This window comes from Gluconobacter sp. P1C6_b, from assembly GCF_018811945.1.
Classification (GTDB): domain Bacteria; phylum Pseudomonadota; class Alphaproteobacteria; order Acetobacterales; family Acetobacteraceae; genus Gluconobacter.
This window is the reverse complement of record NZ_JACRVU010000019.1, coordinates 1-51,856: the sequence shown is the minus strand read 5'-3', so window position 1 is coordinate 51,856 and position 51,856 is coordinate 1. Positions and strand designations below refer to the sequence as shown.

The 51,856-nt window shown below is 57.3% G+C and carries 41 protein-coding genes, 1 tRNA gene and 3 pseudogenes; 29 read left to right on the top strand and 16 right to left on the bottom strand.

Annotated elements, in window-relative coordinates:
• Positions 1–418 (bottom strand): transposase (locus tag KP701_RS12415; protein ID WP_215747379.1); only part of this gene is annotated, 418 nt, incomplete at its 3' end.
• Positions 419–672: 254 nt separating this feature from the next.
• On the opposite strand from KP701_RS12415, the pseudogene KP701_RS12410 reads away from it, so the two are divergent.
• From KP701_RS12410 to KP701_RS12400, 3 genes and pseudogenes are all read left to right on the top strand, one after another.
• Positions 673–1,461, top strand: a pseudogene (locus tag KP701_RS12410) (IS481 family transposase); the annotation flags it as partial.
• A 585-nt stretch (positions 1,462–2,046) separates the two neighbouring features.
• Positions 2,047–2,451 carry a hypothetical protein gene (locus KP701_RS12405; protein ID WP_215747378.1) on the top strand — a complete coding sequence of 135 codons (405 nt, stop codon included), beginning with the start codon at positions 2,047–2,049 and terminating at the stop codon, positions 2,449–2,451.
• Positions 2,452–2,456: 5 nt separating this feature from the next.
• Positions 2,457–3,548, top strand: coding sequence for a hypothetical protein (locus tag KP701_RS12400; RefSeq protein ID WP_215747377.1), 1,092 nt, complete (start codon positions 2,457–2,459; stop codon positions 3,546–3,548).
• Between the two features lie 13 nt (positions 3,549–3,561).
• On the opposite strand, the gene KP701_RS12395 is transcribed toward KP701_RS12400, so the two are convergent.
• Positions 3,562–3,702, bottom strand: coding sequence for a hypothetical protein (locus KP701_RS12395; protein WP_252345600.1), 141 nt, complete (start codon positions 3,700–3,702; stop codon positions 3,562–3,564).
• 316 nt (positions 3,703–4,018) lie between these two features.
• Between KP701_RS12395 and KP701_RS12390 the strand changes: the two genes are divergently transcribed.
• Both KP701_RS12390 and KP701_RS12385 read left to right on the top strand, forming a co-directional pair.
• Positions 4,019–4,501 (top strand): hypothetical protein, encoded by a 483-nt coding sequence (locus KP701_RS12390; RefSeq protein ID WP_215747376.1) that lies wholly within the window; start codon positions 4,019–4,021, stop codon positions 4,499–4,501.
• Between the two features lie 86 nt (positions 4,502–4,587).
• Positions 4,588–4,929, top strand: a pseudogene (locus KP701_RS12385) (transposase); the annotation flags it as partial.
• A 113-nt stretch (positions 4,930–5,042) separates the two neighbouring features.
• Here the strand turns inward: KP701_RS12385 and KP701_RS12380 are convergent.
• The gene (locus KP701_RS12380; RefSeq protein ID WP_215747375.1) at positions 5,043–6,122 is read right to left on the bottom strand and encodes an IS5 family transposase; all 1,080 of its coding nucleotides are present in this window, start codon (positions 6,120–6,122) and stop codon (positions 5,043–5,045) included.
• Positions 6,123–6,351: 229 nt separating this feature from the next.
• Here KP701_RS12380 and KP701_RS12375 point away from each other — a divergent pair, with 229 nt between their 5' ends.
• The 5 genes from KP701_RS12375 (at position 6,352) to KP701_RS12355 (ending at position 9,537) form a co-directional block, all read left to right on the top strand.
• Positions 6,352–6,888, top strand: coding sequence for a hypothetical protein (locus KP701_RS12375; RefSeq protein WP_252345599.1), 537 nt, complete (start codon positions 6,352–6,354; stop codon positions 6,886–6,888).
• 1 nt (position 6,889) lies between these two features.
• On the top strand, positions 6,890–7,180 hold the full coding sequence (locus tag KP701_RS12370) for a hypothetical protein (RefSeq protein ID WP_215747374.1): 291 nt from the start codon (positions 6,890–6,892) through the stop codon (positions 7,178–7,180).
• A gap of 168 nt (positions 7,181–7,348) precedes the next feature.
• Positions 7,349–7,966 carry a hypothetical protein gene (locus KP701_RS12365; RefSeq protein ID WP_215747373.1) on the top strand — a complete coding sequence of 206 codons (618 nt, stop codon included), beginning with the start codon at positions 7,349–7,351 and terminating at the stop codon, positions 7,964–7,966.
• Positions 7,963–8,250 (top strand): hypothetical protein, encoded by a 288-nt coding sequence (locus KP701_RS12360; RefSeq protein WP_215747372.1) that lies wholly within the window; start codon positions 7,963–7,965, stop codon positions 8,248–8,250. The genes KP701_RS12365 and KP701_RS12360 overlap by 4 nt, the downstream gene beginning before the upstream one ends.
• A 186-nt stretch (positions 8,251–8,436) precedes the next feature.
• On the top strand, positions 8,437–9,537 hold the full coding sequence (locus KP701_RS12355; protein ID WP_215747371.1) for a site-specific integrase: 1,101 nt from the start codon (positions 8,437–8,439) through the stop codon (positions 9,535–9,537).
• Positions 9,538–9,728: 191 nt separating this feature from the next.
• On the opposite strand, the gene KP701_RS12350 is transcribed toward KP701_RS12355, so the two are convergent.
• Positions 9,729–9,803 (bottom strand) — tRNA-Val (locus KP701_RS12350).
• Positions 9,804–9,878: 75 nt separating this feature from the next.
• Between KP701_RS12350 and KP701_RS12345 the strand changes: the two genes are divergently transcribed.
• Together KP701_RS12345 and KP701_RS12340 are read left to right on the top strand one after the other, a co-directional pair.
• A complete protein-coding gene (locus KP701_RS12345) occupies positions 9,879–10,778 on the top strand; it encodes an N-formylglutamate amidohydrolase (protein WP_215747370.1) in 900 nt (299 codons plus the stop codon).
• Positions 10,779–10,884: 106 nt separating this feature from the next.
• The gene (locus tag KP701_RS12340; RefSeq protein ID WP_215747369.1) at positions 10,885–12,057 is read left to right on the top strand and encodes a low temperature requirement protein A; all 1,173 of its coding nucleotides are present in this window, start codon (positions 10,885–10,887) and stop codon (positions 12,055–12,057) included.
• A 32-nt stretch (positions 12,058–12,089) separates the two neighbouring features.
• On the opposite strand, the gene KP701_RS12335 is transcribed toward KP701_RS12340, so the two are convergent.
• The 7 genes from KP701_RS12335 to KP701_RS12305 all read right to left on the bottom strand — a co-directional run bounded on the left by KP701_RS12335 (position 12,090) and on the right by KP701_RS12305 (position 23,008).
• The gene (locus KP701_RS12335; RefSeq protein WP_215747368.1) at positions 12,090–13,088 is read right to left on the bottom strand and encodes a DUF4105 domain-containing protein; all 999 of its coding nucleotides are present in this window, start codon (positions 13,086–13,088) and stop codon (positions 12,090–12,092) included.
• A gap of 8 nt (positions 13,089–13,096) precedes the next feature.
• The gene (locus KP701_RS12330; protein ID WP_215747367.1) at positions 13,097–15,013 is read right to left on the bottom strand and encodes an alpha/beta fold hydrolase; all 1,917 of its coding nucleotides are present in this window, start codon (positions 15,011–15,013) and stop codon (positions 13,097–13,099) included.
• A complete protein-coding gene (locus KP701_RS12325) occupies positions 15,010–16,446 on the bottom strand; it encodes an efflux transporter outer membrane subunit (RefSeq protein ID WP_215747366.1) in 1,437 nt (478 codons plus the stop codon). Before KP701_RS12325 ends, KP701_RS12330 begins: the two co-directional genes overlap by 4 nt.
• Entirely contained in the window at positions 16,443–19,553 is a 3,111-nt protein-coding gene (locus tag KP701_RS12320; RefSeq protein WP_215747365.1) for an efflux RND transporter permease subunit, read from the bottom strand. The genes KP701_RS12325 and KP701_RS12320 overlap by 4 nt, the downstream gene beginning before the upstream one ends.
• The gene (locus tag KP701_RS12315; protein WP_252345598.1) at positions 19,531–20,625 is read right to left on the bottom strand and encodes an efflux RND transporter periplasmic adaptor subunit; all 1,095 of its coding nucleotides are present in this window, start codon (positions 20,623–20,625) and stop codon (positions 19,531–19,533) included. The genes KP701_RS12320 and KP701_RS12315 overlap by 23 nt, the downstream gene beginning before the upstream one ends.
• Entirely contained in the window at positions 20,622–21,293 is a 672-nt protein-coding gene (locus KP701_RS12310) for a TetR/AcrR family transcriptional regulator (protein WP_252345597.1), read from the bottom strand. Before KP701_RS12310 ends, KP701_RS12315 begins: the two co-directional genes overlap by 4 nt.
• A gap of 182 nt (positions 21,294–21,475) precedes the next feature.
• On the bottom strand, positions 21,476–23,008 hold the full coding sequence (locus tag KP701_RS12305; protein WP_215747364.1) for an MDR family MFS transporter: 1,533 nt from the start codon (positions 23,006–23,008) through the stop codon (positions 21,476–21,478).
• A gap of 619 nt (positions 23,009–23,627) precedes the next feature.
• On the opposite strand from KP701_RS12305, the gene KP701_RS12300 reads away from it, so the two are divergent.
• The 5 genes and pseudogenes from KP701_RS12300 (at position 23,628) to KP701_RS12280 (ending at position 31,747) form a co-directional block, all read left to right on the top strand.
• A complete protein-coding gene (locus KP701_RS12300) occupies positions 23,628–26,048 on the top strand; it encodes a membrane-bound PQQ-dependent dehydrogenase, glucose/quinate/shikimate family (protein WP_215747363.1) in 2,421 nt (806 codons plus the stop codon).
• A gap of 606 nt (positions 26,049–26,654) precedes the next feature.
• A pseudogene (locus KP701_RS12295) lies at positions 26,655–28,034 on the top strand (carbohydrate porin); the annotation flags it as partial.
• Between the two features lie 127 nt (positions 28,035–28,161).
• A complete protein-coding gene (locus KP701_RS12290; protein WP_371818967.1) occupies positions 28,162–28,566 on the top strand; it encodes a glycerol dehydrogenase in 405 nt (134 codons plus the stop codon).
• A complete protein-coding gene (locus KP701_RS12285) occupies positions 28,566–30,785 on the top strand; it encodes a pyrroloquinoline quinone-dependent dehydrogenase (protein WP_215747361.1) in 2,220 nt (739 codons plus the stop codon). The genes KP701_RS12290 and KP701_RS12285 overlap by 1 nt, the downstream gene beginning before the upstream one ends.
• Positions 30,786–30,988: 203 nt before the next feature.
• The gene (locus KP701_RS12280; protein ID WP_215747360.1) at positions 30,989–31,747 is read left to right on the top strand and encodes an IclR family transcriptional regulator; all 759 of its coding nucleotides are present in this window, start codon (positions 30,989–30,991) and stop codon (positions 31,745–31,747) included.
• 38 nt (positions 31,748–31,785) lie between these two features.
• Here the strand turns inward: KP701_RS12280 and KP701_RS12275 are convergent, their stop codons facing one another.
• From KP701_RS12275 to KP701_RS12265, 3 genes are all read right to left on the bottom strand, one after another.
• On the bottom strand, positions 31,786–32,667 hold the full coding sequence (locus KP701_RS12275; protein WP_215747359.1) for a LysR family transcriptional regulator: 882 nt from the start codon (positions 32,665–32,667) through the stop codon (positions 31,786–31,788).
• 34 nt (positions 32,668–32,701) lie between these two features.
• The gene (locus KP701_RS12270) at positions 32,702–33,571 is read right to left on the bottom strand and encodes a LysR family transcriptional regulator (RefSeq protein ID WP_215747358.1); all 870 of its coding nucleotides are present in this window, start codon (positions 33,569–33,571) and stop codon (positions 32,702–32,704) included.
• A gap of 95 nt (positions 33,572–33,666) precedes the next feature.
• On the bottom strand, positions 33,667–35,067 hold the full coding sequence (locus KP701_RS12265) for an amidohydrolase (protein ID WP_371818968.1): 1,401 nt from the start codon (positions 35,065–35,067) through the stop codon (positions 33,667–33,669).
• Between the two features lie 366 nt (positions 35,068–35,433).
• Between KP701_RS12265 and KP701_RS12260 the strand changes: the two genes are divergently transcribed.
• The 5 genes from KP701_RS12260 to KP701_RS12240 all read left to right on the top strand — a co-directional run bounded on the left by KP701_RS12260 (position 35,434) and on the right by KP701_RS12240 (position 42,367).
• A complete protein-coding gene (locus KP701_RS12260) occupies positions 35,434–37,758 on the top strand; it encodes a TonB-dependent receptor (RefSeq protein ID WP_215747356.1) in 2,325 nt (774 codons plus the stop codon).
• An 83-nt stretch (positions 37,759–37,841) separates the two neighbouring features.
• Entirely contained in the window at positions 37,842–39,137 is a 1,296-nt protein-coding gene (locus KP701_RS12255) for an MFS transporter (RefSeq protein ID WP_215747355.1), read from the top strand.
• A 21-nt stretch (positions 39,138–39,158) separates the two neighbouring features.
• Entirely contained in the window at positions 39,159–40,475 is a 1,317-nt protein-coding gene (locus tag KP701_RS12250; protein WP_215747354.1) for a CapA family protein, read from the top strand.
• A gap of 141 nt (positions 40,476–40,616) precedes the next feature.
• Positions 40,617–41,042, top strand: coding sequence for a VOC family protein (locus KP701_RS12245; RefSeq protein ID WP_215747353.1), 426 nt, complete (start codon positions 40,617–40,619; stop codon positions 41,040–41,042).
• Positions 41,043–41,074: 32 nt separating this feature from the next.
• The gene (locus KP701_RS12240; protein ID WP_215747352.1) at positions 41,075–42,367 is read left to right on the top strand and encodes a Zn-dependent hydrolase; all 1,293 of its coding nucleotides are present in this window, start codon (positions 41,075–41,077) and stop codon (positions 42,365–42,367) included.
• A gap of 84 nt (positions 42,368–42,451) precedes the next feature.
• Here the strand turns inward: KP701_RS12240 and KP701_RS12235 are convergent, their stop codons facing one another.
• Positions 42,452–44,782, bottom strand: coding sequence for a TonB-dependent hemoglobin/transferrin/lactoferrin family receptor (locus KP701_RS12235; protein ID WP_252345595.1), 2,331 nt, complete (start codon positions 44,780–44,782; stop codon positions 42,452–42,454).
• A 171-nt stretch (positions 44,783–44,953) separates the two neighbouring features.
• On the opposite strand from KP701_RS12235, the gene KP701_RS12230 reads away from it, so the two are divergent.
• The 7 genes from KP701_RS12230 to KP701_RS12200 all read left to right on the top strand — a co-directional run bounded on the left by KP701_RS12230 (position 44,954) and on the right by KP701_RS12200 (position 51,545).
• Positions 44,954–45,283: an antibiotic biosynthesis monooxygenase gene (locus tag KP701_RS12230; RefSeq protein ID WP_215747351.1), complete on the top strand. Its 330-nt coding sequence runs from the start codon at positions 44,954–44,956 to the stop codon at positions 45,281–45,283.
• Positions 45,283–46,215: a hemin ABC transporter substrate-binding protein gene (locus KP701_RS12225; RefSeq protein WP_252345594.1), complete on the top strand. Its 933-nt coding sequence runs from the start codon at positions 45,283–45,285 to the stop codon at positions 46,213–46,215. The genes KP701_RS12230 and KP701_RS12225 overlap by 1 nt, the downstream gene beginning before the upstream one ends.
• Positions 46,212–47,240 carry an iron ABC transporter permease gene (locus KP701_RS12220; protein ID WP_215747350.1) on the top strand — a complete coding sequence of 343 codons (1,029 nt, stop codon included), beginning with the start codon at positions 46,212–46,214 and terminating at the stop codon, positions 47,238–47,240. Before KP701_RS12225 ends, KP701_RS12220 begins: the two co-directional genes overlap by 4 nt.
• Positions 47,237–48,049: an ATP-binding cassette domain-containing protein gene (locus tag KP701_RS12215; protein WP_215747349.1), complete on the top strand. Its 813-nt coding sequence runs from the start codon at positions 47,237–47,239 to the stop codon at positions 48,047–48,049. The genes KP701_RS12220 and KP701_RS12215 overlap by 4 nt, the downstream gene beginning before the upstream one ends.
• A 12-nt stretch (positions 48,050–48,061) precedes the next feature.
• Complete coding sequence (locus KP701_RS12210; RefSeq protein ID WP_215747348.1) at positions 48,062–48,382, top strand: antibiotic biosynthesis monooxygenase; 321 nt, start codon at positions 48,062–48,064, stop codon at positions 48,380–48,382.
• Between the two features lie 163 nt (positions 48,383–48,545).
• Positions 48,546–49,325, top strand: a complete 780-nt coding sequence (locus KP701_RS12205; protein ID WP_215747347.1) for an AraC family transcriptional regulator — start codon at positions 48,546–48,548, stop codon at positions 49,323–49,325.
• Between the two features lie 231 nt (positions 49,326–49,556).
• Complete coding sequence (locus KP701_RS12200) at positions 49,557–51,545, top strand: TonB-dependent siderophore receptor (protein WP_215747346.1); 1,989 nt, start codon at positions 49,557–49,559, stop codon at positions 51,543–51,545.
• Here KP701_RS12200 and KP701_RS12195 read toward each other — a convergent pair.
• Positions 51,530–51,856, bottom strand: a 327-nt coding sequence (locus KP701_RS12195) for a transposase (RefSeq protein WP_215747345.1), incomplete at its 5' end; no start/stop codon positions are given. The genes KP701_RS12200 and KP701_RS12195 overlap by 16 nt on opposite strands.

The window sequence follows — 51,856 nt, the reverse complement described above, 5'->3', positions numbered from 1 at the left end:
GTGCCTCCACCATCTGAGCTCTGCGCACCGTCAGTGCCCGCAGAAACTGGAGCTTCTCATCCGGCAGTGTTCGTCCTGCTTCTGGACGAAAAGCCATAAAGCGCGCAATCAATTCCGCATCGATCTGATCGGTTTTCGCGCGTTTCCCCATGGCGAGTGCGAAAGCTTTGATCTGTGCTGGAGGCAACTGGACGGCATTGAGTCCCATACTGATGAGAACACGCCAGAGTGCCCATTCCTGTCCACCGGTGGCTTCAAATCCAACCGTGAGACCGTCCGGCATACTCTGAAGAGTTTCCAGTAATCTGGCATGGCCATCAGGTGAATTCTGAAAACGAAATCTCTGCTTTTCTGGCAGGCAAAAGCCATCAAGCCAGTCTCGAGACACATCTACTCCAATGACCGTTTCCGAAGACATATCACTCTCTCTCTTTCTTATGTTCGCGGTCCCGGAACCGGGCCGCCGTCAACTGTTCGAGACGGTGAAGAGAGGCGAGATCAGCCTGCTAGAAAACGTGGTCAGGCTACCAGGTGTTAAGCGCTGTATCTCACCTCATGAACGACCCTGGCCAGGGTCGTTCATGAGGCCATCATAACAGGCTGGAAACACATAAGGTGTTTAGTCCCGGGGTTTGATGGTGTGGTATTTTCACGCGAGTGGAAGGAAGCCTTATGGGACAGATACGTCATGGCAGCGCCACGACCACGCACGCCGTGCGAGCAGCAATACAGCGATCGCAGGCTTCGCTCGCGACGCTGAGCAAGAAGTTCGGGGTCAACCCGAAAACAGTTGCAAAGTGGCGGAAGCGTCAAACGGTTGAGGATCAGAAGACAGGTCCCAAAGAGCCGCGATCCACAGTTCTGTCCGAGACGGACGAAGCAATGATCGTGGCGTTTCGCCGGCATACGTTGCTGCCGCTGGATGACTGCCTTTATGCCCTGCAGGCCAGCATTCCCCATCTGACACGCTCGGCCCTGCATCGCTGCCTGCAGCGCCACGGAATATCCCGGCTTCCGGATATCGAGGGAGACAAGCCCAGACGACAACGTTTCAAACGCTATCCCATCGGCTTTTTTCACATCGATATTGCCGAGGTCCAGACTGCTGAAGGCAAGCTGTATCTCTTCGTCGCCATCGATCGGACCAGCAAGTTCGCTGTCACACAACTCGTCGGGAAAGCCGATCGGAAGACCGCCTGGGAATTCCTCGAATATCTCCTGAGCATCATTCCTTACCGGATCCATACCATTCTGACCGATAACGGCATCCAGTTCGCTGATCAGCCCCGTAACCGCAATACGGCCTGGTCTCGCCCCATGCGCTTCGACATGATCTGCGAAGCTCACGGGATCGAACATCGTCTGACGAAACCCAATCATCCCTGGACGAACGGTCAGGTTGAGCGGATGAACCGGACAATCAAGGAAGCAACCGTCAAACGCTTCCATAATCCAACCCATCAAACCACGGGACTAAACACCTAGATGATTTGGAGAGTCTTAAGTAATCAATTTTTCGTTTGAAGCGAAGGAGACTAATCAACGATGTCTGCTTGTTTGTAATAGGATCTAAAAGCAGACCTTTCGCTTCCCCCCCCCAAAGCCGCTGCACAACCGATAAAGGATTGTGGGTCTATGCGGGGGTGTAATTCCTCACGCCCGGAATGGCAGAGGCGATGAAACCATCTTTTCCAGAGTTGTTTTTGTCCGAGGACAAGGGCTCCAAATCAGCACATAGGAAGAGCATTTTAGAGACGATTTCATGCATACTACCCTATGTCCGATAAAGTAAATTAACGGACATAGGGGTGGGAAGGGGGCAATTTTCAAAAAAAAGACGGAGACTTACCTTTTGAAGATATTAGGGTGTTTGGTGCTGTTGCTACGTGCCGTTTGGTGGTATTGAAGGCTTATAGGCGAGAGACACAGCGCGCCTTCCGGCCTGTGAAATAACGGAAAAGTCTCTCAGACAAACAGTCATGTCATCCTGTTCGGAGTATGGCGCAAATCAGGCCCTGTGATTCATCCTTCCGGTCGAGGATTCAAATGACGATTTCCCTTGAAGCGCTCAAAAGGCAGGCACGACAGGAAAGCCGGTCAGGTGCTTTGTCTTATACGCAGGCTCTCGAAAAACTCTCCCAACGCCACGGATTCCGGACTTTCGCGGCTCTGAAAGCCAGTCTCGCCAAATCGTCGGCGGTACATGCCCCAAGCTCTGCTCCCAGTGGGAGCGGAAGCGCCCGCCTTCGCGGAGAAATTATCGGACCTATCATCATCGGTACGATCCGGGACAATCCTCATCCGATCTCGATGGATCAGCTCAAAGCTATGGGTGGAAAGGTGTATGAAATGTCTTTTTCTGACATTGACAGCAAGCAGCGCTATGCAGAACTCGTCGCGTCCGGGAAGGTGATCGATCTTGGAGACTATCCGGAAAACGACGCGTCATAGGATCAGTGGTTCCTCCGTTCGCCGAGAGGCTCACCCGTCTCAGCCTTGAGCTGGGACGACTGGATCAGGCGCTGAGACGCGGCTCCGCTGTACCTGCCGTCCTGTTCCGACAGCGCCTGGATGCGATCCAGCGCCATAGCGCTGTCGACGGCTGGCTGATCGATCCCTGGTATCTGGTTGCCGAACTGCACGGCCTCGTGCCGAAAGTGGTTGGCCAGGACGGCTATGAACGCGGTACGGTCGTGGATGCGGCATCCCATGCCTTTACGCTCTGGCGCTGGTACGCTCGCCCGGATGCTATGCAGGCGCATGCCATTGCGGAAGCTGAAGCGTTCCTGAAAGATCAGTCATCAGGGTGGGGACCGATCCTTGATGCGGGGATCGTTTTTCATCGCTGGTTACAGGCCGGTCATCCTCGTGCTCCCTTCTGCGCGGCGTTAAGCCGGCACTGGCACTCCCATGATATCCTCCGGACGCCCTTGATCCTGACCGGCATAGAAGCACTCACTCCAGGAACACCTTGGGAGATCAAGCCCTGGCTATGCCGGTGGCTCGATGCTCTTCTAACCGAAACCCGGGACACGCATGATCTTCTGCACCAGCTAGAGCGAGCCAGAACACAGGCGCTTGAGAAGTGCGGCGTACAGCGTCGTCATTCCCGTGCGCCCCAGGCGGTCAATGTGCTGGCGATCCAGCCGCTCGTGTCTGCCTCCATGCTGGCGGATCGTCTGGGGATGTCGATGAAAAGCGCACTGCAGCTTCTCAGCGCATTCCAGGACCGAGGCATTGTAGTGGAAGTCACGCACCGGAGAGCTCATCGCATGTTTGGTCTGGCTGGCATGGGAGCGCTCCGCGACGTCGTGAAACCTCCCACACGACCCGTTCCCGGCCGAAAGCACGGCCGGCCCCGTAAGGATGATCCTTTCACGACGCAATCTATCCCGGACGAAGAGATGACGCAGCTCCCGCCGCCGACGCGGTTGGACCCGCTTCAGTTCGACTATGAGGATCTGGCTGCAGCCATGAATCAGGCTGATGAAGCCATGTTGAGAAGCTCCCGGCTAATTGCCCGTCTCAAGGGACAGAAGGCCAGCTAGGCCCCTCGTCTGTTCAGAGAACCTGAAGGGATGCCTCTTGCAACGGCTTCTCGAGCTGCAGGGCGACCGGTATGGGGGCCGTCAGCCAGCTTTCGATCTCCTCCTGGCGTTCCAGAATGACGGGCATGGCTTTGGGATGATAGGGCGCGACCACCGCGTTGGCTTCCGTGGTCAGGAACCGTAATGGGTTATGAATCCTGAGACTCGAATGACAGATATTTTAGCTATTCGAATTGAAAGCGGACTTCTGTGAGTGACGACGAGAGAGTAGAAACTTGCGAATTTTATTCTCGTACGCGCCCTCGATATGATCTCCGATTTCATCGCCACGCTGTTCACATCCACCATTATGCTATTTGGTGTGATATGCTCCCGTTAGAGGGGGGGGGGCGTCGTATGACGATATTGACTTAAATATAAACTTATAAATAGGGTCTCCTACGAAGATCGATGAGGCGAGGCGATTAAGGATGAGTAACTACATTTTATTTAATATTGACAACACAGCAGACTTCGAAAAACTGAAGCATTGCGTAGAAATATTCAATAGACATATAACAAACGAGGATCATCCACCTATAGAGGCATTGAAATCCGAATTAGGAGGCGAATTTGCAAAAAAATTTCCGACTTATACAAAAAAAGAGGATGCAGATTGGCGAGAGCGCTGGTTTAATACTCCAGTAAATATTCGAAAGCATGACCCTAGTTTGAAGAGGCGAATGAGTTTTGAATCTCTGGTATCTGGATTGCTGGAAAATGATTTTCAGTATTTGCGTGTTGCAAGAGATGATGAACAGATAGGGCGTTTAGAGTTCGGTTCTACATCTTGGCCGTATGGGGGCTTAACACAGTTAAAAAACCTTGTTCGAGTATTTAGTCACCGTATTATTGGCATCGAAGACGGTACTGGATACACTTACTTAAGTCTAGAGCACGACAAAGAAATCTGATCTAGAGCACGTGGAGGGATCGAAAAACCCCTTGGCTCTGACCTGTTCTCTATGATTCCATTTCTCTTGCGTTGATTGGAGTATGGATCATGAAGCAGCCGGGTTTCTTTGATGTTGAAGAGCGGTTTGCTCGGCTGAGCGGACTTGGTGACCAGCTTGAAGCATTTTCCCGGACTGTGGATTTCGAGGCGTTCCGCCCTGATCTGGAGAAGGCACTGGCTTATTCAGACGGAAGCAAAGGCGGCCGTCCCCCGTTTGATCCTGTGCTGATGTTCAAAATTCTGGTGATCCAGACGTTGAACAATCTGTCCGACGAGCGGACGGAATACCTGATCAATGATCGCCTGTCCTTCATGCGTTTCCTTGGTCTGGGACTGTCGAACCGTGTGCCGGACGCCAAAACAATCTGGAGGGATCGAAGAACCGTTGGTTGGTGTGTATTGGTTCTGATTTTGGGCTTTTGGCGATTTGATTGACGGTTCTTTGGGTCACATTCGCTCTGCGTTTTGAAGAGATAGGGGACTGCCTCCCTGCTGGATTGCTATGCTGCAGTGCTGATCCGTTCCAAAAAGAGGAAGCGGCGCATGTTGTAGACGATATTGGCCAGCCCGATCCTCATGGTGGCCCGGGTGATACCGACAGTTCGGATGAACAGTCCCGTCTGTGATTTCTGATCGGCAAAGACATGCTCGACACGCGACCGGATCACGGACTTTCCGGCGTTGGATCGCTGGATATGCCGGGGCATCGGTTTGAGATGCGGCTTTTTTCTGTGAACCCTCGAGACAAAGCCCTGCTTTTCCATGAAGTCCTCATTGGCTTTTGAACGGTAGGCCGTATCCGCCCAGACCGTTGAGGCTGTATTGGTTTTATCCAACAGGCCCTCGCGTAGTCTGGCGCCATCGCTGGCAGCGGCATCCGTTGTCTTCCATGTGCGGATCAGCCGATATTTCCGATCAATGGAAATATGCGACTTGGAGCCAAAGAACGGAATGGCGAGATCCGTGGAAGGGATCGTCCCGTCCTCCTGCCGTCTGGCCTTGGTAAACTTCAGTGTCCATCGCGCATGCCTGTCCTTGTGGGACAGCTTTGACGGCCTGTCCTGCCACTCCTGTGGGATCCGTCCTTCCCGCAGAGTCGTCTTTTCATCGTTGGTATTGCGCTGCTTTGGAGCCGCCACCAGTGTCGCGTCCAGGATCTGGCCCGACATCGGCAGATAACCGGCGTTCCTCAGGGTCGCATCAAAGCGATTGAACAGATTCTCAATGGCACCCGCCTGGGTCAGGCGTTCACGGAACAGCCAGAGTGTTTTGGCATCCGGCACACGGTTCGACAGCCCCAGACCAAGGAAACGCATGAAGGAGAGGCGATCGTTGATCAGATACTCCGTCCGCTCATCAGACAAATTGTTCAGCATCTGGATCACCAGGATTTTGAACATCAGCACCGGATCAAACGGCGGACACCCGCCTTTACTGCCGTCTGAACAGGCCAGAGCCTGCTCCAGATCAGGGCGAAACACCTCAAAATCCACAGTCCGGGAAAACGCTTCAAGCTGATCGCCAAGCCCACTTAACCGAGCAAGCCGCTCTTCAACATCAAAGAAACCCGGCTGCTTCATCTTCCATCCCCCAATCAACGTAGGAAAAATGGAATCATAAAGGCCAACCCAAAACCAGTGGGTTTTTCGAACCCTCCACGTTGGAGAGGGTCTCCTCAACTTTGAGGAGACCTACAAGAATGAGCAGAATGGTCAGGAATACCGCTGCTACAATCTCCCCAAGGACCTGACCATCACGCTCGTTGCCGGATACCGCTCGGATCTCCGGCTCAAGATCGTCCGTCGCTGGATGGAGCTGGAAACCGGCAGCAGTCCGGTTGCGGTATCGCCGGTGCCTCAGCCGAAACTGGCCGGGCTGGGCCGCACCTTTGCGGACATGCGCCGGATTGCCAAGCTGATGAATCTGGACGACGCACAGGCGGCCATCCATGCCTCACATGCTGTCGAGCGGCTGCATGGGGTTAACCCCCTTGAGCTGATGGACATCAAGCGGATTGAAAGCCCGACGCAGAAGCCGTTTTTCACTGTCAGCGAACTGGCGAAACGGGAAGGGTGGCAGTCCGCCCAGTGGCTGAACAGGACGCTTCTCGCCATGAGGCTTCAGGACCGCTCCGGCAGTGACGACAACCCCTGGACTGCGACAGAAGCGGGCCGGCCTTACAGTCGGCTGGAAGATGCGCCGATCAAAGGCCGTCGTTCCCGTCAGATGCTTCTCTGGTCGGCAGAAATTATCCCGCTGGTTAAGCAGCACATCGCGCAGAGCACCGCACCGTACTCAGCCATCACGGCCGCCGAGGATGTGGCTCTTGTCGGAGAGGGGGCGTGACATGACCGCTCTGATTGCAACCTCCATCACCGTCACGTCCGAGAACCGTCGCCTCAATCGCGTCAATTCCAAGCTTTCTTACTGCGCCGAGGACAGTCGGAAAGAAGGGGACGTGATCAAGCGCTGGTCCCGCGCCCGGAAACGGGTTGAGGCACTCCCGGTCCGCAGTTCGCGCGATCTGCTGGCCAAGGCCCGCATGATTGCCACGGATGTGCAGGGATTTGATGACCCGGAGACGATCGAGCAGTTCGTGCAGGACGTCATCACGGTCCTGAACCAGCGCCGACGATGAGGGACAGGGGTCACTTCAGACCCCGTTCTCAGCACAATCCTGAAATTCACCGGCTTAGGCCGGATATCCGAGAGTTCGAAAAATGGTTGAAACCACCACGCGCCCGAAATGCATCCAAGCACCGATCGCCGACCTCAATGGTCTTCGCGAAAACCTGGAGAACCTCGCATGACCAGTAGCAATTCTGCCTTCTTTTCTGACGTCGAATATGATGCCCGGTCATCGCGAACATTTGGCCCGACGCAAATCGACCAGGCCGAGACCGAACGCCTGACAGCACTGGTTGAGCGCCCCGAACTGATCCAGACGATGCCGGATTGCGCTGACGCTCTGAATTTCCTGGAAGCCAAGATCGCCTCGATCGAAGGCCAACTGGAGACATCCCGCATTGCCGCGGCACAGCGAGGTGCAAGCGATCATTATCTCGACTGGCATATCCGCGCGCACCATGCGTTGACGGTATCGCAGTTGCAGCACCGGCGCGTTCTCAAGCGCAGAGGTGTTCTGAACTATATCGAAGCCGAAAACCGAAAGCAGGATCGCGCCTGCGACATCGAGGAGCAGAAACGGCTCCGGGGAGAAGCTGCTGCACGGCGAGCTGAAGCGGCAGCTCAGAATGCCCGGACCCAGCTCCAGATCGTGTCAGTCGCTGCCGAGAGGACTGTCCATCGAAGGGTGTGTCAGCTGGTTCTGCAACGCTTCGGAGAAGAGGTGCACCGGGAGCTTTTTGATCAGGCCAGATTGCTCGTTCAGACGGGGCATGGAGCAGAGGCTGCCGAAGCATGAGTGAGAATAATCCATACAACGGAGTGCAATGGGCGAACTCTCTTTGTCTCGCAATGTGTATTGTAGGAAGCATGGCGGTTCTGGTTGCTTCTATTGTAGCCCTGCCGCGTGAAAGAGAACTGACATGCTTCATTCTGGGGCCGCTTTTATGGGCCACAGGATTTCTCGGGGCGTTTCTCGTGGAGCGCTGGAGCAAGAGAATTACAGGCCGTGAAATCGAAAGGATCAAAGCGGAATATGTAAGGAACGATTCCGACATGAGGACGGGAGAGTGCAATGAATGAGTCTCTTGAAGACACCCTGACCTTCGAGGACGTTCTCACGCGCCTCAAGGGGCGTGTCGGCCGGACCAAGCTGAGGGAACACCTCAGCCGCGTCCGCGAATTCCACGGAGGTCCGACGCACCGTCGTTGGGGTCGCCGCATCATTTTCTATCCGGCGGATTACAAACGCCTTTTATTGAGCCTGGAATGCCCCTCAAACTCTTCAAACGCGCCAGATCGGAAACGTACTATGTCCGTGGAACCGTCAAAGGACAGAGCGTTTATGAGAGCTCAGGAACTTCTGACCCCCAGCAGGCGGAAGAATACCGGGCGAAGCGCGAAGCTGAACTCTGGCAGGAAAGCATCTATGGCAAGCGGGCCGTTGTAACCTTCGCCCATGCGGTCGCTGCCTATGTCGAGGCAGAGCCACGTTCCGAGGCGACGAAGGCCTATTTGCGTCGCCTTCTGGAGCATTTTGGCACCATGCGCCTGGCTGAGATTGATCAGACAGCGCTCGATCAGGCCTATCGTCACATTCTGCGCGATGGAGCACAGGCCAGTCCGGCCACGAAGGGATCCGTCCTCACTCCTCTGCGCTCCGTTCTGGAGTTCGCTGCTGTCCGGAGATGGTGCGAACGGCCGGCATTCGACAAGCCGCGGATTCCAATGAGCCGAACGGTTTACCTCAGGCCCGGGCAGGTGACGGACCTGGTCGATAATGCTGCACCGCACCTGAAGCCGTTGCTCATCTTCCTGTTTGGGACAGGCGCCCGCATGTCAGAGGCTCTCGAACTGGACTGGGCCTGCGTGGATCTGAAGGGAAAACGGGCTGTCGTCTGGCAGAAGCAGGGGAACGAGCGGCATATCGATCTGCCGCCTCGCGTTTGTGCATCCCTGGCGTCTCTACCCAACCGGGACGGCCGCGTGTTTCGCCCCGTTCGTGCCCGGAAGTCAAAAAACGGGGAGGGCAGGGAAATCGGAGAGGCCTCTTCTGAAAATGGGCGGACCAGCGGCGGACAGATCAAATCCGGATGGTCAGTGGCCTGTCGCAAAGCGGGGCTGCCCGGCCACATGCGCGTGTGGACACCCAGAGGGCAGAAGAAACCGAAGAGCGTATTCGTTCCTGATGTCACGCCGCATGATGCCCGCCACACCTGGGCAAGCTGGCAATACTGCCTGCACAAGGATCTGATGCGCCTCAAGGCTGACGGGGGATGGGGCAACATCACGACGGTGACGCGCTATGCCAAGGTGATGCCAGACGCTTACCGGGAAGAGATCCTGGAATGGCTCGGGATCAGTGTCTGAATGACCTACGGCCGATTCGCATGAGCGCGCAGGATCCCGCGCAGAGTGCACGGATTTTGCACGGATATTCTCGTCTGAAGTCGGATTGTCCCGGAGTTAAGCGGTCCCCAATGGCAGTAACCATTTGGTTTCTATAGCCAGAGAGCTAAAAAAAGATGCTTAATTTTCAAGGGGTTTCTTACCGGACCGAGTGGTGGGCGCAACAGGGATTGAACCTGTGACCCCTACCATGTCAAGGTAGTGCTCTACCGCTGAGCTATGCGCCCCCGGTCCGGTGAGGCGGTTTCTAGCTGTGTCCCGAAAACCTTGCAACCCCCTGTGGGACGAAATATGAAAAAAATATGCAACTTCCTGTGCCACTGACGTCCTTCAGGGTGAATCGACCGCGGAATACTGCGATTCCTCTGCTTGTCTCGTCTCCACATTCCGGACGGAATTATCCGTCGGATTTTCTCGACAGGGCTTCGCTCTCCTTTCATGAACTGCAGCAGAGCGAAGACCGGTTTGTGGATCGGCTATTTGAAAACGCACCGGATTTTGGCGCGACGCTGATCTGTGCCGAGCTTCCCCGTGTGTGGTGCGATGTGAATCGCGACTGGCGTGAAGTGGATGCGGAAATGTTTGATCCGCCCCCCCCTGAGGACGAGGTCCTGCTTACGGCGAAGGTGAAGGCGGGTTTCGGGGTTATTCCGCGCTATGTGTCACAGGGACGGCAGGTTTACGGACAGCCTCTTCATCTCTCTGAAATAAAGGCCAGGATTACCGCGGCATGGCTGCCCTATCACGAGGCTCTTGCAGCGCTCCTGAGCGAAATGAAGGCGCGGTTTGGCTATGCCGTTCTTCTGGAAGCCCATTCCATGCCCAGGCTGCCTTATGCGCGATCGTGTGATATGGTTCTGGGGGACGTTCATGGCCGAAGCTGCGTCTCCGGCTTGCCGGACATGATTGAAAACATGCTCGGAAGCCTCGGCTATTCCGTTCGTCGGAATGTTCCCTATGCCGGTGGGTATATTACCCAGTATTACGGCCGTCCCGAACAGAACATCCATGCCGTTCAGCTGGAGATCTGTCGCTCCCTTTATCTGAATGCCGCGACGCTCAAAACCGGGGCCGGGTTTGAACAGACGCAGCGGAACATGCAGTCTCTCCTTGCGGGGCTGGCGGCGTGGGTTGGGAGCGGAGCCCTCTCGCAGTCATCCGCACCGGAAGAAGCGCTTGCGGTTGAGGCATCGTCTGCTTAGTACGGATATGCCTCCGTTCTTCTTTCCTGTGGGTTACAGAAGACAAGCCTACCTTTGATCTGTAGTTCTGAGGGCTGGGTTCTATGCTTGCAGGCGGGATGTTGCAGTGATTTTTCAGGACAGGGCAGGCTATTCGTTTCTCAGGCGGCCGGAGAGCGGTCACGTTGAGGTTACGACCGAAGAACTGTTCTTCGATCTGATTTATGTTTTCCTTGTCACCCAGATCAGTCATGGACTGCTGCATCATCTTGGCGGGATGGGTTTTCTCCAGACGTTTGTTCTGTGGTTCGCGGCCTGGCTTGGATGGCAGTATACGGGATGGGTCACCAACTGCTTCGACCCGCGCTCGACCTCGTTGCGCTGTGTCCTGTTTGCCTCCATGGCGCTTGCTCTCTTGTGTGGCGCGGCGGCTCCGGAGGCCTTTGGAGCAAGAGGGCTGAGTTTTGCGATCTGCTACACGATCATGCAGGTCGGTCGATCGGCCTTTGTGGTGTGCAGATTACCCCATAACCACGCGCTTCTTCCGAATTACCAGCGCATTCTGGGGTGGAACCTGATCAGCGCTGTGTTCTGGATCGCTGGCGCATTCTATCCTTCCGATCTGCGGCTCGTATTCTGGAGCATCGCCGTTCTGTGTGAATACGTTTCTCCCATGTTCGGTTTCTGGCTTCCGTTTCTTGGACGCTCGCATACGTCCGACTGGACGATTTCAGGCAGCCATCTCGTGGAGCGGTGCCAGCTTTTCGTCATGGTGGCACTGGGCGAAACCATCATGGCTTCCGGATTGTCCATGGCGCGGTCAGAGCAGTGGACAGCGCCGGTTTTGCTTGGGTTCTGTGTGAGTTTCCTGTGCACGGTCGCCATGTGGTGGCTTTATTTCGGGACCTCGATCAGGCAGGCCGAACATGCCATCACGCACTCATCCGATCCCGGGCGCCTCGGGGCATATTTTCATTATATTCATGCCATCCTCATCGCGGGCATTATCGTGACGGCTGTCGGCATGGATATCCTTCTGGAAAATCCCCTTGAGGCCGTGTCAGGGCCCGCACTGTCCGTCATGATTGCGGGACCAATCCTCTATCTTTTCGGAAGCTGTATTTATGGACGGATCGTGACGTCCACATGGTCTGTCTGCCATCTGGTGGGACTGGGCGGATTTGTGATCCTGTTTTTTGCGGGTGCGGCATTATCGCCCCTGATCCTCTGTTCGATTGGCACCCTCATGCTTCTGGCGGTGGCCTGGTGCGTCGAGCAGGGGAAAAGGCAGGACGCCTGAGAACCGGGAAATAATGGCTGGCGTGACAGAAGTCAGTCCGCGGGGTCATTCACTTCATGAGGTTGGCGGCGGATTTCCTCGGAATAATCCGGATCAGGCGAAGCGTTGGCGGGGCGCTGGATACGGCTCTGGGCCCTGAGTTGGGGAAACGGAATGCTGGTATCAAGAAGCCTGAGATCATAGGCCAGGGATGCAGTGTATCCGCTGAGCAGAACGCGCCAGTCCAGTCGGTATCGCAGTCTGGCCTGTGCCCGCGTCAGGATGCCCGTCGTGCAGTTGTCGGTCAGGGTATTATACCATGCCGGGTGTTGGACCAGTGTGTGGATCTCCTGCAGGTAGCTCTCGAACAGCCTTCTGCGTTCTGCAGGCGATAGCGTAAGACGATAGAGATAGACGCGCTCATGCCGGACATCCGTCCGCACACCAATGAGGTCCCGTTCGTCAGCCGTGACGTAGAAAATCTCGTAATGGTGGAAGAAACCGGCAATTGTCGAATACTGGAATTTCTTCTGACGACGTGTCTCGATGGACATGGCGACATGCCGTCCATCACGAAAGCCGAAGCTCAGAAAGACATGCGCGATGGCATTGCCCGCCCAGTAGGATGTGACGAGATCAACGGATGAAAGGTCGTCCAGATTGTATGTCGCGTCGTAATAATGCGGGGTGTAGTCCTGCGTGGTCCGGTAGACGAAGTTCCGGATATTCCGGATATGGGCGAGGTTTCCATCCATCATGACATCAGCGGGGACAGCATATTCCCCCTGCCATTCTCGGTCATTGCGCGGTGGGTCGGTGATATACCAGACGCCAACTGCGCCACACAGCGTGCCAACACCGGCCCGGGAGGCCAGCCTGCTTGGTAGACGCGACGCGCCGGCAACAAGGAGCGGGAAAAGGACCGTCAGGGCAATGCGAAGTCCGTCTGGCTCAGGCGTCGAATAATAAAGCGCGGCGGTTCCAAAGAGGACGAACAGGACAAGTCCCACCCGCTCAGCTGTCTTTCGGACCCGTTGCCAGCGGGATGGCATTTGCGGGTTCACTTGGCGCACGCCTGTTCAAGGGGAGTATAGGTGCCGCCCAGAGAGGTAACCGTTCCTTTTCCGCCCTTGTCGGTTTCGGGTGGAACCGTTCCGTCCTCTTCGAGCTGCCTGATCAGGATGCGGCGGACTTCTGCGGTTGTGACGGGATTGGACTGGGTCGAATGGCCGGAATGACGCACTACAAGTTCCGACCCAACATCCGGAATATGGGCGCTTTCGTACATGACTACGCCGTCATCGGCGGTTTTCAGGGGACCATCCCCCAGAACCGGGATAATGGAATGGCTCTCGACGTCCGAAGCGACGGGAATAGCCGCCAGAGACTGGATAAACGAGCTGCGTGGGGACATGCCGTATACGCTGCCGACGCGCCAGGGACGCATGTTCAGCTTTCGGATTTCCGGCGAGCTTGCGAACACGGCGCGTATAGTCTCCTGAACCGAGACAGGGAATGTCACGAGCCGGCCGACCAGCTGCGCCACGGATAGTCCGGCGACATAGCTTCCATGCTGGGGCGTGGAAATGAAGACGACGCTACGGGCCTCGGGAAGCGGCGACGGGAACAGGGCATCGCGCAGCAGGGTCTCATCGCGCGGGCGCAGGTTCAGGCGATCCAGCGGAACGGAGACCATGCCGTTCCAGAGCCTGTCTCCTGCATTCACAACCAGCATTTTGGTCAGCAGACCGCCCTGACTGTGGCCGATCAGGGTCATTTTTCCCAGAGCGGGATCCGCCTTCGCGCCACCAAGCTGGGCCACGGCTTTTTCCAGCGCCTGACGAAGCTGGAGGGCGGAATAGGGAATGGGGTTTCCCGTCGCATAGGAAAAGAACCAGAATTCATAATGATTTCTGATGGTTGTGTCTTCCATCAGATCATTGACCATGCTCGCCCATCGCGCCGCGCTGGATGCCGTGCCATGCACGAGCACAACCGGCCGGTGGCCATACTGATGAGGTTCGATGGTCAGCAGTTGCGGGTGATCGCCTTTGTTGAACAGGCGCCCGTCGAGGAAACCGCGATATTCGACGGACCAGTCCATCGCGTCATTCAGGCTTTCTGCGCGGGCGGTTGTCTGATCGAACTGGAGCGGCGCCGTCTGCCCGGCAATGGTCTGGTCGATCGGGGTCAGCCGAAGACTGGCGGAAATATGGTCTGAGAGGATCTGCTGCCGGGGCGCGCTCATGACCAGCATCAGGTTCATCGGGACACGCAGCGAATTGGCGATCTGGAAGGATTTGTTTTCCTGCGCGGTCAGACGGGGCAGGGCGCCTACTGGTTCCCCCAGGCCTTTCTGGCGATAGATGTTTTCAATCCCACTGACCGCAAGGCGGGAGACGGGACGGATATCCGTGACATCATGTCCATGCCATCGGAGCTGTCGGGGATCGACGGAAAGGGTTACGGGACCTGACGAGAGGTGCCATTCCTGCGAAACCAGATTGACGGGTGCTCCCAGAGCCTCGGTCAGGCCGAACATGTACAGGTCGCAGGCCTGCCGCAGGTGTGGATCGTAAGGGCTGGGACGCGCGTCTGCAGGGGCGTCCGGATTGATATAGGCGTAGGCATAAAGCGCGGCCGCCATGTAGGCTGCGCGGTCCTGATGGCGCCGTCCCTGCAGGTAGTTCAGCTCCGCCAGGGCGAAAAGCTGATCGTCCAGTGTGCTGGTATAGAAATGTTTCCGGGTCCGGTCCTGCAAAGCGAGCAGCGCCTGTGCAGGATGGGCGTTCCAAAGGGGCAGCAGGTTCTCGCGTTGCAGGACCGTGCGTGTCAGGTTGGTGAGACGATCTCCGGCGAGGGCGCTCTGGTTCCGGTCCTGATAGGCGGATGTCAGGGAAAGCTGCCGGACGGAGATGGGAGAGGCACAGCCTTCCAGACAGAGCAGCGTGACAAGAGAAAACAGGGCCTTTTTCATGGGCTGACAGCTGCCTTCTGGGCGGGGACTTGAAATCCGCCACCTGTCGCCTTGTAGAGATCGACCGAGGCGTTCAGTCGCTGGAGCCTCGCCGAGACCTGGGCGAGCTGTGCCTGCTGGACGATGGCCTGAGCCGTCAGGACGTCGATCCGGCTGGCGTAGCCATTTTCAAGACGCAGCGTCGTAAGGCGCAGGCGGTGTTCGTCTGACGCCACCCGGGAGGTGGTGTCGCCTTCGCGATCTGCGGCGGTCTTCTGCGCCAGAATGGCGTCCCGAACTTCCTTGAAGGCGGAGCGGATGGACTGCTGGTAGAGGATCACCTGCTCGTTCTTCCCGGCTTTTGCGAGCCGGACGCCGCTTTCCGTTCGTCCGAAATCCAGAACCGGAGCCGCCATGGCAGCTCCCAGTGTCCACGCGCGGCCTGTGGCCCGGTACAGGTTGTCGATATCGACGTTATTCACGCCCGCAAGGGAGGCGAGGGAGATCGACGGGAAATAGGCAGCCCGCGCGAAGCCGATATTGAAATTGCTCGCCATCAGCATCTGTTCGTGCATGGCGATATCCGGCCGGCGCTCCAGCAACTCCGACGGTAGAAGGGACGGGGTCGCTTCCGGGACGGTCATGTCTCCGATATTCCGGCCGCGGGGAAGGTCGCTCTGGATGATACCCTGTGGGGACTGGCCGATCAGGACTGCGAGAGCGCTCTCGGCCCGGTCGCGCTGGTCTTCCATGTCCGGCAGAAGTTCATGGACGGTATCGCGCCGTTCCCTCACGCTTTCAAGGGTAAGGGCATCCGTGGCACCAACGTCGTACTGCCGCTGGACCAGCGCCAGAAGATCGTCCTGTGTCTGGGCAGTCTGCTTCAGAAGGGAGACGTCCTCATCCAGCGCGCGGAGGCTGAAGTAGAGTTTCGCAACCCCTGCGACGACCGAGAGGCGGGCCGCATCCATCGCATAGACACCAGCATGAACCCCGGCTTTCGCCGCGTTGCTGAGGCTGGCGTTCTTGCCCCACAGATCGAGTTCGTAAGTGAGCATTCCGCCGACGAACCCGAGATTGCTGGTCTTGTTCGGAAAATGAAGGCTCTGGTTCAGGGCGCTGACCCGTCCGTTCGCGAACTGTCCGTAGGCATCGGCTCCCGCAATTGACAGCATGGGGAGCTGGTTGGCGAAGGCATATCCGTACTGGGCCCTGGCCTGCATCAGGCGGTTGCCGGCCAGGGCAATATCGTCACTGTCACGCAGGGCAGTCTGGACGAGCTGGTCGAGAACCGGATCGCCATAGCTGTGCCACCATGTCCGGTCATCGCGCGCCACGGCGGCGGCTCCCGGCCATGTTGCAGGCAGGGGCATCGGGGGGCGTTTGTAATCCGGTGCCAGCCAGGAACATCCCGTCAGAAGCAGCGGGGCAAGCAGAAGCCATCTGCGCATCATGCGGCTCCTTCTGCCGGATCGGGAGTGGGTTCGCGGACACGGAACCAGATGACGTAGAGCGAAGGCAGGAAGATCAGGGTCAGGACCGTGGCAACGGCCAGGCCACCCATGATGACATCGGCCATCGGGCCCCAGAAGACGCTCGATGCGATCGGGAGCATGCCGAGGATAGCGGCCACGGCCGTCAGCATGATTGGCCGGAACCGGATCATGGCGGCATCGACCACCGCGTCCCATTCCGACTTGCCGGCCTGCTGTTCGATCTCGATCTGGTGGACGAGAATGACCGAATTCCGGATGATCATGCCGACCAGCGCCACAAGACCCAGCATGGCGATGAAGCCCATTGGATGCTGTGAGATCAGGAGGGAGGCGACAACACCAATCAGGCCGAACGGCGCAACACTCAGGACCAGCGCGAGGCGCCTGAAGCTCTGAAGCTGGATCATCAGCACCGCCATCATGATCAGGAGCATCACCGGCATGACCGCGACCACGGACCCTTGGGACTTCGCGCTTTCTTCGACCGTCCCACCGACCGCAAGATGATAGCCGGGTGGCAGGCTGGCATTGAATGCGGCCATTCTGGAGGCCAGTGCGGAGACCGCGGCATCGGGCTGTATGTTGTTCTGGAGCTGGGCCTGAACCGTCATGGTCGGCAGGCGGTCGCGGCGCCAGATCAGGGGATAGTCTTCCACATAGGAGACTGTCGCCACGGAAGAGAGGGGAACAGTCAGGTCGTTCGGAAGACGGATGTCGAGATTTCGCAGCTGTTCGATCGACAGGCGCTCATCCCGGCTGGCCCGCAGGACGACATCGACGAGATAGATGCTGTCGCGCAGCTGCGTGACGGTCATACCGGTGACCGTGGAGTTGATGGCCAGGGCAATGGCGGATGAGGAGAGGCCCAGTCGTCGGGCGTCTTCCTGACGGACATCGATCCTCAGTTTCCGGGCAGGGTCGCCCCAGTCGAAGTTGATCAGGCGCAGATTATGGCTCTCGTCCATGATGCGCGCGACCTGCTGTGCATAGTCGCGGACCCTGTCGGGATCACGGCCGCTGATGCGATACTGCACGGGCCAGCCCACGGGCGGTCCGAGCTCCAGGGCGAACAGGCCATGCACGATGTCCGGAAACTGTCGGCTCAGGGCCTCATCGAGACGATGACGGACACGTTCGCGCGCCGCTGCGTCTTTGGCGACGATTACGGTCTGGGTGAAGAAATCGTTGGGAAGCTGTTCGTCGATCGACAGGTAGAAGCGGATGGCGCCGCGACCGACATAGGAACTCCAGTGGTCGATATCGGGATCGTTGCGCAGCAGGGCGTCCAGCCTGCGGGAGACATCCGCCGTTGCCGTGATTGAGGAGCCCTGTCTTAGCGACAGGTTGACGAGCAGCTCTGGACGATCCGAGGCCGGGAAGAACTGCTTTGGCACAAGCGGCAGCAGGAGCAGTGCCGCAGCGAGCGCGCCGAGGCTGGCAAAAACCGTTACCCGCGGATGGTGCATCGACAGGAGCAGGAAACGCCGGAACGTGGTCAGGATCCGTCCGGGCGGACGGGGCGTTGCGGTTCCGGTCGTTGCTTCGGGATGTTCGCGCAGGATCGTGATCCCGATCAGCGGGGCGACCAGAACGGCCACGAACCAGGAGACGATCAGCGCGATGCCCACCACGGCGAACAGCGAGAACGTGTATTCGCCCGCGATGCTGTGTGCGAAACCTACGGGCACGAAGCCCGCGATCGTCACCAGTGTGCCGGTCAGCATGGGAAAGGCCGTGGACATATAGGCGAAGGTCGCCGCCCGGGCGCGGGTCCAGCCTTCTTCCAGCTTGCTGACCATGCTCTCGACGGTGATCATGGCATCATCCACGAGCAGGCCGAGCGCGATGATGAGCGCACCCAGGGAGACACGCTGAAGGTCAATCCCGAAGATTTCCATGCAGGTAAAGACGACGGCAAGGACGAAGGGGATGCAGAAGGCCACCACGGTTCCCGCGCGGCCGCCAAGGCTGAGGAAGCTGATGCCCAGCACGATGGCGATGGCCTCGAAAAGAGCTTCCGTGAAGTCACCGACAGCGTCTTTCACGACCTTGGGTTGGTTGGCGACGAGATGGGCTTCGATCCCTACAGGCATCCGCGCGTGCAGCTTCGCCATCGTTGCGGAAATATTCTTTTCCATCGCAAGGACGTTGCCGCCGGAACTCATGGAAATCGCCAGACCGATGGCGTCCTGTCCGTTCACGCGGAACATGGCCTGCGGAGGATCGGAATAGGAGCGGGTGACGGTGGCGATGTCTCCCAGCCGGATCTTGCGGCCTCCCGCATAGACCGTGACATTCTTGATGTCCTGCACCGAATTGAACTGCCCGGTGGGCTGGATCCGGATCTGCTCCGTTCCGGTATCGAGCGTGCCGGAAGGCGTGAGGACGTTCTGCGCCAGAAGCGACGATGCAATCATCGCGCTGTTGATCCCCAGCCGTGCCAGATGGTGGCTGGACAGATCGACATAGATTTTCTCGTCCTGCGCGCCTAGCGTCTCGATCTTGGCGACATCGGGGACGTGCAGCAGTTCGTCCCGGACCGTTTCGACGTAATCCCTCAGGTCACGATGGGAAAAACCCTGTGCCGTGAAGGCGTAGATGATGCCGAATGTGTCGCCGAACTCGTCATTGAAGAACGGACCCGCGGTTGTGGAGGGCAGGAAGACCTTGAGGTCCCCCACCTTCTTGCGGACCTGGTACCAGATGTCTGGAACCTTCGCCTTGGGTGTCCCCGACTGCAGATTGAGCAGAATCGTGGTTTTCCCCGCGACCGTGTAGCTTTTGACGTAGTCGAAGTAAGGCGTTTCCTGCAGCTTCTTTTCGATGGGATCTGTCAGGAGATGGGCCGTTTCCTCGACGGAAGCACCGGGAAGCATGGCTTGCAAGACCATGGTCTTGACGGTGAACGGAGGGTCCTCGTTACGCCCCAGGGCGAAATAGGACCTGAAGCCCGCCACACCGATCAGGATCATGAAGAAAAGAACGAGCGCGCGATGGTTGATCGACCAGCGCGACAGGTTCACACCACCGGGGGCCGGAGACTCAGGGGCGGACATCGGCGTCATTCAGCAGCGTGACCTTCTGGCTCGGATAGAGCGCCTGCACACCCGCCGTGACGACACGCTCACCGGCGTTCAGTCCGGATGAGACGAGGACGTCAGTGGCTGTGTAGCTGGCAATTTCGATCTGTCTCAGGGCAACGGTCGATGTGTCGGCATCGACGACCCAGACAGCGGGCCTGCCGTCCTGTGCCGTAAGGGCCGAAGGTGGCAGGCGGATTTCCCGACGGTCCGACAGCGTCATGCGGCCAACCACGACCGATCCTAAAGTCATGTCCGCAGGCGGCGACTGCAGAAGCGCCATGGCCCGGTAAGTCCGGGTCAGGGGATCAGCATCGGGTGCGAGTTCATAAAGATTTGCCGTCGTGCAGAGCCGGGGCTCGGCGTCGAGACAGACCGAAAATGTCCGTCCCATCAGGCCGGTTGCGCGCACAAGGGAGGCCGGGATGTCGAACTGGATGTCACGCTCGCCACTCTGCGCCATGCGCAGGACCGGCTGGCCCGCAGCAACGACTTCCCCGACTTCAGCCAGACGGTCCGTGATGATTCCATCGGAATCCGCCGTCAGTTGCGTGTGCTCCACACCTTCCTGCGCAATCCGCATGCGGGCCTGAGCGGACTGAAGGGTGCTCTGCGCCGTATGGTAGCGGCGGATTACGTCGTCATACTCGTTGCGGGAAATGGCCTGCACCGGGAGAAGGGCAACAGCGCGTTTATGGAGCGCTTCCATCTGGATGAGGTCGGCTTTTGCAGCTTCCACGTCTGCGGTCGCGGTTTGCAGGGTCTGCGTCGCGGCCTCTTCGTCCAGGCGGGCTAGGACCTGTCCGGCATGAACGGCACTCCCGACGCTGACGCTGCGTTCAACGATCTTGCCTGGCAGGCGGAACGACAGGGTCACGGTGCGGTGCGGGGCAACCTGACCCGTCAGGGGTTCTCCGGCCGTGCCGTCGACGGGCTGCACCACTATGGAACGAACGGGCCGGATGTCCGGAGCTGTTGCTTTCTTGTGACAGCCAGCCAGAACAAGCAGAAGGCTGCTGCCCAGCATGACGGGCAATCTGCCGGCAGAAGCTCTCATCGGGACGTTTCCGCCGTACTGGCCGGAGAGGGAGCGAGGATTCCGCTCATGACGGCGTTCCAGGTTTGTTCAAGGTACTGATCGCGCTCCAGGGCTGTTGCGAGAACCATCCGCCCGAAGAGCCTCTGCTGATGGGGCCAACTCAGAAGGAGGGCGGAGAGCACCCGGGATGTCTCCTCGCAACCACAGGTCCTGTTCAGAAGACCGGCCTTTTCGACCTCACCCAGAAGCTTGAACGTGAGCTTTTCCAGCGGCTCAAAGACATGCGCCCCCGCATGTTCGACCAGATCGGGAAAACGCCATCCTTCTGCGATGAAGGTGCGGCTCAGCGCGATGGTGTCGGGTTGCAGTACGAGATCGATCAGCATGCGCATGGTCTGCCGCAGGGCCAGAAGGGGGTCTGCGGTAACCATGTCCTCGGGAGGAGCAGCGGCTCCGAGAAGGCTCTGTCCGAGTTCGGTGATGACCGTCTTGAACAGGATCTCCTTGGAAGCATGACGCCGGTAGATGGTCTGTTTGCCGACCTGCGCGACGGCGGCGATCTGCTCCATGGAAGTCGCGGCATATCCTTTTTCGCCGAACAGGTGCACGGCCGTCTGGAGGATCAGGGCATCAAGTTCTTCGGACATCCTGGTATCAGGCCGTCCTCCATAACGTTTCGTAGCCATGCCATGTCTCCTTGCGGGTGTCTGATTGGCGTCAGGATGGTCTGCCGTCAGTAGACGAGACGGTTCAGTCTCGCAAGAGCATGATCCTTGCAGGTCTGTGGAATTTTTATGTCAGCCCGACCGAAAGAGCCGCTGCAGTATCGCAGCGACATGCTTCTTTCGCGTTAAGAAAAGCCGGAAGCCTATGCAGCCTGGTCGCTTCCGACGTCGCCGGCGTTCAGTTTTTTGCGCGCCATCAGTCCCACGATCAGCATAAAGGCGAGGAGCATGAAGCTGCTGCTGACGGTCAGGCTGGCGCTGATCGACGTCTTGTAAGCCGCCTTCACCTGTTCATGGAGGACGGGAGAGAGCGTCTGGATGGCCGCCATGCCGTTTTCCAGAAATGTGGACACATCAATTTTTTCAGGCAGGGCATTGAGGCTGTTTCGCAGCATCAGGGCCATCACGCCCCCTGAAAGCGCCACGCCCAGCGATCCGCCCAGTGAGCGGATGAATGCCATCATGGCTGTGGCGATCCCCAGCATGTTTCCGGGAACGGAATTCTGGATGATGACCGTCGCATTGGGCATGCCAATGCCCATTCCGACTCCCAGGCATCCAAGACTGAGCAGGAACGAGAGCGCGGGCGCACCATGACGGGCACAAAGCGCAATGAGGGCCAGGGCCAGAAACTCGATACCGACACCGATCACGAGCAGGAGTTCGTAACGCTGCGTCTTCGACGAGACATAACCGCCCAGGATCGAACTAATCATCATGGTGCCGACCTGCGGTAGCATCATCAGGCCTGAGGTTGCGGGAGTTTCTCCCAGGACGAGCTGGTAATAGAGTGGCAGGAAAATCATCGATCCCATCATGGCAAACGACATGATCCCGGTAGCCGCTACGCAGACGGAAAAATCCGCAATCCGCAGAAGGCCCAGACTGACAAGAGGTTCAGGTGCGCGCAGTTCCTGCCAGAGAAACAGCAGGAAAACCGCCGTGCTGCCTGTCAGCAGAAGCAGGGTGAGCGGGGACGTCCAGGACAGGGCGGTTCCGAGGGAATTGAACAGAAGCAGAAAGCCGGCTGTCGCAATCCCCAGAAGTCCGGCTCCGAGATAATCAATACGAGGCCTTTTTTCGGCGCCGCCAGAGGGCAGGCTCAACATGATCAGGGTAAAGGCCAGAAGTCCGACGGGCAGGTTGACCAGAAAGACCCAGCGCCATGAAAGGGCACTGGTCAGCACGCCGCCGAGAAATGGCCCGGTGACGCTGCTGACGGCGAAAGCGCCGGTAAAGAGTCCCTGATACCGGCCACGCTGCTGCGGCGTGACCATATCGCCGATCACGGTCTGGGACAGGGTCATCAACCCACCGGCTCCGATCCCCTGAAATCCCCGGAACAGGATCAGCTGCCACATGCTCTGGGCAACACCGCACAAAAGCGAGGCCAGCAGGAAAGCCCCGATGCTGAATCCGAGCAGGGGGCGTCGGCCGAACATGTCGGAAAGCTTGCCATACAGGGGGGTGGCAATCGTCGATGTCAGCATGAAAGCCGTCACCACCCACGACATGTGGGCCAGACCGCCCAGATCGCTGACGACCGTAGGAAGTGCCGTGGAGACGATGCTCTGATCGAGCGCTGCCATGATCATGGTCAGGATGAGACCGGCAAAAACGCGGATGCGCGTCGAAGGCGTATAGCGGGATGGGAGATCAGCGGAGACGGATTGCACAAAAAATTCCATAATTTCAAAACGTCAGCATCGTTTTCCCATAAGGATCACGACTGTCGGGACGCATTACCTGCCATTGGGCTGCGGCCTGTCATCCGCTTCGGCCAGCCCGGATCAGCGCTAACGGACCACACCCGTCATTATTGATCAACCGTCGTTCCGGCCTGCTACCGAAGCAGAAGAGAACGGTCTTTCGGTTCATCTGGATGAGCCTTTTGCAGATATCGGCTCTGGTTTCCCGTTCAGGCATCACAAAACAGACACTCACAATCGATTGATGGTGCTCATTTATTGTTTGTCATTAAGGACAGTAATTCCCTTTGACTATGGAGTATATTTTTAAAAACGAATCATTTTAATTCAATAAATGATAGAGAAATTCTCATTTCATTTAATATTAACGAATAATGCTATTTCCGTATTCTGCAGTGTGCAGAGCCGTGAGGGTTTCTGCACATTAGCGACCTCCACCTCCGTGAAATCGTCTCAGAGGTTTCGTCAGAAAACCTGAACATTAACGGACGGCGTCATTGTGGAACCAATTATGGAGTAAATGCCGAATAAATAATGAAAATCCCGTTTCTGAATCTGAAATACAAACGTTCACATTGGAGGTAAAATGTCGAACGATATTCATATAGGGTCAAGGCCTTGGGCTATAAGTGGCTTGATCTTCATTGTGAGTTTGACGCTCATCATCGGGGGAATAGAACTTATTTCTCTTGGTGGAACATTCTATTACCTTATCGCCGGCCTTGCCCTGGCAGCAAGCGCCGTGCTGGCCTGGACACGTCGCAGTCTTGCGCTCTGGGTCGTGGCCGTCACAATTTTCGGAACGCTGGTCTGGTCTCTGGCGGAAGTCCATCTGACGTTCTGGGAACTTGAACCGCGCCTTGTCGCATTCATCGTTCTTGGCCTGCTTGTCCTGCTGCCGTGGTTCAGGGGCAGGCTGTTTCCGGTTTCCCGTGCTGCGACACTCACTGTCGGTGGTGTCACCGCGGCAACGTTCCTGACCCTGGTTGTCGCAGCATTGCAGCCAAACGGTATCTCCGGGGCCGCACAGCTGGCGTCCGGCTCCGACGGCGGATCTGATACATCCGTTCCGGATCAGGACTGGCAGTATTATGGCCGCACTCAGGGCCAGGATCGTTTCTCTCCGCTCAGGCAGATCAACGCCGGGAACGTAAAAAACCTGAAGCTCGCCTGGAGCATGCATACGGGCGACACCATGCGGGCTGGTGAAGATCAGGGCGGCACTGATGGTGGGCATGAGTTCAACTTCGAGAATACGCCCATCAAGGTCGACGACACGCTCTATGTTTGTACTGGTCACAGCTGGGTTGAAGCCATTGATGCGGCAACGGGAAAGATCAAATGGAAGTATGATCCCAAGGCCAATACCGGCCCGGACGTCTATCTCGCCTGCCGTGGCGTCGCCTATTACAAGGCTGCCGAAGGAGCGAGCGCAGAATGCCCGGAACGTATCATTGCACCGGTTCTCGATGCCCGGATGATGGCTCTGAATGCCAGAACGGGTAAACCTTGCGAGGATTTCGGAGAGCATGGTTTCATCTCGCTGACGCAGTATCTGGGCCATGTTCCCGATGGTTTTCACTTCGTCACGTCGCCGCCCATGATCATCAGCGATCGTGTCATCACCGGTGGCTGGATCTTCGACAATCAGGCGACGTTCGAGCCGTCAGGCGCTGTCCGTGCGTTTGATCCCATTACCGGCAAGATCGTGTGGGCCTGGGATGTGGGGCATAACCCGCAGACCTGGACGCCAGGACCCAATGATGAACTGACCCGCGATACACCGAATGCCTGGGGCGTCTATACTGCCGATCCCAAGCTGGGCCTCGTTTATCTGCCGACGGGGAATGCGCCGCCCGACTACTTTGGTGGTCATCGTCGTCCGTTTGATGACAAGTTCAGCAGTTCGATCATCGCGCTGGACGCAAAGACCGGCGAACTGCGCTGGCACTTCCAGACCGTTCACCATGATGTGTGGGATATGGATGTTCCGGTGGGACCGTCGCTGATCGATCTGCCCGGACCGGATGGTTCAACGATCCCGGCTCTGGTTCAGACGACCAAGCGGGGCGAATTCTTCATGCTCAACCGCGAGACGGGAAAGCCCGTGGCCGAGGTGGCGGAAAAGAAAACACCGCAGGGTGCCGTTCCGGGAGACTGGACAACGCCGACGCAGCCTTACTCGGTCGGTCTTCCTTCTGTCTCGCCGAAGGATCTGACGGAGAAGCATCTGTGGGGTGCAACGCCGATCGACCAGATGATGTGCCGCATCCAGTTCCGCAAGGCGGCCTATCAGGGGCAGTTCACGCCCCCGCAGTTGAAGGAAACTATTGTTTATCCGGCGTTTGACGGTGTCGTGGACTGGAATGGCGCTTCTGTCGATCCGGTGAACAAGCTGGTCATTTCCACGGCCAATTATATCCCCTTCATGCTCCGTATGGCACCGCGTGATGCCGTCGAGAAGGCGGGTTTTGTGCCCCCGTGGGATGGTAGCGGCAACGAACCGCACGTGAAGGGCGGTGTCTATGGTCCTCAGTACGGTACGCCGTATGTCGGCTACGTCCATCCCTGGCTGAACCCGCTCATGGTTCCCTGTGATGCGCCGCCATGGGGCACGCTGACCGCGATCGATCTCGTCAGCCGGAAAATCGTCTGGCAGCATCCGATCGGCACAACGCGGGATACCGGCCCCTTCGGCACGCACACCAATCTGCCCCTGCCAACCGGCATGTTCAACATTGGTGGCACGATGGTAACCGGAGGCGGTCTCGTCTTCCTGGGCGCAACGGCGGACGACTATCTCCGCGCGGTTGATGAAAGCACAGGCAAAGTGGTCTGGAGAGCACGGCTGCCTGCGGGCGGTCAGGCCAATCCGATGTCCTACATGATCAACGGCAAGCAGTATATCGTGATTGCTGCAGGCGGACATGCAGGTATGGGAACGCGTACGGGCGATTATATTCTCGCCTATGCCCTGGATGACGGGCAGACAGCTCAGGCCAACTGAGCCATCCCGGCGGCAGGGTTTTCCGAGGTGAAAATCCTGTCGCTCCCTTCCATATTGCGCATGTATTCAGGACCACAGATTCCAAAGCTTTACAGCAGGCTGAACAGCGGCTTGCGGTGCCCCGGCATCGTCTTCCCCTCCCAACACGAAAATCAGCGCTTACGCGCGGAAAACAGGCGTTTGATCCGTTTTCTACACGGACAAGTGAGGGGCGGCTTTCTGCCCGTTTTATGAGTGTTCAGATGATAAATAATTCCATTTAAAACAACAGATTAGGTGTCCATTGGGACTAAAGTCCATTCCTAATGGATTTCAGTCCGGTTTTTGTCATCGGGGGAGCTATTTTTTTTGGTTCGGTTTTTTGATTTCTAGGCTCTGCGACTTCTTTTCTGAGGAAGGGGAGACGCGCAGGGAGCCTTTAAATATATGTTGAACCACTATAACGATCCTGGTCGTAAAAAAGGGGTCCTATATGTAAGTACCTTAATACTTCTATGGATCCCTTGTGGACTGAAAGCGCAGGACATTTCGAAAGTACCTGTCACACAGGTGGGTAATGTTCATGATCGTGTGAATTCGTATGTCTCTCCTGCAACAGGCAGTCCCACGAAGACGGTGAATCCGCGTCCGTTACTTGTGAAGCCTGCGCCGGTGGCAGATGGCGGTACAGGGACGGCCCGGACGTCTGATACGACCGAAAACAGCTTTTTCCCGGACAGTTTTCACGACTGGCTGACGCAAAGCACCATGACGGGAGACTGGGCCGGATGGCGCACATGGCTGACGAAAAAGGGCATCAATATCGGGGGGCACTATTTTCAGGACAGTGCAGGGAACCCCATGGGCGGCGCTTCGAAAAATGTCCGTTATGCGCATGAGGTGGGGGTCAATGTGGATTTTGATCTCAAAAAGCTGACGGGATTTTCGATCGGACTGTTTCATCTCACCGTGACGTCCCGAGCAGGTCTTGGACTTGGGGCAAAACTGCCGGCGCTGGATAGTCCGCAGGAAATCTACGGTTCTCCGACCGTACGCCTGTCACTCCTGTCCTGGGAAATGCCCTGGAACCGGTATGTGAGCACGGATGTCGGTGAAATGAACGCCGAAACGGATTTTGAATCCTGGTCCATGTACTGGGGCATGAACAATTATTGCCAGTTCGAAAGCAATGCGATCTGCGGTATGCCCCAGTCAATCGCTTTCAATTCCGGATACAGTTACTACCCGACCGCCCATCCAGGCGCATGGGTCAAATTCTATCCGGCGGGAAATGACCATTACTCCATCCAGTTCGGGGCCTATTCCGTCGATCCCACGATCGGCAATACGCATAACGGCTGGAAAATGAACCTGCATGGCGCGACAGGAACGTTTCTTCCGTTCCAGCTTGTCTGGCATCAGGGTGGGAAAGACGATTACAGCGGGCCGCTTCAGACCAATGTGAAAATTGGCGGATACTGGGACTCTTCCGAGGTGAAGAACGTCTATTCCCAGCTTGGGACTTTCGGAATTCCAGCGCAGTACCTGGTTTCCGCACCGGTTTCCAAGGTGCGGGGGCGCTTTGGCGGCTGGTTCCAGTTCGACCGGATGCTGGAGCGTGATGAAAACGATCCGAACCGAGGAACATCATTTTTCGCGTCCTTTACGTGGGGTGATCCGCGGACGTCTGTTGCACCCTATTTCGTTGACTGGGGTCTGACACGCAAAGGGACGTTCCCGACGCGGCCGAACGATACGGTCAGCCTTGGCATGAAGATGCTGTGGGTCAGTCCAAAACTCACGAACTGGGTTCATGAACTGCAGGGCACGGGGGCTACGGGCATTTACAAGCCTTCCGGTGAACACGCGATCGAACTCAATTATGGCTGGCGTCCCACCCCCTGGCTGCTGATCCGCCCGGGTGCCCAGTACATCTGGAGTACGGGCGGAACCAATAAATACAAAAATCCATTGATACTGGACTTTGAAACGGGAATCACACTTTGAGCTAATATACAAAGTAACTATTATAAGAATACCAAGTTATATCACGCCGTTGTGAGCTATCTCGGAATATCTTGTTTAAATCTGACTTCATGTAATCACTAATTCCCACTCGGAAAAGGAAAGGTTCATGGTTAATTCATCCGGGAACGTAATGTTCCGGCACCTTCATAATGCGACTTTTGTGGAGTGGCTTGTGCTGCTTCTTGGTGTGGTCATCACGCTCGTCGGGGTGGCATTTGTCATCGGCGGAGTGGATCTCGCCATGCTGGGAGGCTCTTCTTATTACGCCATCTGCGGCCTTGTTCTGCTAGCCGGGGGTGTTTTCATCATACTGGGGCGCACAATGGGCGCGTTCCTGTATCTCGGCGCACTGGCCTACACTTGGGTGTGGTCCCTGTGGGAAGTCGGTTTCAGCCCGATTGATCTGCTTCCCCGCGCTTTCGGGCCGACCCTTCTGGGCATTCTGGTCGCCCTGTCCATTCCGGTCCTGCGCCGTCAGGAAGTGCGTTTTTCCAGCAAGGGAGCCGTCTGATGCGCCGGCCATATCTTCTCGCCACAGTGGCTTCTCTGGCACTGACTACCCTGCCATTTGCGGCCCATGCACAATTCGCTCCTGCCGGAGCGGGTGGTCCGCCCTCCGCCTCCATTCCGGGGCCGGGCAAGGCCGACGAACCGGCACGGGACGCACCGCCTGATCCGAGTTATTTCGCCGGACCTTCACCCTATGCCCCTCAGGCTCCGGGCGTGAATGCCGCCAATCTGCCGGATATGGATTCCATCGATGCGTCCGCACTGCCGGCCATGGTACCGCAGCAGAGCGCCAGTCCGGCACGTGAGGACTGGGCGAGCTACGGACACGACGACAACCAGACGCGCTATTCGCCTCTGGACCAGATCACGCCGGAGAATGTCTCCAAACTGGAAGTTGCTTTCACCTACCACACGGGCAGCTATCCGCGTCCGGGACAGACGAACAAATGGGCGGCCGAGACGACACCGATCAAGGTTGGCGACGGTCTCTACATGTGTTCGGCGCAGAACGACATCATCAAGCTTGATCCGACAACGGGAAAGCAGATCTGGCGGCACAATCTCAATGTGAAATATGAGTCCATTCCCTATACGGCCGCGTGCAAGGGCGTGACGTATTTCACGTCATCGCAGGTGCCTGAGGGCCAGCCATGTCACAACCGTATCATCGAAGGCACGCTGGATATGCGGCTGGTCGAAGTGGATGCAGCGACTGGTGAATTCTGTCCCACTTTCGGTCATGGCGGGCAGGTTAACCTGATGCAGGGACTGGGTGAGTCCGTTCCGGGTTTCGTGGCCATGACGGTTCCGCCGATGGTCGTAAACGGTGTGGTTGTCGTCAATCACGAGGTTCTGGACGGCCAGCGCCGGTGGGCGCCATCCGGCGTCGTACGTGGCTATGATGTGGAGAGCGGAAAGTTCGTCTGGGCCTGGGACGTCAAGCGCCCCGATGACCATTCGCAGCCGATCGGTAACAACCATTACAGCCGTGGCACGCCCAATTCCTGGGCCGCGCTGACGGGCGATAATGCGTTGGGACTGGTTTATGTTCCCACCGGAAACTCGGCTGGTGACTATTTCAGCGGTTATCGCAGCCCTGAGGAAAATGCCGTTTCAACGTCGATCGTAGCCCTGGACGTCAAGAGCGGGTCCCCGCGCTGGGTCTACCAGACAACGCGCAAGGACGTCTGGGACTACGACATGGGATCGCAGGTTACGATGATGGACATGCCGACGCCTGACGGGCAGACGGTTCCGGCCATTATCGTACCGACCAAGCGGGGACAGACCTTCGTTCTGGATCGCAGGACGGGCAAGCCCATTCTTCCCGTGGAGGAGCGTCCGGCCCCGGCAGGAAATGTTCCGGGCGATACGCGTGCGCCGACGCAGCCCTGGTCCGTCGGGATGCCCGCCCTGCGCATGCCCGAGCTTCAGGAAAAGGACATGTGGGGCATGTCTCCGCTGGATCAACTCTACTGCCGCATCAAATTCCGCAGCGCGCATTATGTGGGTGAGTTCACGCCTCCCAGCCTGGACAAGCCTTGGATCATGTATCCGGGCAATAATGGCGGCAGCGACTGGGGCTCCATGGCCTATGATCCGGAAACGGGTATCCTGATCGCCAACTGGAATGCGTCTCCGATGTATGCCCAGCTCATCACCCGTCGCAAGGCAGACGATCTGAAGCTGATGCCAATTGACGCTGTGCACTACAAGCCCGGCGCCGGCGCCTCGGCGGAGGGTAATGGTCCGATGGAAGGGACGCCCTATGCGATCACGATTGCACCGTTCTGGGACCCGTTCACCCGTATGCTGTGCCACAAACCGCCTTACGGGATGATTACCGCCATCGACATGAAGCACGGGCAGAAAGTGCTGTGGCAGCACCCACTGGGAACGGCTCGTGCCAACGGTCCGTGGGGCCTGCCGACAGGGCTGCCCTGGGAAATCGGAACACCCAACAATGGCGGTTCCGTCATTACCAAGGGGGGACTGGTCTTCATCGGTGCAGCGACCGACAACCTGATCCGGGCCATCGACGAGCGGACGGGCAAGGTTCTGTGGTCGCATGTCCTCCCGGGTGGCGGTCAGGCCAATCCGATGACGTATGAAGCCAATGGACGGCAGTATGTTGCGATCATGGCCGGCGGTCACCACTTCATGATGACGCCAATCTCGGATCAGATGGTTGTTTTCGCGCTTCCCAAGGGAACGAACTGAAAAAAAACCGGAGGCCGCATGAAGTGCGGTCTCCGGGAAACATCGAAGCGCGGCGCCTGCCTTGTACGGGACATGAAAAAGGCCGTTTTGCCTGCGAGCAAAGCGGCCAAATGCTTTCCCGATCCGTCGGGGAAAGAATTTCGTCTAAACAAGGCTGTCAGGCTGCGTTTCGATCATTTCGGCCATTCAAGAGAAAAGGTTCTATGTCGAAAACTCCCAAACTGATTCAGTCCATCGAACGCGCCGTGGCTCTTCTTGAAATCATTGCGCAGCAGGGGGGCGCCGCGCGACTGCGGGATCTGGCCGTTATCTCAGGCCTGGGCAAGACGACGGCTCACAACATCCTTCAGACGCTGGAGCAGCTTGGCTATGTCCACCGTCGTCTGGGGGATATGAATTATTATCTGGGAGGACGCATTCTCAATCTCTCCCGTATCGTGGGGAATGACTACGTTTTCCGTGACAGGATGCGGCCTGTTCTGGAGCAGATCGCCCGGGAGAGTGGCGCTACGGTCTATTTCGCGGTTCCCAGCGGGGACAAGGCCGCTTACGTCGATATCGTGGATCTGAAGGATCCGCTCTTCGCTGCCTCCCGCCTCCATGACCGGGAGAAGCTCGAGGGCTCTTCGGTCGGGCTGGTGTTTCTGGCGTTTGTGCCGGGACTGGGGAAACGTGTGCTGGCCACGCGCGCAAATGCTCTGAGCAAGAATATTCTGCTGGAAATCGAGAATGTCCGGGTCAAGGGATATGCCCTGGATCTTGAATCCTATCGACCCGGTATCAATGCCGTTGCCATTCCCTGGCGGGAAAGCAGCGGCGAGGTCCGCTCGAGCATCGCCCTGTCGGGGCCGGCAACGGAACTGCCGCGGCAGCGCCTGATTCAGCTCGCCTGGATGATGATGAAACACGTCGCAAGTGCCAATCTGGAAGGCTCCAGAAGCGTGTTTGGGAAAACGATCTGACAGGGCTTTCGGGATCTGCCGTCCCGAAGTGATGATCTTCACAGTCTGGCAGACCCCAGGGACGACTGAAGAATATCAAGAAGACGGTTGATCAGGCGCCTTCGTGGGGTATTTCTCTGGGAGAAAAATCCCAGTTTCCTGCATGGAGCCGGAGCCGGGAGCAAGACCTTTTTCAGATGGAAGCCGTCCGGCCAGGGGAGGGCCCAGTCCGGGATCAGTGAGACGCCGGTTCCCTGATTGACGAGGGTGGTAATGGCATCGAGTGCGTCCAGTTCCAGCCGTTCATGTGGCCAGATCCCGGTGCGTTTCAGATAGTCATCAGCCAGCCGTCCTCCCCACTGGTTGCGATCATAACGGATGAAGGGATAGTGGCGCAGGATTTCATGCGGATCTGTCTCCGTGACATCGCCGGGAACAAGAACGATGAGCGGCTCTGAGCGCAGGGTTTCCCAGACATAGGTTTCTGGAATGTTGAACGGCGGCTCGACGATGAAGGCGGCATCCAGTGTCCCATCCAGAACGGCATTATAAAGCGCGGAGGACGATCCTGGCATGATGTGCAGCTCGATTTCAGGAAAGCATTCGAAAAAGCGCTTCAGATAGGGGGGGAGGAGGCCGTTTGCGGCACTGGAAATAGCCCCCAGTCTGAGTTTGCCGACAGGGGTATCGCTTGTCGCGATCACGCAGAGTTCGCGGACAGATGTAATGATCCGGCGGCTCTGCTCGAGAATGGCCAGGCCATGTTCGGTCGGGCGGACATGGCGTCCATCCCGCTGGACCAGCGAACAGCCGATTTCCTCTTCCAGTGTCCGAAGCCGCTGTGCCACGGTTGCAGGAGTCAGCTGCTGCTGGCGTGCAGCAGCGGCAATGGAGCCCTGTTCGATAACAATGAGCAGACTTTCAAGAAAGCGTGTGTCCATGAACGGTTATCCGGAATGGGAAAAGTGAGAGCCTTCAGAGCTTCTTGATGTTGAGGAATGGCTCCATGGTCTTGATGAGATGAGCGTGCGGTGAGGCGTGCAGCCAGTGCAAACCTATATGGCGCTGGGGTGGGGTGCTGGAGACAGGAATTTTCCGGACCTTGAGTCCTTCCGGCCAGGGAGGGAGCCAGTCGGGCAACAGGGAAATGCCAATGCCCTGGCTGACCATCAGGGAGATGGCTTCAAGTGAATCCAACTCAAGCTGCTCCTTGGGAAAAATCCTGTTGTCCTTGAGGAAGGTATCGGCGACACGGCCACCCCATTGGTTCCGGTCATACCGAAGGAAAACATTGTTTTTTAGAATCTTCAGAGGGTCCGCTTCAGTGCAGCTCTCTGGAACCAGAACTATCAATGGCTCCGACAGCAGCCTTTTCCAGCCGCATGTCTTGGGAATACCGAAAGGGGGCTCGACGATGATCGCGCAGTCCAGCTGCCCTTCCAGAACCTCATGATACAGCTTGATCGACTGACCGGGTGTGACATGCAGGTCGATTTGCGGGTAGTCGATGAAGAATTTTTTCAGCATGAAAGGAAGGATGCCGGTCAGGGCCGTGGAAATGGCACCGATTTTCAGTTCGCCGGCAAATTCTTCCTGAAAGGCGAGGGACCGCAGCTCTTCGACACCTTTGATGAGCTGCCGACTCTTCTCAATGATGGCAAGGCCCGCAGCGGTCGGGGTCACGGTCCTGCCGGCACGGATCAGCAGAGGCTGTCTGATCTGGTCTTCAAGAGCCTTGATGCGCTGGGAAACGGCCGCAGGGGTGAGTGAGAGCTGACGTGCGGCATCGGCGATGGAACCCCGCTCCACGATGGCGATGAAGCTTTCCAGAAAGCGTGTATCCAAGATACGCTGTCTCTCGTTTTTGATGTTGAAATGATGTCTTCAGACGTAATGGTATGGCAGGCGCCGTGATATCAGAACACAATTCCGGTTCCTTTTCAGCAAGCGCCCTGAGGTGGGAAAGTATCCGCAGGGATGGGAGAGACATAAGGCGTGCGAAGAAGGCGTTTCGCGTGATCGGTCTGTGCTTCCTTCAGAACTTCCGGGGACTGGAATAATCGGATGGCGGTCATCGCCATAGCCTTTGCAACATGGATCATTCCTTTATGTGCCACCGGGGAGACACCCTGAGCCGTCATCTGCCACGAATGAAGGGGTGTTCCGATGGCACAGGTTGCTCCCAGGGCCTGAACCGTCGGGACAGTCCAGCTGACATCTCCGACATCCGTGGAGCCCAGGGAAAACCGGCTTCCGGCAGGCAGGATAAAGTCGGACAGAGGCGTATCACACGCGGAGCGTCCCACCTGCCGAAGAGCGGACTCAATGTCTTCGGCACACAGGGTCTCCTGTATCCTTGCGGCGAAAACCCGATCTTCGGTGCTGAAGGGCGGTGGCTCGAGTTGCTCGAAACTCTCCTGCATCACTCTTTCAAGGGGCGGACAGGGAAGCAGGTTCGCAACGCCTCCGGTGATGATGCTATGGACCTCAGTTCCGCTCATCAGGGCGGCCCCCTTAGCGACCTGCCGCACCCGCTCCGTCAGTGCCAGCATTTCAGAAAGATCTTCCGCCCGAACGGAATACCGGACGGTCGTTTCCGACTGTACGACATTGGGAGCTGTTCCTCCGGCATTGATATAAGCGTAATGGATGCGCGAGGTGGGAAGCATGTGTTCACGCAGATAATTGACCCCCACGCTCATAAGTTCGACTGCATCCAGGGCTGACCGTCCCAGATGGGGGGCGGCCGCTGCGTGGGCCGAACGACCGGTGAATGTGAAATCCATCCGGACATTCGCCAGGGAAGACGGGGGAAGTACTCCGCAGAATGGGGATGGGTGCCATGAAATGGCGGCATCCACTCCCTTGAATGCCCCCCCTCGGACCATGAAGCCTTTTCCTGCCCCGCCTTCCTCTGCAGGGCATCCATAGTATCGGACGCGGCCAGGAATCTGCATGGCCGCAAGCCAGTCCCGAACAGCGACGGCGGCCAGAAGAGAGGCAGCTCCGAGCAGGTTGTGCCCGCATCCATGACCGTTTTCTGTCGTCGGAATGTGATCGAAGGAACCTGCCACCGCCGCAAGTCCGGGCAGGGCATCGTATTCCCCCAGAAAGGCGATGACGGGACCGCTCTCTCCGCTTTCGCCCATTACGGCCGTCGAGATTCCTGCAACGTGGGGTGTGAGGGCAAAACCATGATCGGACAGCATCCGGGTGTGCAGCGCACAGGATTGATGTTCGCGGTAGCAGAGCTCTGGAACAGCCCACACGTCATCGCTCAGTGCAATGGCCTCATCCGCCAGGGCGTCGACATGATCACAGATATTTCCAGTGTTTCGTATCGGCATGATGACCTTCCTGACGTTGGACAAGGATCTATTGGGCACGAATTCGGAATATTGCGACAAACGATCATTCCCGCAAAAAATTTCACGCTAATTTTTGACAAAAGATCGGAAACAAAATGTTTTTTTCATCTTCTTGGAGCGATCCTTCCATTAAAATCTTAGAGTAACTGCAGATTTTTCGCAGGGCGGCCGTTCTGTAAGATAGTTTTATTATCTTTTGAATCAAACAGGAACAGCTATGTCCTGAAGCCTAAATATGTTCTGAATATGAAACATAAGGTTTGCCGGTCTGCGGGATGATCGGTTTATGAACAGGAGTTCAGGATGATTATGGTTCGGGCTGAACGGCAGGGTTCTGTTATGAGAAACGCATTCCGCGGCTTCCTGATGCTGTCCGTCTGTACGGGATGTCTCTCGATGGCAGGGGCCTATGCGGCCACTTCGAAAAACGACAAAGCTCGCCGGGCAACCCAGCCCCGACATGCAGATGTTCATGCCGCACCTGTGCATCATGCGGTGGCAAAGCAGGACCGACCCGAAGTCATCAGCGTCACGACGAAGCGTCGGGCGTTCGGTTTCGGGGCCGATCAGCACCGGGCTGGCAATATCACCAATCTGACGGCTGAAGACCTTGTGACGCATCATGTCACGACTGTCGAGGACATCCAGAATCTGGTACCGAACCTTACGATCCAGACTGAAGGCGGCTCGAACGTTCCGGACTATTACCTGCGCGGCATCGGTATGCAGGACTATACCCAGAACAACATGTCCTCGGTCATGACCTATTTCGACGACGTACCGTATACCATAACGGCGATGAGTTCCGGTCAGATGTTCGACGTAGCGTCTGTCGGCGTCGAACCCGGCCCGGTCGGCTTCGAGCATGGCATTGCCGATACAGGCGGCGAAGTGCGGATTACGACCAACGATCCGACCAAAACCCTTCATTACGGTGCATCGGAAGATATCGCGAGCTACGCGCGCAGCAAGACGAACTTCTACGTGTCCGCACCGATCACGGACCGGCTCCAGTTCCGCCTCGCCGGTCAGATGTTGCAGGGCGGGGCCTTCCGCTACAACCGGGTCAATGGTGAGTCGATCGGGCGCGCCAATGAGGGCGCGCTGCGCGGGAAGCTGGCCTGGCAGCCCGATGACAAGACGAACATCAAGCTGACCGCCAACTGGTCGCAGGATTCTTCGGAAGCGCAGGCCGGTTTTGTCCTGTCCGACAGCAACAATATCCTTCCCCGCGATCAGGATATCTATGCAACGGGCTGGAATCTCAATCCCCAGTACGCCAAGATTCTCGGGATCTCTCCCAACAGCAAGCCGTCCTATAACGATATGCAGTGGGGTATCAATCTCAACGCGGACCGGGATCTGGGCTGGGCGCATCTGGCAACGATCTCCTCGTTCCAGCAGCAGCAACGCCATGAATATATCGATCGTGATGCCGAAGCCTACCGTTCCGGTGACAGCTACCTGACGGGAAGCATGAACGTGTTCTCGCAGGAAGTGCGCCTTTCAGGCATGGCGCTACACAACCGTCTCGAATGGGTGGCGGGGATGTACTACAACCGCGTGCGTGCCTCGGGCGAGAACTGGTTCGATTATACAGACCGCTCCGGAAAGTATTACTTTCAGGACAGCACGCATGTGCAGCCCCAGCAGAATTTTTCACAGTTCGTGAACCTGAAATATGCCCTGACGCCCAAACTTCACCTGATTTTCGGTCTGGAGCATCAGAGTGATGACCGTCAGTTCCTCGACGACGCCGTCTATCGATACAATCCTGTAACGCTGGCGAAAACCTATAGTCAGGTTTTCGCCAATCACGGGGCTCTGACAAACCAGTTTTCAGGCAAAGTCGGCATCAACTATCAGGTGATGCAAAATGCGATGCTATATGCCGATATCCGGCGTGGCGTGAAGCCGGGCGGCTTTACAGCCAATACCACGCTGACCGAACAGCAGGCTGCGGGCTTCAAACCTGAATGGCTGATGGCCTACGAAGTCGGCTTCAAGAGTGAATTCTTCAATCATCGCCTTCGGATCAATGGCGCGGCGTTCTGGGATTCCTACCACGACCAGCAGTATTTCTCGTATATTCTGGTTCCCGGCTGGGGGACGGTCGGTTCGTATGTCAATGTGCCCCGCTCGCACATTTTCGGAACGGAACTCTCGATCAGCGCCCATCCTTTCCGGGGTCTGACTCTGTCGCAGAATGTGGGTTATCAGCGCGGAACCTATGATGACTTCCAGGTCCTGAACGTACAGGCCGTAACGGCCTATTACGCCAAGACCGGACAGTACAGGTCGATAACCGATAGCTATAACGGGGCCGATATGGGTATCCCCAAACTGACACTGAACGGAAGTATTTCTTATGAGACGAAACCCGTTTTCCGGAAATATACCGTCACGCTGCAAGGGGATTATTCATATCGCGGGGCACAGAATACTGTCCCGCGAGGCACCGGAACCTATCTGCTGCCGGCATACTTCCTCATGAATGGCAGTGTGACCTTTAAGCCGGTCAAGGGACGCTGGGCTGTTACGGCTTATGCCACAAATATTCTCAATCGTGACTACATTGTCAGCCGCACCCTCGCGACAACGGTCAACATGGGTATTTCCGGACAGCCAAGATTTGTTGGTGGACGTTTTTCCTATAATTTCTGATTCCGGAATATTCCGGTGATGCTTCAAGGCATCGGAAGCTTTTTCTGCAGGAAGCATCCCTTGTCATGGGAAAGGCGGTATTGATGAACAAGATACAGACCAGACTTTACCATCGCCTGAACTGGCGGATCATGTCGTGGATCATTGTGATCTACCTGATGGACAGTATCGACCGCACCAATCTGGGATTTGCACGCAGTCATATTTCCCAGGATGTGGGACTGACCGCGGCACAGTTCGGATTTGCAGCCGGGATTTTTTTCGTCGGTCTGGTCCTGTTCGAAATTCCGATCAGTCTCTGGTCATCTCGGGTGGGGGCGCCCAAGACATTCGCCAGAATCATGGTCCTGTGGGGCATGACATCGGCGGCGACCGGTTTCATTCACAGCCGCGACAGCTTTTATGTTCTGCGTTTTCTGCTCGGCGTATTCGAAGCAGGATTTGCCCCAACCTGCACCTACTACTTGGCCCGCTGGTACCCCGAGAACCGGATGTCGGCCGTCATTTTCTGGCATCAGCTTTCGTTACCGCTCGCTGGGATCATCATCGGCCCGATCTCAGGGCTAATCCTTTCACATTTCGACCAGGTCGCCGGCCTGGCGGGCTGGCGCTGGATGTTTCTGCTCGAAGGGCTTCCCTCTATCGTGCTGGGCGTCATTGTCGCTTTTGTGCTTCCCACCGCGCCCAAGGACGCCACCTGGCTGTCGCCACAGGAGCGAGAGACGATTGAGGCATGGAGCGTCCGGCAGAATGTGCGTCATGTGGAGTTTTCTGCCGTCATCCGGGACCCGGCGATTTATTTTCTGGGGCTTGGCTTCTTCGCTCTCATGGCCGGAATGTACATGCTGAATTTCTGGCTGCCGTCCATTATCCATGAATCTGGCGTCCATTCGTCCGTGGCTGTCGGATTGTATTCCTCGTTCCCTTACGTGGTTTCCGTCGCTTCCATGGCGTATTGGAGCGCCCGCTCGGACAAGCTGAAAGAGCGGAGCTTTCACTGCTACGCTCCTGCGGTTCTGGCCAGCCTGTGCTTCCTTATGACCACCGTCATTCCGGATATTTTCGTCCTGAAGATGATTGTTCTGGCGGGTGCGACGGCCGGGATATACGCGTCTTACGTCGTGTTCTGGGCGATGGCCGCCAATGTGTTCCAGGGGAGCGCTGCAACCGGCGGATTTGCGCTGATCAATGCCATTGGTCTGTGGGGGGGCGTCATCAGCCCCATGGTCGTGGGAAAACTGACATCCCTCACAGGGACCCTGTCGGCAGGGATGGTGTGTATGGCCATCACAGTCGCGGCGGGAGCGGTGATCCTGTGGTCTGTGACGCGCAGGATCACCGCTCCGGTCAGTTCCTCTGTTCCTTCTGAAATCCTGTAACTGTAGTTGAAAGACCTGAATATGAAAGTCTGCCTCACGGGTGACAGCATTGTCCTGCGCCGGCTGAACACGGATATCGATCCGGTCTGCGCCCCGCTGTTTGACATGATCCGGGACTGCGATGCGTCCTTCACAAATCTCGAGATCATGCCGAGCGACTATCAGGGGGACCCAGCCCTTGATCATGGCGGTTCTCATTTCAGTGCCCATCCCTGGATCCTGGACGAACTCCGCACCGCAGGTTTTGACCTGTTCGCGGCCGCTACCAATCACTGCCTCGATTACGGTATTTCCGGTCTTCGCATCGCAATCGAAGAACTGAAAAAACGCGAAATCCTGTATTCCGGTGTGGGACTGACCCTCGAGGAAGCGCGTCGCCCGGCCTATTTCAGTCATCCCAAAGGCACCGTGTCGATGCTGTCGTGCTGTTCGACATTTGCACGGGGACAGGAAGCCGCCGATCAGACGCGCAGCATGCAGGGGCGTCCCGGTCTCAATCCGCTGCATTTCAGCACAACGTATCAGGTGAAGCCGGAAGAGCTTTCGGTTCTGCAGAACATTTCTGCCGGTCTTGGTCTGGAGAAAATCAAGCAGGAGCAGATCAAGCTCGGCTTTGGCTATCCCGCTCCGGAGGGGACGCTGACGCTGGACGGGACCCGCTTTGTCGAGGGTAGCGAAACCCGCATCAGTACTGCCCCGAATGCGCGGGATCTGGAGGAAATCGGGCGCTGGGTCCGTGAAGCCCGGGTTGTATCTGACGTGGTAATCGTCAGTGTTCATACCCATGAAGTCGGATATGATGCCGATGGAACCATCAGTTGGGAAAAACCCGGAGAATTCCTGGAAGCCTTTGCCCGGGATGCCATCGATCAGGGGGCTGACATCGTGGTCTGCCACGGCCAGCATCTTCTGAAGGGGATGGAACTCTACAAGGGCAAGCCGATCTTCTACAGCTTGGGCAATTTCATCGGCCAGAACGAACTTGTCGATATGCTGCCGGAGGATTCCTATACTTTCTACAAGGTCAGCCCGGATGTGACGCCGCATCAGGTCTATAAGACCCGGACCCTGAATGACACGAAGGGTTTCCCGGCTGACCGCCGTTTCTGGGAAACCCTGCTGCCAGTCTGCGAATTCGCGGAGGATGGAACACTGTTTTCCATGGAGATCCATCCCGTTTCGCTTGGGCTTGGCAAGAGCGCCCATACACGTGGCTTACCTTTTCTGGCCGAAGGGGAGGAAGGCGAGAGCATCCTGTCTCGCTTCGAGGCCCTCTGTGAGCCCTATGGCGTCCGCTTCACGCGTGAAAAGGGAAAACTTGTCCTGAAGCAGGACTGATATTCCGTTGCTTTTGCGGAGAGTCTCAAGAGATCGTCCGCAAAGATAACCTTTGCTTTCATCAGAAGGCATATATTCATTCTATAACATGCCAGATTTGACATGTTATCTTGATATCTCTTCTTAATTTCTGGTGTAGAAATGCCTAATCCGTTTCATATTGCATTTCCGGTAGACGATCTTGCTGCCGCTCGTATCTTCTATGGTGAGGTTCTGGGGTGTCCGGAAGGACGTAGCACGAACAGCTGGATTGATTTTGACCTGTACGGCCATCAGATCGTGACCCATCTTGCTCCAGGCGCATGCCGCAAAGGGGACGCTGGAAGCGGGGCCGTGGACGGGCACAACGTGCCGATCCCCCATTTTGGCGTCGTACTGGACATGGACGACTGGAAAGCCCTCGCAGAACGCGTCCGTCGTCATGGCATCACTTTCGGACTGGAGCCGCAGATCCGTTTTGAAGGACTTCCCGGCGAACAGGCGACGATGTTTTTCTGCGACCCTGCAGGCAATGCGCTGGAATTCAAGGCATTTGCTGACATGAATCAGCTTTTTGCCAAGCAGTAAGTCTCTTTCACCCGGTTCGAAAAGGAATTTCCGTGTCCAGTTCCCTGACATCTTTCAATACGGCTGCTACAGCCCCTGTTCTTGATCCGGAACTGGCAAACCGGGTGTTTGACCGCCTGCATGATATCGGTTTTGACGGGTTGGGAATGACCCGTCCATCATACGGTGAGGGCGAAAACCGGGCGCATGTCCTCTTCGAAGACATCGCCAGGGAGTACGGCCTGGAAGTCCGTAGGGACTGGGCGTCGAACCTGTTCATCACGCTTCCGGGCCGCAACCGTGATCTGCCTGTTGTCATGACCGGATCGCATGTGGATACGGTTCCGTGCGGTGGCAATTTTGACGGTGCTGCAGGAGCTGCTGCAGGGCTTCTGATCCTGTGCGCCTGGACCAGAGCTGCGTTCCAGCCTGAGTGCGATACGACGCTGATCGTGACCCGTGCGGAAGAAAGCGTCTGGTTCCCGGTGTCCTATCTGGGCAGTCGCACGGCTTTTGGTCTGCTCCCTGTGGAGGCCCTTGAGACACCGCGCAGCGACGATGGCGTGACACTGCGCGACCATATGCTGGCCTGCGGTGCACATCCCGAACTGTGTGGGAAGGCTGCCGTTCTGAACCCGGCAAAAATCGACTGTTTCGTGGAACTCCACATTGAGCAGGGGCCGGTACTGCTGGAGGCGGATGTTCCCGTCGGAATCGTGACCGGAATTTGTGGCAGTACCCGCTATCGCTCCGCAGTCATTCACGGCCAGTATGCCCATTCCGGCGCAACGCCACGGCGTTTCCGCTCGGATGCCGTCATGGCAGGTGCAAGCATGATGATGGCGCTTCATGAAGACTGGAAAACGGTTGAAGCCGCTGGCGAGGAAATGACCCTGACATTCGGTGTGTGCCAGACGGACCCGACACAGGCCAATTTCGCCGCCGTTCCGGGGAAACTTGATCTGGTCATCGATATCCGTTCACGTGACGAAGCGCTGCTGGAACGCATGAACGCGCGGGTCATCGAGCAGGCCCGGCGGGTGGAAACGGAATTCTCTGTCCGCGTGGATCTGGGACCACGTACCCAGAGCACGCCCGCTATCATGGATGAGACGATACAGACGCAGGTGAAAGAACTGGCAGAAGAAATGGGTATCGCGGTCGTTTCCATGGCCAGTGGTGCGGGACATGACGCGGCAACATTCGCAGGGCAGGGCGTTCCGACTGAGATGCTCTTTGTCCGCAACGAGAATGGCAGCCATAATCCAGACGAAAGCATGGAAATGGACGACTTTCTTCTGGCTGCCACACTGCTGGAACAGCTTCTGCGCAAACGTGCATCCTGAAACGGGATATTTCGACAGGGCAGTGCTGGATTTAATGTCGCATGCACTGCCCGTCGCAGAAATCCCGCTTTTTGCTGTGTGATGTCAGAAATTAGCCAGGAGTGTTACCTTGAAGCTGCGGCCCGGCTGGGTGTAGTACGCTTTCGGTACTGTAATGTTGTCCGGGATATCCAGAGCACTGTAATATTTCTTGTCAAAAATATTATACATACCTGCCTGAAGCCGCATGTTTCGATAGAACTTCGGGGAGTACCAGCCTGTCAGGTCGAATATTGCATAACCAGGCGTCTTGTTGACGTTCGATGACATATCCTGAACCTTGTTGCGGGCAGCGGCAAAGGTTGTGGAAAGGTTCGTTCCCCAGCGATCCGTAACATACCCGAACCCAACGATCCCACGGAAAGGGGCGACGGAGTTGAGATGGACATGTTCCTGTGTATCCCGTCCATCTGAATAGGCGAGGGACGTCCAGACTTCCCAGTGATCGGCAAAGGTCCAGTTGGCGCGGGCTTCAACACCGTAAATACGGACACTCTGGCGATTGATGTACTTGTAGACTCCGTAGGGAAAGTTGCCGAGGATTCCGGCTTCTTCCGCCGTTCCCGTCACGCTGTCGATGAAATTGTGATAATAATTGTCGTAGAAGGAAATGCTCGCACCCTTTTTGGAATTGCCATAACGGGCACCGACTTCCCAGCCCCTGCTGGTTTCGGGCTTCAGGTTCTGGTTTCCGATGGACGCATAGGTTCCGGTCCCGCCATAGGCAAGATACATTTCATTGGCTGAAGGGGCACGGAATGCCTCGGCATATTGTGCGTAGACCGTGAAGTCCTTCAGAAGACGCGCCTCGACGAGGATCTTCGGTGAATAATGCGATCCGCTCGCCCCGCGCGGTGTACCGCTGTAAATCGCATTGGCAACATAGCTCGGCGTATATTTCGGACTGCGTTTATACCAGTCGAACCGGAAGCCCGGCGTAATATGCAGCCATTCATGCTCGCCATAGCCGATGCGGTCCTGAACGATGGCACCAAGGTCCGTTCCATGTACATCAGGCATGTCGGACTGGTTGTTGTGCAGGAAGTAGCACGCATAGGTCGTGGCCGTGCAGTTATCCTTGCCCGCTGCATATTCGCTTGAATCGGTCAGATAGGCCTCGCCTCCCAGCGTGATCGCGTGATGCAGGGGGCCGGTGAAGACGTTGGATGTGATGGAACCAACGGCGCCATAGGACTGGGTGGAGAGGATATCGTTGCGGTCATACTCGCCGATCGGAGCTGTCAGACGATTGGCAGCCGTATCGTTGATCGTGTCCACGTTCTGCCAGTAGGCGGTCAGATGCGCCTCGCTGATGAATGCCAACGGATTGGCGGCCTTGTAGTCGTACCCTGCGGAGACGCGGGAGCGTTTTGTCTCTTCCAGTGTGTGATAGCGGCTGTAAGTGCTGTTGACGCTGGAAAGGGTGTTTTCATTGTAATTGCGGTCAAAAACTTCCCCTGTCAGGGTAACACGATGGCCGCCTGCGAAGTAATGATGGATTTTCCCAAGGAAATTGCCCTGCGTGTAGGACGCAGGGTCTTTTCTGGAACGTGTCGTCCCTGCTCCACCAATATCACCGTGGTTTCCGGTTTCGCTGCCATTCTGGTAGCCGCCCTGGACGAGGATCATGGTGTTGCCGTAACGTGCGGCCAGAGCCTGGTTGAGATAGGCACTCTCGCTTGAGCCGTCATAAGTGGCTTTCGACAACCCGCCAAATGTCCGGTTTTCTTTCAGAATATCTTCAGGGTTCAGGGTGCGCAGAGCAAGAACGCCGCCCAGCGCCCCCGTTCCGAAGAAGCTGGAATTGGCGTTCTTGACGACATCGATGCCGCCAAGGGCATTGAAATCATAGGCGGAAACGCCGCCATCCAGACCACGGGCACCGTTGTCTGTCCAGGTCGTTCGGATGCCGTCGATGGTGGTGAGAATGCGGTTCTGGTCGAGGCCGCGCATGTTGATGCTGAAATTGTTGGAATTGAAATTGACCGCCGCATCCACGCGCCGACTGTAGTCCGAAATGTTGTCGATCATGCGGGTCTGAAGGGTTTTCAGGGTCGTCGTCTGGGTGAAGACACGCGCTTTGCCGACATTGCTGTAGTCGGCATCAGGGTCGATTTTCATGGACTCGAGGACATCCCCTTTTCCGGTCTGCCCCTGTACGCGGACAGGGGCCAGAGCGATGGGAGCATTCTGCAGGACAGGCGACGTTCGGACCGTGACGGCGGCAGATTTCTTTTCTTGTGTGTCGGGGAGCACGGGCTGGAGCGTCGTATCCTGTGCATATACGCGCCCGGGACCTCCAGAGCCCATCAGGACAAGAGCAGAGGTGAGGAGAAGCTGGCGTCGGCAGGAAATTCTGCGATGGCGGGAAGGCATGTGACCACGTCCTTATTGAGAATCTGTCGCAACAAAATGCCAAGGCAAAACGCTTGTCAATAAGATGCAATTGATTCTCATTTTCAGTTGTGGCAGCCTTGTCACATCGGATGGGACCATTCCTCTGTTCCTGCCGAAAAACTGCGGAATTCCGGAAGCGAGGAGAGCCAGATGTTCGTTGTTGTGAACCGTTTCAAAGTGCGACTGGACCGTGAAGCCGACTTCCGGCGTCGCTGGCTGGATCGGGAGGTGCTTCTCAACACTGTCCCCGGTTTCCTTATGATCCAGTTTCTGAAAGGCGATACCTATTCCGATCATGTGGCCTACGCTTCGCATGCGTCATGGACGTCGCGCGAGGCCTTCGAGGCATGGCGTAGATCGGACCTTTTCCAGATTGCGCATAAGGATGCCGGCAAGGGCGAACCCCTGACGATCGGGCGGCGGGAGTTCAGTGCCTATGAGCTGCTCCGGACTGTCGAAGGGATGGAGCAGGCCGCGTGATGATGCAGAATTCTGCTCTTTCCCGCCGGCGACTGGGCCTGTCCCTTGTCGCCATGAGCGTGACAGCCGGTCTCCTGCCCAAAACAGGCAAGGCAGCCTCTGTGCGGACCATAACGGACTGCCGTGGCCGTCATGTTGTGATCCCGGCGGCACAGCGCATTGCGTGCATCGGCGGTACTATTACGGAAACACTTTATGCGTTTGGGCGCTCGCAAAGCATTATTGGCGTTGATCTGACCTCTACGTGGCCGGAACAGGCACAGCGGGAAAAGAAAAACCTGGGCTATATGCGGACAATTTCCGCTGAAGGGGTTCTGTCTCTCAGGCCGGATCTGATCCTGGCCATGAATGATTCCGGTCCGGCCGCTGCGATGGATCAGCTTGCAGCTTCGGGTATTCCGGTCGTGTTCGTGGATGCAACGCCCTCTCCTGAAGCCATCGAGGGACGTACCCGTTTTCTGGCCGAAATCGTTGAGGCGAAAGCTGAAGGGGAGCGTCTGTGCACCACGATTTCGGACCAGTTCCGAAAGCTGGCCTTATGGCGCTCGGCCCATCCGCAGATGCGGCGTGTGCTGTTCGTGATGCGTATGACGAACAACCGCCCCATGGCGGCAGGGGCGGGAACGGCCGCGGATGCCGTGATCGGCCTTGCAGGAGCGATCAATACCGGAGCGGGCATGCAGGGCTACAAGATCGTGGATCAGGAAAACCTTGTTGCGCTCCGCCCGGATGTAATCCTGACAATGCAGCAGGGTGGGGATGCCATCCGGAATGAGCTTCTGGCCGATCCGGGGTTCCAGCTGACGCCTGCGGGCAAGAACCGGGCGATCATTGCCATGGAGGGGGAGCGTCTTCTTGGATTTGGTCCCCGCACGCCCCAGGCTGCGCTTGATCTGGCCCGCCTGATTGAAACGGCGGGTCATCCCGCATGACATTATCCCGGCGTCAGGCCCTGATCTTTCTGATCGCTCTCATACTATTGCTGTTGCTGGCCGTAATCGCCGCGCTGAATATCGGAGCCACCGGCGTGCATCTGTCGGCTCTGTGGCATGGAACGACGGATCCTGACATTCGGGCAGACCGGATCGTGCTGCTTCGTATCCGCGGGCCACGGGTCGTGATGTCGGGCCTGACCGGGGCGGCGCTGGCGGTTGCTGGAGCGGTCATGCAGGGACTTTTCCGCAATCCCCTGGCCGATCCGGGGCTGATCGGCGTGTCATCGGGGGCAGCACTGGCGACGGCCTGCATGATCGTTCTGGGGGGACCATGGCTTGTTTCGGATGCATGGGGTGTCTGGGCCATTCCTGCTGCGGGGATGTGCGGCAGCTTTGCCGCCGCCTATCTGCTGTATCTGTTCGCAACGCGCGGTGGCGTGACCTCCGTCAGCACGATCCTTCTGGCGGGCGTGGCGCTCGGGGCGTTTTCCGGTGCGCTGACGGGCATTCTTGTTTTCCGTGCCAACGACACGGCCCTGCGTGACCTGACATTCTGGACCATGGGTAGCTTCGCTGGCGCGACATGGTCCCGCATCGGCCTGTTATGTCCGTTCCTGTGTGTCGCGGCTGCCCTGACGACACGTCTGGCCACGCCACTCAATGCCCTGCTGCTGGGCGAGAGCGATGCCCGCCTGATCGGGTATCCGGTCGAGCGGATAAAGCGTTTGGCCATGGTGGCGGTGGCCTGCGCCGTCGGCCCAACCGTTTCTTTCGTAGGGGCGATCGGGTTCGTGGGTGTTATCGTGCCGCATCTTGTCCGGCTGGTGACGGGCCCGGATCATCGTCTCGTCCTGCCGGGAAGTGCGCTTTTAGGGGCAAGCCTCATGATCGTGGCAGATACGCTTGCGCGCGTGATTGCCATCCCCGCAGACGTTCCGGTGGGGATCGTGACGGCTGTTCTGGGAACGCCGGTCTTTGTCTGGCTTCTGTCGAGTACTCACGGACGCGAGGTGGTCTCATGAGTCTTGCTCTTCAGGATGCCGTCTGGTGCGCGGGCGGGAAAACGATCCTGCACGGGGCGTCGCTTTGCTTCGAGGCGGGACAGGTGACGGCCATTGTCGGGCCTAACGGGGCGGGGAAAAGCACGCTGCTCCGGATCGCCAGCGGATTGCTGCGGCCCAGTAGTGGAGCGGTGACGTTGCAGGGTACGGAGTTGAACGATCTGGCTCCAGAACGCCTCGCGGCGATGCGGGCCATGCTGACGCAGGAGACTGTTCTGCGGGCACGTTTCACATTGCGGGATCTTGTCGTGATGGGGGCCCGGGTCTCGGCACCCCGCCTGAGCGATCAGGAGCGCAAAGTGCTGGCGGAAGACCTGCTCGGTCGTGTCGGACTGGAGCATTTGGCGGATCGCGATGTCATGGATCTCTCCGGCGGCGAGCGACAGCGTGCCCATCTGGCCCGCGTCCTGATGCAGCTTGAAGCCGCGGTGTCGGGCAGGGGAGATGCGCCGGGATTTCTGCTGCTCGACGAGCCGATTTCCGCACAGGATCCGGCCCGTCAGCACCTGGTCCTTGATCTTGCCCGCGCACATGCCCGCAAGGGAGGCGGGGCCGTACTGGTCCTGCATGACCTTAACTGGGCCGTGGCCTGTGCCGACAGGATCGTGGTCGTGCATCAGGGCAGTATTCATGCGCAGGGGCCTCCACAGAACGTTCTGACTGACACCCTGGCCCGTACGGTGTTCGGGCTGGAAGAGGGGCGCGTCCAAACCCATGAACGAACGGGCAAGCCCTACATCCTGCCGCACGATATCATTTTCAGCCGATGAAAGAGAAAACAGATGCACCAGTATATTGCGATGAACCGCTTCAGGGTGGCGCAGGACAATGCCGAAGCTTTTGAAAAACGCTGGCTGGACCGGGAGGTCCTTCTGAAGACGGTGCCCGGGTTCGTCAGCTTCCAGTTCCTGAAAGGCCCGACGCAGGATGGCCTGACGCTTTATGCATCACACACAGTCTGGGACTCTCATGATGCTTTCGTGGGATGGACCCGGTCCGAACAGTTCCGTCAGGCGCATACGGGTGCTGGACAGGGACGCACTCTGATGGTGGGGCCGCCTGTTTTCGAGGGTTTTCTGGTTCTTCAGAACGTCCCGGCCTGAGAGGCGCTGTTCCCGTTCAGGTTCTCTAAAAAAAATGGACGCGGAATGTCCGCCAGTGTTCTATGACGCCTTGTTCTGATGTGCTGCTGCAGACGAACGGAATGTCGGGCAGGATCATTTTGCTGGGTCTCTTTTGAAGAAACATGAACGGGGTCATCGCACCATGAAGCGGACGGCCGATCTGCCGGACCGTCTGCCGCCGGTCGTGGGGTTTGCAGACCGTTATCTGGGCGGTTTCGTGGACGGGTATCACACGCATGACCGCTCACAGCTCTCGCTGTTTCTGGGGGGAACGGTGACCATCAGTACGCTGGGGCGCAGTTTCGTGCTCGGGTCAGGGCAGGGAATGTGGATCCCCGCCAACACGCTTCATCAGGCAAACTGTCGGACCGATCTGGCATTTCAGGTTGTTTACGTTGATCCGACACTGCCAGAAGCCGAAGACCTTCCGTGCAAGATGTTCGACGCCTCATCCCTCATGCGGGGGCTCGTGGATGAGATTATCGCCATGCGCTACGAGTTCTCCATGGATGAGCGCATGACGTCCATTGCGCGGCTTCTTGTTGGTGAAATCAGGCGCGCGCCCCCGATTGCGGACCGATTGTTGTTTCCTTCCGATCCGCGCCTGCTTCGTGTGTGTGAGGCGATTGCCGCCCAGCCCGGAGACTGCCACGACATTGACCACTGGGCGCGGGAAGCAGGTATGGCCAGACGGACCTTTACCCGACTTTTCCAGCAGGAAATGGGCATGGGATTCGCCGCTTGGCGCCGGCGTGTCCGGGTGGTCGAGGCAGCTTCCCGCATTGCCGCAGGGCAGTCGATTTCCGAAGTCGCATTCGACCTCGGTTACGAGAACGCCAGCAGTTTCAGCACGATGTTCCATCGGACCTTCGGCGTCTCACCCCGCATGGTGCGCTCTGGCACGCTGACGCCGCCGCTGTAACCGGCGGTATTCTACGCTCAAATCGTCCATCTGCGCCCATTTGGACGACGACGCAGAGGCTTCCATTCTCGGCGATCAGGCAGACTTTGTTCGCGTTCGGGCCAATGGCCGTCGCGTCGGTTGATGCGCTCTGCGAATGTGGCTAGGAGCGCAACTAAGAGTCATTCTCAATACAAAGACACACCGCCGACCCTCTGGGTGCAGAAGCCGGTAACGACACATGGGTGGGGTATGCAGCGTAACAGGATCATCTACACGGCGCTTTTTTCAATCGTTCTGAGCGATACGGCGTTTGCTGCCGATCAGGACAGAAAAGCTGACACGGACCGGCATTCAGGGAAAACAGCAGTTGGCCACATCGCACACAAATCCGTAGAAACACATGCAAAAGACGTCGAACAGATCAAGGTTCGCGGGCATCTGGCTTCGACCGTTGCGTCCTCGGCAACCAAGTCGAACACGCCCCTGATTGAGACAGCCCAGTCGGTAACGGTCATTACCCGTGACGAAATGGACGCGCGTGGTGTACTGAACCTCAATCAGGCCGTGCGCTATGCGGCGGGCGTAACTGCGGATACACGCGGCGGAGAAGGGACGCGCTATGATCTCTTCGATCTGCGCGGCTTCACAGTTCCGACTTTTCTGGACGGCTTGAAATTTCAGGACAGCCCAACAGGTTTTGCTGTGGCCCAGACGGATACATTCCGTCTCGATCGCGTCGAGCTCCTGAAGGGACCGGCATCCGCGCTTTATGGACAGTCCAGCCCAGGTGGGCTGACGGCCATGTCCAGCAAGCTGCCGACGGACCAGCGATTTTATGGCGGTGTGAATGCGACGGGCGGCATGTTCGATCTTTATCGTGTCGATGCGGATGTCGGTGGCTTTGCAACGGATGACGGAATGCTCCGCTACCGTGTGTACGGCACCATCAACGGACAGCACACCCAGTTGAGCAGGACCGGAAGTCGGCGTTTCAGCATCAGCCCGTCCTTCACGTTCGGTGGGGACGGCCCAACGACACTGACGCTGCTCGGAAACTACCAGTATGATCCGGAAAACGGCTCCTATGGTGGCGTTCCGCTGATCGGCTCTCTCAAGCGCGCGTCCTACGGCTATCTGCCACGCAATTTCTATGATGGCGACGTCTCGGCCGAAAAGTTCAACCGACGTCAGGGGGCTATCACCTATATCCTGAACCATCGCTTCAACGATGACTGGAGCTTCAGCACGCGTGGCCGTTATGACGACATCAGAACGGTCTATCGTAGTGTCTATGATAATGGATATTACGACAGCGATGACGGCACCAGCGGTCAGATGCTGTCCCGTTCCGCCTATGGCACGCAGGAGCACACCTATAATCTGGCGTTTGACAGTCAGTTCAAGGGAAAGGTCCGCACGGGACCGCTGCGTCATGCGCTGATGTTCGGTTTTGACTACATGCAGCAGAAGGCGAACGATACGGAAGCCTATGGCGATGCACCGGATCTGGATGTCCTGCATCCCGATTATCACATGGCCATTCCGGACCTGACGCCTTATCTGCGTTATGTCACGAAATCGCATCAGGCTGGTGCTTATGGTCAGGACGAGATCCGCTGGAAGCGTCTGATCCTGACGGGCAGCATCCGCAATGACTGGTACCGGTCCCATCAGACCGAATATTTCGAGCAGTCCAATGACCGGCAAAGCGCCAGCCAGATCACCTGGCGTGCTTCAGGGCTGTATCATTTCGATTTCGGTCTTTCGCCCTATATCAGTTACTCGACATCCTTTCAGCCGCAGTCCGGTACGGTCTCGAATGACGGTGGTGCGACGCTGCGGCAGGCCCATCCGTCCATCGGAAAGCAGCTTGAGGGCGGCCTGAAATACCAGATCCCCGGCACATCCGTTCTCTTTACGGCAGCGGGCTTCCATATCGAGCAGAGTAACGTGCTCGTTTCCGTCGCCAATACCGGATACAGCCTGCAAAGCGGTCTGGTTCATTCAGATGGCTTCGAGTTTGAAGCCCATGCCCAACCGTTTCACAACCTGATGGTCACGGCGGCGGTCAGTTTCCAGAAGGTCAAGGATGACTCAACCGGCAAGCCGCTGATCCAGTCCGGTAAGGGAAACGCGTCCCTGTTCGCCTTCTACACAATGCCATCCGGCCCGCTCAAAGGGCTCGGTTTTGGTGGCGGTATGCGGTATTCTAGGTTCAGGACTCATTCCTTGAGATAGAAGATGACACTTGCCGCGATATGGATTGCGGACACGAAGGTATGAGAGCACCGGTCATATCTGGTGGCAACACGTCGCCAGTCCTTCAGCTTTGCGAACATGTTTTCGATGAGGTGGCGCTTTTTATACAGATGCCAGTCGTAAGGTGGCTTTGATTTCCGGCTCTTCTTCGGGGGGATGCAGGCGGTAATGTTCTGCTCTGCGAGAGACTGCCTGATTTTATTGCTGTCGTATCCCCGATCTCCGATGACTTCTGCCGTTTCGACCGGAAGATCGTTCAGAAGCGTTTCGACCGGAAGATCGTTCAGAAG

Coding starts and splice junctions, on each gene's coding strand:
- KP701_RS12325 (WP_215747366.1), bottom strand. CDS start 16,446: ATGATGCGCAGATGGCTTCTGCTTGCCCCGCTGCTTCTGACGGGATGT.
- KP701_RS12260 (WP_215747356.1), top strand. CDS start 35,434: ATGAGAAACGCATTCCGCGGCTTCCTGATGCTGTCCGTCTGTACGGGA.
- KP701_RS12210 (WP_215747348.1), top strand. CDS start 48,062: ATGCACCAGTATATTGCGATGAACCGCTTCAGGGTGGCGCAGGACAAT.
- KP701_RS12200 (WP_215747346.1), top strand. CDS start 49,557: ATGCAGCGTAACAGGATCATCTACACGGCGCTTTTTTCAATCGTTCTG.
- KP701_RS12245 (WP_215747353.1), top strand. CDS start 40,617: ATGCCTAATCCGTTTCATATTGCATTTCCGGTAGACGATCTTGCTGCC.
- KP701_RS12335 (WP_215747368.1), bottom strand. CDS start 13,088: ATGCCATCCCGCTGGCAACGGGTCCGAAAGACAGCTGAGCGGGTGGGA.
- KP701_RS12360 (WP_215747372.1), top strand. CDS start 7,963: ATGAGTGAGAATAATCCATACAACGGAGTGCAATGGGCGAACTCTCTT.
- KP701_RS12330 (WP_215747367.1), bottom strand. CDS start 15,013: ATGAAAAAGGCCCTGTTTTCTCTTGTCACGCTGCTCTGTCTGGAAGGC.
- KP701_RS12205 (WP_215747347.1), top strand. CDS start 48,546: ATGAAGCGGACGGCCGATCTGCCGGACCGTCTGCCGCCGGTCGTGGGG.
- KP701_RS12225 (WP_252345594.1), top strand. CDS start 45,283: ATGATGCAGAATTCTGCTCTTTCCCGCCGGCGACTGGGCCTGTCCCTT.
- KP701_RS12320 (WP_215747365.1), bottom strand. CDS start 19,553: ATGACGCCGATGTCCGCCCCTGAGTCTCCGGCCCCCGGTGGTGTGAAC.
- KP701_RS12250 (WP_215747354.1), top strand. CDS start 39,159: ATGAAAGTCTGCCTCACGGGTGACAGCATTGTCCTGCGCCGGCTGAAC.
- KP701_RS12370 (WP_215747374.1), top strand. CDS start 6,890: ATGACCGCTCTGATTGCAACCTCCATCACCGTCACGTCCGAGAACCGT.
- KP701_RS12280 (WP_215747360.1), top strand. CDS start 30,989: ATGTCGAAAACTCCCAAACTGATTCAGTCCATCGAACGCGCCGTGGCT.
- KP701_RS12315 (WP_252345598.1), bottom strand. CDS start 20,625: ATGAGAGCTTCTGCCGGCAGATTGCCCGTCATGCTGGGCAGCAGCCTT.
- KP701_RS12390 (WP_215747376.1), top strand. CDS start 4,019: ATGAGTAACTACATTTTATTTAATATTGACAACACAGCAGACTTCGAA.
- KP701_RS12255 (WP_215747355.1), top strand. CDS start 37,842: ATGAACAAGATACAGACCAGACTTTACCATCGCCTGAACTGGCGGATC.
- KP701_RS12290 (WP_371818967.1), top strand. CDS start 28,162: ATGGTTAATTCATCCGGGAACGTAATGTTCCGGCACCTTCATAATGCG.
- KP701_RS12220 (WP_215747350.1), top strand. CDS start 46,212: ATGACATTATCCCGGCGTCAGGCCCTGATCTTTCTGATCGCTCTCATA.
- KP701_RS12345 (WP_215747370.1), top strand. CDS start 9,879: ATGCAACTTCCTGTGCCACTGACGTCCTTCAGGGTGAATCGACCGCGG.
- KP701_RS12215 (WP_215747349.1), top strand. CDS start 47,237: ATGAGTCTTGCTCTTCAGGATGCCGTCTGGTGCGCGGGCGGGAAAACG.
- KP701_RS12380 (WP_215747375.1), bottom strand. CDS start 6,122: ATGAAGCAGCCGGGTTTCTTTGATGTTGAAGAGCGGCTTGCTCGGTTA.
- KP701_RS12310 (WP_252345597.1), bottom strand. CDS start 21,293: ATGGCTACGAAACGTTATGGAGGACGGCCTGATACCAGGATGTCCGAA.
- KP701_RS12230 (WP_215747351.1), top strand. CDS start 44,954: ATGTTCGTTGTTGTGAACCGTTTCAAAGTGCGACTGGACCGTGAAGCC.
- KP701_RS12365 (WP_215747373.1), top strand. CDS start 7,349: ATGACCAGTAGCAATTCTGCCTTCTTTTCTGACGTCGAATATGATGCC.
- KP701_RS12275 (WP_215747359.1), bottom strand. CDS start 32,667: ATGGACACACGCTTTCTTGAAAGTCTGCTCATTGTTATCGAACAGGGC.
- KP701_RS12405 (WP_215747378.1), top strand. CDS start 2,047: ATGACGATTTCCCTTGAAGCGCTCAAAAGGCAGGCACGACAGGAAAGC.
- KP701_RS12375 (WP_252345599.1), top strand. CDS start 6,352: ATGGAGCTGGAAACCGGCAGCAGTCCGGTTGCGGTATCGCCGGTGCCT.
- KP701_RS12300 (WP_215747363.1), top strand. CDS start 23,628: ATGTCGAACGATATTCATATAGGGTCAAGGCCTTGGGCTATAAGTGGC.
- KP701_RS12355 (WP_215747371.1), top strand. CDS start 8,437: ATGCCCCTCAAACTCTTCAAACGCGCCAGATCGGAAACGTACTATGTC.
- KP701_RS12235 (WP_252345595.1), bottom strand. CDS start 44,782: ATGCCTTCCCGCCATCGCAGAATTTCCTGCCGACGCCAGCTTCTCCTC.
- KP701_RS12285 (WP_215747361.1), top strand. CDS start 28,566: ATGCGCCGGCCATATCTTCTCGCCACAGTGGCTTCTCTGGCACTGACT.